This window comes from Micromonospora sp. WMMB482, from assembly GCF_019038635.1.
GTDB lineage: Bacteria > Actinomycetota > Actinomycetes > Mycobacteriales > Micromonosporaceae > Micromonospora > Micromonospora marina.
The window spans coordinates 743,060-798,419 of sequence record NZ_JAHOPD010000020.1 but is presented as its reverse complement, the minus strand read 5'-3'; the positions used below and the strand labels follow the sequence as shown (position 1 = coordinate 798,419).

58 protein-coding genes and 1 riboswitch (2 of these 59 cut by a window edge) are annotated in these 55,360 nt (G+C 73.0%); of the genes, 36 read left to right on the top strand and 22 right to left on the bottom strand.

The features are described 5' to 3' along the window. The 3 genes from hrcA to KSK32_RS04540 form a co-directional block, all read left to right on the top strand. Positions 1–1,007, top strand: the 3' portion of a protein-coding gene (gene hrcA / locus KSK32_RS04550) for a heat-inducible transcriptional repressor HrcA (protein WP_216928752.1). It extends 16 nt beyond the left edge of the window; only the last 1,007 of its 1,023 coding nucleotides appear in the window; its start codon lies off the left edge, out of view; the stop codon is at positions 1,005–1,007. Positions 1,008–1,080: 73 nt separating this feature from the next. Continuing rightward, positions 1,081–2,226 carry a molecular chaperone DnaJ gene (gene dnaJ / locus KSK32_RS04545; RefSeq protein ID WP_216928750.1) on the top strand — a complete coding sequence of 382 codons (1,146 nt, stop codon included), beginning with the start codon at positions 1,081–1,083 and terminating at the stop codon, positions 2,224–2,226. 1 nt (position 2,227) lies between these two features. Continuing rightward, the gene (locus tag KSK32_RS04540; RefSeq protein WP_216928748.1) at positions 2,228–2,962 is read left to right on the top strand and encodes a 16S rRNA (uracil(1498)-N(3))-methyltransferase; all 735 of its coding nucleotides are present in this window, start codon (positions 2,228–2,230) and stop codon (positions 2,960–2,962) included. Between the two features lie 147 nt (positions 2,963–3,109). On the opposite strand, the gene KSK32_RS04535 is transcribed toward KSK32_RS04540, so the two are convergent. Further along, the gene (locus KSK32_RS04535) at positions 3,110–3,871 is read right to left on the bottom strand and encodes an SDR family NAD(P)-dependent oxidoreductase (RefSeq protein ID WP_216928746.1); all 762 of its coding nucleotides are present in this window, start codon (positions 3,869–3,871) and stop codon (positions 3,110–3,112) included. Between the two features lie 93 nt (positions 3,872–3,964). Here KSK32_RS04535 and KSK32_RS04530 point away from each other — a divergent pair, with 93 nt between their 5' ends. The 8 genes from KSK32_RS04530 to KSK32_RS04495 all read left to right on the top strand — a co-directional run bounded on the left by KSK32_RS04530 (position 3,965) and on the right by KSK32_RS04495 (position 11,362). Continuing rightward, the gene (locus KSK32_RS04530; RefSeq protein ID WP_216928744.1) at positions 3,965–4,309 is read left to right on the top strand and encodes a histidine triad nucleotide-binding protein; all 345 of its coding nucleotides are present in this window, start codon (positions 3,965–3,967) and stop codon (positions 4,307–4,309) included. Further along, on the top strand, positions 4,306–5,682 hold the full coding sequence (locus KSK32_RS04525) for a serine hydrolase (protein ID WP_216928742.1): 1,377 nt from the start codon (positions 4,306–4,308) through the stop codon (positions 5,680–5,682). Before KSK32_RS04530 ends, KSK32_RS04525 begins: the two co-directional genes overlap by 4 nt. A 134-nt stretch (positions 5,683–5,816) precedes the next feature. Then, positions 5,817–6,875 carry a PhoH family protein gene (locus KSK32_RS04520; protein ID WP_091421739.1) on the top strand — a complete coding sequence of 353 codons (1,059 nt, stop codon included), beginning with the start codon at positions 5,817–5,819 and terminating at the stop codon, positions 6,873–6,875. A gap of 39 nt (positions 6,876–6,914) precedes the next feature. Beyond that, positions 6,915–7,388: an rRNA maturation RNase YbeY gene (gene ybeY, locus KSK32_RS04515; RefSeq protein ID WP_018787334.1), complete on the top strand. Its 474-nt coding sequence runs from the start codon at positions 6,915–6,917 to the stop codon at positions 7,386–7,388. Next, positions 7,364–8,773 (top strand): hemolysin family protein, encoded by a 1,410-nt coding sequence (locus KSK32_RS04510; RefSeq protein WP_216935806.1) that lies wholly within the window; start codon positions 7,364–7,366, stop codon positions 8,771–8,773. The genes ybeY and KSK32_RS04510 overlap by 25 nt, the downstream gene beginning before the upstream one ends. Next, positions 8,766–9,152 carry a cytidine deaminase gene (locus tag KSK32_RS04505; protein ID WP_216928740.1) on the top strand — a complete coding sequence of 129 codons (387 nt, stop codon included), beginning with the start codon at positions 8,766–8,768 and terminating at the stop codon, positions 9,150–9,152. The genes KSK32_RS04510 and KSK32_RS04505 overlap by 8 nt, the downstream gene beginning before the upstream one ends. Then, on the top strand, positions 9,149–10,045 hold the full coding sequence (gene era / locus KSK32_RS04500; RefSeq protein WP_216928739.1) for a GTPase Era: 897 nt from the start codon (positions 9,149–9,151) through the stop codon (positions 10,043–10,045). The genes KSK32_RS04505 and era overlap by 4 nt, the downstream gene beginning before the upstream one ends. Positions 10,046–10,198: 153 nt before the next feature. Next, on the top strand, positions 10,199–11,362 hold the full coding sequence (locus KSK32_RS04495; RefSeq protein WP_216928737.1) for an acyltransferase: 1,164 nt from the start codon (positions 10,199–10,201) through the stop codon (positions 11,360–11,362). A 22-nt stretch (positions 11,363–11,384) separates the two neighbouring features. Here KSK32_RS04495 and KSK32_RS04490 read toward each other — a convergent pair whose 3' ends face one another. Then, complete coding sequence (locus KSK32_RS04490; protein WP_254186938.1) at positions 11,385–12,182, bottom strand: DUF4097 family beta strand repeat-containing protein; 798 nt, start codon at positions 12,180–12,182, stop codon at positions 11,385–11,387. 102 nt (positions 12,183–12,284) lie between these two features. Here KSK32_RS04490 and recO point away from each other — a divergent pair, with 102 nt between their 5' ends. The 4 genes from recO (at position 12,285) to KSK32_RS04470 (ending at position 14,580) form a co-directional block, all read left to right on the top strand. Then, a complete protein-coding gene (gene recO / locus KSK32_RS04485; RefSeq protein ID WP_216928735.1) occupies positions 12,285–13,145 on the top strand; it encodes a DNA repair protein RecO in 861 nt (286 codons plus the stop codon). 32 nt (positions 13,146–13,177) lie between these two features. Continuing rightward, complete coding sequence (locus KSK32_RS04480) at positions 13,178–13,954, top strand: isoprenyl transferase (RefSeq protein WP_216935802.1); 777 nt, start codon at positions 13,178–13,180, stop codon at positions 13,952–13,954. Positions 13,955–14,022: 68 nt separating this feature from the next. After that, positions 14,023–14,208 carry a hypothetical protein gene (locus tag KSK32_RS04475; RefSeq protein ID WP_026268349.1) on the top strand — a complete coding sequence of 62 codons (186 nt, stop codon included), beginning with the start codon at positions 14,023–14,025 and terminating at the stop codon, positions 14,206–14,208. Positions 14,209–14,355: 147 nt separating this feature from the next. After that, positions 14,356–14,580: a thioredoxin reductase gene (locus KSK32_RS04470; protein WP_216928733.1), complete on the top strand. Its 225-nt coding sequence runs from the start codon at positions 14,356–14,358 to the stop codon at positions 14,578–14,580. 60 nt (positions 14,581–14,640) lie between these two features. On the opposite strand, the gene gndA is transcribed toward KSK32_RS04470, so the two are convergent. Further along, entirely contained in the window at positions 14,641–16,083 is a 1,443-nt protein-coding gene (gene gndA, locus KSK32_RS04465; RefSeq protein WP_216928731.1) for an NADP-dependent phosphogluconate dehydrogenase, read from the bottom strand. Positions 16,084–16,308: 225 nt separating this feature from the next. Next, positions 16,309–16,749, bottom strand: coding sequence for a hypothetical protein (locus KSK32_RS04460; RefSeq protein ID WP_216928729.1), 441 nt, complete (start codon positions 16,747–16,749; stop codon positions 16,309–16,311). A 347-nt stretch (positions 16,750–17,096) separates the two neighbouring features. On the opposite strand from KSK32_RS04460, the gene KSK32_RS04455 reads away from it, so the two are divergent. Then, positions 17,097–17,366 (top strand): hypothetical protein, encoded by a 270-nt coding sequence (locus tag KSK32_RS04455; protein ID WP_216928727.1) that lies wholly within the window; start codon positions 17,097–17,099, stop codon positions 17,364–17,366. A gap of 266 nt (positions 17,367–17,632) precedes the next feature. Here KSK32_RS04455 and KSK32_RS04450 read toward each other — a convergent pair whose 3' ends face one another. The 3 genes from KSK32_RS04450 to KSK32_RS04440 form a co-directional block, all read right to left on the bottom strand. Continuing rightward, entirely contained in the window at positions 17,633–18,433 is an 801-nt protein-coding gene (locus KSK32_RS04450) for an energy-coupling factor transporter transmembrane protein EcfT (protein WP_216928725.1), read from the bottom strand. Then, on the bottom strand, positions 18,430–19,935 hold the full coding sequence (locus KSK32_RS04445; RefSeq protein ID WP_289256494.1) for an ABC transporter ATP-binding protein: 1,506 nt from the start codon (positions 19,933–19,935) through the stop codon (positions 18,430–18,432). The genes KSK32_RS04450 and KSK32_RS04445 overlap by 4 nt, the downstream gene beginning before the upstream one ends. A gap of 121 nt (positions 19,936–20,056) precedes the next feature. Then, positions 20,057–20,647 carry an ECF transporter S component gene (locus KSK32_RS04440; protein ID WP_216928722.1) on the bottom strand — a complete coding sequence of 197 codons (591 nt, stop codon included), beginning with the start codon at positions 20,645–20,647 and terminating at the stop codon, positions 20,057–20,059. 75 nt (positions 20,648–20,722) lie between these two features. Next, positions 20,723–20,829, bottom strand: a riboswitch (TPP riboswitch). A 76-nt stretch (positions 20,830–20,905) separates the two neighbouring features. Here KSK32_RS04440 and KSK32_RS04435 point away from each other — a divergent pair. From KSK32_RS04435 to KSK32_RS04420, 4 genes are all read left to right on the top strand, one after another. Continuing rightward, the gene (locus KSK32_RS04435) at positions 20,906–21,742 is read left to right on the top strand and encodes an alpha/beta fold hydrolase (RefSeq protein WP_216928720.1); all 837 of its coding nucleotides are present in this window, start codon (positions 20,906–20,908) and stop codon (positions 21,740–21,742) included. Beyond that, complete coding sequence (locus tag KSK32_RS04430; RefSeq protein ID WP_216928718.1) at positions 21,739–22,488, top strand: sugar isomerase domain-containing protein; 750 nt, start codon at positions 21,739–21,741, stop codon at positions 22,486–22,488. The genes KSK32_RS04435 and KSK32_RS04430 overlap by 4 nt, the downstream gene beginning before the upstream one ends. A 92-nt stretch (positions 22,489–22,580) precedes the next feature. Then, positions 22,581–23,084 carry a DUF6328 family protein gene (locus KSK32_RS04425; RefSeq protein WP_216928716.1) on the top strand — a complete coding sequence of 168 codons (504 nt, stop codon included), beginning with the start codon at positions 22,581–22,583 and terminating at the stop codon, positions 23,082–23,084. A 108-nt stretch (positions 23,085–23,192) separates the two neighbouring features. Then, positions 23,193–25,166, top strand: coding sequence for an acyl-CoA dehydrogenase family protein (locus KSK32_RS04420; RefSeq protein WP_216928714.1), 1,974 nt, complete (start codon positions 23,193–23,195; stop codon positions 25,164–25,166). 504 nt (positions 25,167–25,670) lie between these two features. Here the strand turns inward: KSK32_RS04420 and KSK32_RS04415 are convergent. The 6 genes from KSK32_RS04415 to KSK32_RS04390 all read right to left on the bottom strand — a co-directional run bounded on the left by KSK32_RS04415 (position 25,671) and on the right by KSK32_RS04390 (position 29,616). Next, positions 25,671–26,276 (bottom strand): hypothetical protein, encoded by a 606-nt coding sequence (locus KSK32_RS04415; protein WP_216928712.1) that lies wholly within the window; start codon positions 26,274–26,276, stop codon positions 25,671–25,673. 52 nt (positions 26,277–26,328) lie between these two features. Continuing rightward, positions 26,329–26,631 carry a metalloregulator ArsR/SmtB family transcription factor gene (locus tag KSK32_RS04410; RefSeq protein ID WP_216928710.1) on the bottom strand — a complete coding sequence of 101 codons (303 nt, stop codon included), beginning with the start codon at positions 26,629–26,631 and terminating at the stop codon, positions 26,329–26,331. A gap of 46 nt (positions 26,632–26,677) precedes the next feature. Continuing rightward, positions 26,678–27,553: a metal ABC transporter permease gene (locus KSK32_RS04405; RefSeq protein ID WP_216928708.1), complete on the bottom strand. Its 876-nt coding sequence runs from the start codon at positions 27,551–27,553 to the stop codon at positions 26,678–26,680. Between the two features lies 1 nt (position 27,554). Next, on the bottom strand, positions 27,555–28,319 hold the full coding sequence (locus KSK32_RS04400) for a metal ABC transporter ATP-binding protein (protein WP_216928706.1): 765 nt from the start codon (positions 28,317–28,319) through the stop codon (positions 27,555–27,557). After that, on the bottom strand, positions 28,316–29,275 hold the full coding sequence (locus KSK32_RS04395) for a metal ABC transporter substrate-binding protein (protein ID WP_216928704.1): 960 nt from the start codon (positions 29,273–29,275) through the stop codon (positions 28,316–28,318). The genes KSK32_RS04400 and KSK32_RS04395 overlap by 4 nt, the downstream gene beginning before the upstream one ends. A 77-nt stretch (positions 29,276–29,352) precedes the next feature. Further along, positions 29,353–29,616 (bottom strand): DUF6703 family protein, encoded by a 264-nt coding sequence (locus KSK32_RS04390; protein WP_216928702.1) that lies wholly within the window; start codon positions 29,614–29,616, stop codon positions 29,353–29,355. Positions 29,617–29,643: 27 nt separating this feature from the next. Between KSK32_RS04390 and KSK32_RS04385 the strand changes: the two genes are divergently transcribed. The 3 genes from KSK32_RS04385 to KSK32_RS04375 all read left to right on the top strand — a co-directional run bounded on the left by KSK32_RS04385 (position 29,644) and on the right by KSK32_RS04375 (position 32,046). Further along, a complete protein-coding gene (locus tag KSK32_RS04385) occupies positions 29,644–29,985 on the top strand; it encodes an antibiotic biosynthesis monooxygenase family protein (RefSeq protein ID WP_216928700.1) in 342 nt (113 codons plus the stop codon). Between the two features lie 94 nt (positions 29,986–30,079). Further along, positions 30,080–30,553 (top strand): hypothetical protein, encoded by a 474-nt coding sequence (locus tag KSK32_RS04380; RefSeq protein WP_216935797.1) that lies wholly within the window; start codon positions 30,080–30,082, stop codon positions 30,551–30,553. 113 nt (positions 30,554–30,666) lie between these two features. Continuing rightward, positions 30,667–32,046: a glycine--tRNA ligase gene (locus tag KSK32_RS04375; RefSeq protein ID WP_216928698.1), complete on the top strand. Its 1,380-nt coding sequence runs from the start codon at positions 30,667–30,669 to the stop codon at positions 32,044–32,046. A 57-nt stretch (positions 32,047–32,103) separates the two neighbouring features. On the opposite strand, the gene KSK32_RS04370 is transcribed toward KSK32_RS04375, so the two are convergent. After that, the gene (locus tag KSK32_RS04370) at positions 32,104–33,075 is read right to left on the bottom strand and encodes a type IV toxin-antitoxin system AbiEi family antitoxin domain-containing protein (protein WP_216928696.1); all 972 of its coding nucleotides are present in this window, start codon (positions 33,073–33,075) and stop codon (positions 32,104–32,106) included. 179 nt (positions 33,076–33,254) lie between these two features. On the opposite strand from KSK32_RS04370, the gene dusB reads away from it, so the two are divergent. Beyond that, entirely contained in the window at positions 33,255–34,418 is a 1,164-nt protein-coding gene (gene dusB / locus KSK32_RS04365) for a tRNA dihydrouridine synthase DusB (RefSeq protein WP_216928694.1), read from the top strand. Positions 34,419–34,422: 4 nt separating this feature from the next. Here the strand turns inward: dusB and KSK32_RS04360 are convergent, their stop codons facing one another. Continuing rightward, entirely contained in the window at positions 34,423–35,067 is a 645-nt protein-coding gene (locus tag KSK32_RS04360) for a DUF998 domain-containing protein (protein ID WP_216928692.1), read from the bottom strand. A 156-nt stretch (positions 35,068–35,223) separates the two neighbouring features. Here KSK32_RS04360 and KSK32_RS04355 point away from each other — a divergent pair, with 156 nt between their 5' ends. Continuing rightward, complete coding sequence (locus tag KSK32_RS04355; protein WP_216928690.1) at positions 35,224–35,886, top strand: TetR/AcrR family transcriptional regulator; 663 nt, start codon at positions 35,224–35,226, stop codon at positions 35,884–35,886. 61 nt (positions 35,887–35,947) lie between these two features. Here KSK32_RS04355 and KSK32_RS04350 read toward each other — a convergent pair whose 3' ends face one another. After that, complete coding sequence (locus KSK32_RS04350; protein WP_216927935.1) at positions 35,948–36,601, bottom strand: C39 family peptidase; 654 nt, start codon at positions 36,599–36,601, stop codon at positions 35,948–35,950. Positions 36,602–37,056: 455 nt separating this feature from the next. Further along, positions 37,057–38,973: a beta-N-acetylhexosaminidase gene (locus KSK32_RS04345; protein WP_289256493.1), complete on the bottom strand. Its 1,917-nt coding sequence runs from the start codon at positions 38,971–38,973 to the stop codon at positions 37,057–37,059. A 310-nt stretch (positions 38,974–39,283) separates the two neighbouring features. On the opposite strand from KSK32_RS04345, the gene ppdK reads away from it, so the two are divergent. The 10 genes from ppdK to KSK32_RS04295 all read left to right on the top strand — a co-directional run bounded on the left by ppdK (position 39,284) and on the right by KSK32_RS04295 (position 50,956). After that, positions 39,284–41,992 (top strand): pyruvate, phosphate dikinase, encoded by a 2,709-nt coding sequence (gene ppdK, locus KSK32_RS04340; protein WP_216928688.1) that lies wholly within the window; start codon positions 39,284–39,286, stop codon positions 41,990–41,992. 115 nt (positions 41,993–42,107) lie between these two features. Then, positions 42,108–42,461, top strand: a complete 354-nt coding sequence (locus KSK32_RS04335) for a VOC family protein (protein WP_216928686.1) — start codon at positions 42,108–42,110, stop codon at positions 42,459–42,461. 57 nt (positions 42,462–42,518) lie between these two features. Then, entirely contained in the window at positions 42,519–43,754 is a 1,236-nt protein-coding gene (locus tag KSK32_RS04330; RefSeq protein WP_216928684.1) for a deoxyguanosinetriphosphate triphosphohydrolase, read from the top strand. A 39-nt stretch (positions 43,755–43,793) separates the two neighbouring features. Further along, positions 43,794–44,630 (top strand): siderophore-interacting protein, encoded by an 837-nt coding sequence (locus KSK32_RS04325; protein WP_216928682.1) that lies wholly within the window; start codon positions 43,794–43,796, stop codon positions 44,628–44,630. Positions 44,631–44,687: 57 nt separating this feature from the next. Beyond that, complete coding sequence (locus KSK32_RS04320) at positions 44,688–46,322, top strand: BCCT family transporter (protein ID WP_216928680.1); 1,635 nt, start codon at positions 44,688–44,690, stop codon at positions 46,320–46,322. 44 nt (positions 46,323–46,366) lie between these two features. Beyond that, entirely contained in the window at positions 46,367–47,341 is a 975-nt protein-coding gene (locus KSK32_RS04315) for an ABC transporter ATP-binding protein (protein WP_216928678.1), read from the top strand. After that, entirely contained in the window at positions 47,338–48,189 is an 852-nt protein-coding gene (locus tag KSK32_RS04310; RefSeq protein WP_216928676.1) for an ABC transporter permease, read from the top strand. The genes KSK32_RS04315 and KSK32_RS04310 overlap by 4 nt, the downstream gene beginning before the upstream one ends. A gap of 10 nt (positions 48,190–48,199) precedes the next feature. Beyond that, positions 48,200–48,445, top strand: a complete 246-nt coding sequence (locus tag KSK32_RS04305) for a helix-turn-helix transcriptional regulator (RefSeq protein WP_216928674.1) — start codon at positions 48,200–48,202, stop codon at positions 48,443–48,445. A gap of 73 nt (positions 48,446–48,518) precedes the next feature. Further along, positions 48,519–50,414 (top strand): DNA primase, encoded by a 1,896-nt coding sequence (dnaG, locus tag KSK32_RS04300; RefSeq protein ID WP_216935796.1) that lies wholly within the window; start codon positions 48,519–48,521, stop codon positions 50,412–50,414. Further along, positions 50,414–50,956, top strand: a complete 543-nt coding sequence (locus tag KSK32_RS04295) for a hypothetical protein (RefSeq protein ID WP_216928672.1) — start codon at positions 50,414–50,416, stop codon at positions 50,954–50,956. The genes dnaG and KSK32_RS04295 overlap by 1 nt, the downstream gene beginning before the upstream one ends. Before the next feature lie 3 nt (positions 50,957–50,959). On the opposite strand, the gene KSK32_RS04290 is transcribed toward KSK32_RS04295, so the two are convergent. Both KSK32_RS04290 and KSK32_RS04285 read right to left on the bottom strand, forming a co-directional pair. After that, a complete protein-coding gene (locus tag KSK32_RS04290) occupies positions 50,960–51,334 on the bottom strand; it encodes a type II toxin-antitoxin system VapC family toxin (RefSeq protein WP_216928669.1) in 375 nt (124 codons plus the stop codon). Continuing rightward, positions 51,331–51,585 carry a type II toxin-antitoxin system Phd/YefM family antitoxin gene (locus KSK32_RS04285; RefSeq protein ID WP_128138775.1) on the bottom strand — a complete coding sequence of 85 codons (255 nt, stop codon included), beginning with the start codon at positions 51,583–51,585 and terminating at the stop codon, positions 51,331–51,333. The genes KSK32_RS04290 and KSK32_RS04285 overlap by 4 nt, the downstream gene beginning before the upstream one ends. A 108-nt stretch (positions 51,586–51,693) precedes the next feature. On the opposite strand from KSK32_RS04285, the gene KSK32_RS04280 reads away from it, so the two are divergent. Then, positions 51,694–52,233, top strand: coding sequence for a GNAT family N-acetyltransferase (locus KSK32_RS04280; RefSeq protein WP_216928667.1), 540 nt, complete (start codon positions 51,694–51,696; stop codon positions 52,231–52,233). Positions 52,234–52,248: 15 nt separating this feature from the next. Here KSK32_RS04280 and KSK32_RS04275 read toward each other — a convergent pair whose 3' ends face one another. The 3 genes in view from KSK32_RS04275 to KSK32_RS04265 are tightly spaced (each overlapping or abutting the next) and all read right to left on the bottom strand, a layout consistent with a single transcriptional unit that may run on beyond the window. Then, complete coding sequence (locus KSK32_RS04275; protein ID WP_216928665.1) at positions 52,249–53,217, bottom strand: TAXI family TRAP transporter solute-binding subunit; 969 nt, start codon at positions 53,215–53,217, stop codon at positions 52,249–52,251. Next, the gene (locus tag KSK32_RS04270) at positions 53,214–53,606 is read right to left on the bottom strand and encodes a roadblock/LC7 domain-containing protein (protein ID WP_128138772.1); all 393 of its coding nucleotides are present in this window, start codon (positions 53,604–53,606) and stop codon (positions 53,214–53,216) included. Before KSK32_RS04270 ends, KSK32_RS04275 begins: the two co-directional genes overlap by 4 nt. Continuing rightward, positions 53,603–55,360: the 3' portion of a nitrate- and nitrite sensing domain-containing protein gene (locus KSK32_RS04265; RefSeq protein WP_216928663.1), read on the bottom strand. It continues 594 nt past the right edge of the window; only the last 1,758 of its 2,352 coding nucleotides appear in the window; its start codon lies off the right edge, out of view; it ends in the stop codon at positions 53,603–53,605. The genes KSK32_RS04270 and KSK32_RS04265 overlap by 4 nt, the downstream gene beginning before the upstream one ends.

Sequence of the window (55,360 nt, the reverse complement as noted above, 5' to 3'; positions counted from 1 at the left end):
GCAAACTCGCCGTGCTGCGCGCGATCGTCGAGGACTACGTCGCCACGCAGGAGCCGGTCGGCAGCAAGACGCTGGTCGAGCGGCACCAGCTCGGCGTCTCGCCGGCCACCGTGCGCAACGACATGGCGGTGCTGGAGGAGGAGGGCTACATCCGGCAGCCGCACACCAGCGCCGGCCGGGTGCCCACCGATCGCGGCTACCGCCTCTTCGTCGACCGGCTGTCCCGGGTCAAGCCGCTCAGCCCGGCCGAGCGCCGGGCGATCGAGCGCTTCCTGGTCGGCGCCGTGGACCTGGACGACGTGGTGCACCGCACGGTCCGGCTGCTCGCCCAGCTCACCCGGCAGGTGGCGGTGGTGCAGTACCCGAGCCTGGCCCGCTCCAAGGTGCGTCACCTGGAGCTGGTGCCGATCTCCACCACCCGGCTGATGGTCGTGATGATCGCCGACACCGGCCGGGTCGAGCAGCGGCTGGTCGAGCTGCCCGCCCCGGTGCCCGCCGACGACGTGACCGACCTGCGCCGGCTGGTCAACGAGAAACTCGTCGGCAGCCAGCTCGCCGAGACGCCGCCGCTGGTGCAGGCGCTCGTCGAGGAGTCGGCGCCGCACCTGCGCCCGGCCATGACCACGCTCTCCACCGTGCTGCTGGAGACGCTCGTGGAACGGCACGAGGAGCGCCTCGCGCTGGCTGGCCAGGCCAACCTCACCCGGGGTGGCCTGCTCGACTTCCAGGGCTCGCTGCGCCCCATCTTGGAGGCGCTCGAAGAAGAGGTCGTGCTGCTCAAGCTGATCGGCGAGACCGAGCCGAGCACCACCCGGGTGCTCATCGGCGACGAGAACGAATTCGACAACCTGCGGGCCGCCTCGGTGGTCAGCACCGGCTACGGACCGGGCAGCACCATCGTCGGCGGTCTCGGCGTGCTCGGGCCGACCCGGATGGACTACCCCGGCAATATCGCCATGGTGAGGGCCGTGGCACGCTACGTGGGCGAACTGCTGGCCCAGAACTGACCAGTCAGGGCCGACGGCCGGTTCCGGCCGACGACCGGAGCGACGCGAGACGAACATGAGGACACCTAACGCAGTGGCCAGGGACTACTACGGCATTCTCGGCGTGAGCCGGGACGCCTCCGACGACGAGATCAAGCGCGCCTACCGCAAGCTGGCGCGGCAGTTCCACCCGGACGTCAATCCGGACCCGGAGGCCCAGGAGAAGTTCAAGGACATCAACGCCGCGTACGAGGTCCTCTCGGACGACCGGAAGCGGCAGATCGTCGACCTCGGCGGTGACCCGCTCGCCCCGGGCGGCGGTGGCATGGGCGGTCCCGGCGGCCCGGGCGGCGCCGGTCCGTTCGTCGGCTTCCAGGACATCATGGACGCGTTCTTCGGCGGCGCCGCGGGCGGCAGCCGGGGACCGCGTCCGCGTACCCGCCCCGGCGCGGACGCGATCCTGCGCCTGGAACTGGACCTCAACGAGACCGCGTTCGGCGTCGAGGCGCCGATCACCGTCGACACCGCAGTGCTCTGCACCACCTGCTCCGGCGCCGGCACCGCCGCCGGCACCCACCTGGCCACCTGCGAGGCGTGCGGCGGCCGGGGCGAGGTGCAGTCGGTGCAGCGGACCTTCCTCGGTCAGGTCGTCTCCGCCCGGCCGTGCACCGTCTGCCAGGGCTACGGCACCACCATCCCGCACCCCTGCCCGACCTGCGCCGGTGACGGCCGGGTGCGCACCCGCCGCTCGCTGACCGTCAAGATCCCGGCCGGGGTCGAGGACGGCATGCGGATCCGCCTGGCCCAGCAGGGCGAGGTCGGCCCCGGTGGCGGCACCGCCGGCGACCTCTACGTGGAGATCCACGAGCGGCCGCACGACGTCTACTCCCGCAAGGGCGACGACCTGCACTGCCGGGTGACGGTGCCGATGACCGCCGCCGCGCTCGGCACCCGGCTGACCATCAAGACGCTGGACAGCGAGGAGACGGTCGACGTCAAGCCCGGCACCCAGCCCGGCAGCACGCTGCGGCTGCGCGCCCGGGGCGTACCGCACCTGCGCGGCACCGGCCGGGGTGACCTCTACGTGCACCTGGACGTGCGTACCCCGACCAAGCTGGACGCCGACCAGGAGCGGATGCTGCGCGACTTCGCCAAGACGCGCGGCGAGGAGGTCGCCGAGCTGACCAAGGAGGGCGGCTTCTTCTCCCGGATGCGCGACGCCTTCAACGGGCACGCCTGAGGTGTCCGCGCCGCTGTTCCTGGTCGAGGCGCTGCCCACCGGTGACACGCTGACGCTCGACGGCCCGGAGGGCCACCACGCGGCCACCGTGCAGCGGCTGCGCGTCGGTGAGGAACTGGTGCTCGCCGACGGCCGGGGCGGCACCGCCGCCGCCGTGGTCACCGCCGTCGGCCGCGGCACGCTCGACCTGCGGGTCACCAGCCGGGGGTACGCGGACGCGCCGGTGCCCCGCCTGGTCGTGGTGCAGGGCATCGCCAAGGGCGACCGGGGTGAACTCGCCGTGCAGGCGATGACCGAGGTCGGCGTGGACGAGATCGTGCCCTGGGCGGCGTCCCGCTCAGTGGCGCAGTGGCGCGGTGAGCGGGGTGAACGGGCCCGGCAGAAGTGGGTGGCCACCGCCCGGGAGGCGGCGAAGCAGGCCCGCCGCCCGTGGCTGCCGGTGGTGGCGGGCGCGCCGGACGAGTCCACCGCCTCGGTGGCCCGCCGGATCGCCGGGGCGGCCGGCGCGTTCGTGCTGCACGAGGGCGCACAGGACCGGCTGACCACCGTCGACCTGCCGGCCGCCGGGGAGATCGTGCTGGTGGTCGGCCCGGAGGGCGGCATCGCCGACCACGAGCTGGCCACCTTCGCCGACGCCGGAGCCCGGACGGTCCGCCTGGGCCCGTCGGTCCTGCGCACGTCCACGGCAGGAGTAGCCGCCCTCACAGTCCTGGCCACCCGCCTGACCCACTGGTAACCCGAGCCCGCGCTCTCCCCGCCCGCGCTCTCCCCGCCCCGCTCTCCCGGCCCGCGCTGATCTTGCAGTTTCGGCCCGCGTTGCGCCCCTTTTGTGCCTTTTTGCGGGGCTGAAAGTGCAAGATCGCCGGAGGTCAGGGGGCGGAGGTCAGGAGCGGAGGTAGGAGGCGCCGTTCAGGTCGATGATGGTGCCTGCCGCCCACTCGGCTTCGGGGCTCGCCAGCCAGTGCACCGCCGCGGCTATCTCCTCCGGCCGGGCCACCCGGTGGAACGGGGACTGGGCGCGTACCGCCTCGCCCCGCTCGCTCTTCAGGTGCTCGTTCGTCATGTCGGTCTCGACGAAGCCAGGCGCCACGCACGCCACACCGATGCCGTACGGTGCCAGGGCCACCGCCAGCGACTGGGCCATCGCGTTCATCCCGGCCTTGCTGGCCCCGTACGCCGGGTTGGCCGGCTCGCCCCGGAACGCCCCACGGGACGACACGTTCACGATCCGGCCCCCGCGCTCGCGCATGTGCTGCGCGGCGCACCAGGCGGCGTTCGCGGCGCCGACCAGGTTGGTGTCCAGCACCTCCCGCCACCGCGCCCGCCACTGCTCGTAGCTGCTCTCGAAGACCGGGTGCGGGGGATCGGCCGGCCCGAACACGCCCGCGTTGTTCACGAGCACGTCGAGCCCGCCGAGCCGCTGGGCCGCCTCGTCCACCATCGCGCGCACCGCGTCGGCGTCGGCCAGGTCGGCGCGTACCACCACGTGCCCCTCGCCGGGCAGTTCGGCGCCCAGCCGCTCCGCCAGCTCGGCCGAGTCCCGGTGGTGGATCGCCACCCGGTCCCCACCGGCGGCGAACGCCCGCGCCACCGCCCGCCCGATGCCCCGCGAGGCCCCCGTCACCAGCACCGCCCGTCCCGACATGGCGGCCATCCTGCCGCATCGGGCCCCGGTGTTAAGAAGGGCCCCTTCACCTACCGGAGGCGTTAAGCAGGGGCCCTTCCTTACACTGCTGCGATGGACTGCCTCTTCTGCCGGATCGTCGCCGGGGAGATTCCGGCCACCATCGTCCGCGAGACCGCCACCACCCTGGCCTTCCGGGACATCGACCCGAAGGCGCCGACCCACGTGCTGGTGATCCCGAAGGAGCACTACGCGGACGTGGCCACGCTGGCCCAGGGCGCGCCCGAGCTGGCCGGCGAGGTGCTCCAGACCGCCGCCGTGGTCGCGGAGGAGGAGGGCCTGACCGTGGACGGGTTCCGGCTGATGTTCAACACCGGCCCGTACGGTGGCCAGGAGGTCTTCCACGCGCACGCCCACCTGCTCGGCGGCGCGCCGCTCGGCCCGATGCTCTGCCGATGACCGATGTCTCCGACCGGCTCGGCCGGATGGTGCGCCAGGCGCAGGCCACCGGGCGGATCCCGGCGGTGTCGGCCGCCCTGCACCGGGCCGACCGGCCGCTCTGGACCTGCACCGTGGGGGACACCGGCAACGACACCCCGCTGGGGCCGGAGACGGTGTTCCGCATCGGCTCGGTCACCAAGACCTTCACCGCGGCACTCGTCATGCAGTGCCGCGACGACGGCCTGCTCGACCTGGACGACCCGATCGGGCGGCACCTCGACCTGCCCGCGCACGGCGACGCGACAGTACGCCGGCTGCTGTCGCACACCGCCGGCCTGCAACGCGAGCCGCACGGCGACGTGTGGGACAGTCTGCGTGCCCCGGCCGTCGGCGAGATGCTGGCCGACCTGGCCCGGGTCGAGCGGGTGCTGCCCACCGGGCGGCGCTTCCACTACTCCAACCTCGGCCTGGCGCTGCTCGGCGAGGCGGTCGCCCGGCTGCGCGGCGGCACCTGGGCCGAGGTGCTGGCCGACCGGGTGCTCACCCCGCTCGGGCTGACCGCCACCGGGCCGTACCCGACCGGGCGCGCCGCGACCGGGTTCCTGGTCGACGCGTACTCCGACGAGGCCCACCCGGAACCACCCGCCGACTTCGGCGCGGTGGCCCCCGCCGCGCAGCTCTGGAGCACCGCGACGGACATGGCCCGCTGGGCCGCGTTCCTGGCCGACCCGGCGGCGGTGGACCCGGACGGCGCGGTGCTCGCCGCGACGACGGTCGAGGAGATGCGCTGGCCGCTGACCCCCACCGACGAGTCGGTCTGGTCGGCCGGCTTCGGGCTGGGGCTGATTCTGGTTCCGCAGCCGGACCGGGTGACCCACGTGGGCCACGACGGCGCGATGCCCGGATTCCTCGCCGCCGTCTACGGGCGGCGCGGCGGCCAGGGCACCGCCGGGGCGATGGGCGTCGCGGTGCTCGGCTCGTCCGGCACCGGCGTGGAGGTGCTGGAACTGCCCCACCGGCTGCTCGCCGCCGCCGCCGAGCACGACCCGGCGGAGATCGAGCCGTGGCGTCCCGGGCCGCCCGCGCCGGACCACCTGCGTGGCGTGCTGGGCCGCTGGTGGGGCGAGGGCTTCGAGTACGTCTTCTCCTGGCACGACGGGACGTTGCGGGCACGTGGCGCGGACGACCCGGCCGGGAAGCCGCCCGCCGTCTTCGCGCCGCTGCCGGACCGGCCGGACGTGTTCCGCACGGTCTCCGGCCGCGAGGTGGGTGAGCTGCTGAGGCTGACCCGCGACGAACGGGGCGTGGTGGTCCGGATGCACTGGGCGACCTACCGCTTCACCCGCGCCCAGGAGACCTTCGACGGGTACGACTTCCGCGTCGGCGACTGAGCGCCGGGCACCCGGAAATGGGCGCGGTGCGTACGGTGCCGACCCGATACGATGGAGGTACCGTACGCCGCGCCGGCAGGGCCCGGCGCCCGAGAAGCGGAGAGCAGGTGGCGCAGGGCCCGACGGCCCGACCTATGACCGGCACCCCACCTCCCGGCACGCCGCGTGTGCAGACCAGGATCACGGTTCCCGACCAGAAGATCATGGTGAACCTGCTCGGCGCGGGCGACGAGATCCTGCGCCTCGTCGAGCGCTCGATCGACAGCGACGTCCACGTCCGCGGCAACGAGATCACCATAACCGGCGCCCCCGCCGACAACGCCCTCGCCGAGCGCCTCTTCAGTGAGCTGCTCGAACTGATCGAGAAAGGCGAGACCCTGACCACAGACGCGGTACGGCGTACCGTCGGCATGCTCGAACAGGGCGGCGCCGAGCGGCCCGCCGAGGTCCTGACGCTCAACATCCTCTCCCGTCGCGGCCGCACCATCCGTCCCAAGACGCTGGGGCAGAAGAAGTACGTCGACGCGATCGACGCCCACACCATCGTCTTCGGCATCGGCCCGGCGGGTACCGGCAAGACCTACCTGGCCATGGCGAAGGCCGTGCAGGCGCTCCAGGCCAAGCAGGTCAACCGGATCATCCTGACCCGGCCGGCGGTCGAGGCGGGGGAGCGGCTGGGCTTCCTGCCCGGCACCCTGAACGAGAAGATCGACCCCTACCTGCGCCCGCTCTACGACGCGCTGCACGACATGCTCGACCCGGAGACCATCCCCAAGCTGATGGCCGCCGGCACGATCGAGGTCGCGCCGCTGGCATACATGAGGGGCCGCACCCTAAACGACGCGTTCATCATCCTGGACGAGGCGCAGAACACCACGCCCGAGCAGATGAAGATGTTCCTCACCCGGCTCGGCTTCGGGTCCAAGATCGTCGTCACCGGCGACGTAACCCAGGTGGACCTTCCCGGCGGGACGACGAGTGGCCTGCGGGTGGTCCGGGAGATCCTGAACAACGTCGAGGACGTGCACTTCGCCCAGCTGTCCAGCTCCGACGTGGTGCGCCACAAGCTGGTGGGCGAGATCGTCGACGCGTACGCCCGCTGGGACGCCGAGCGGGAGAACCAGCAGGCGCAGAGCGTGCACGCCGTACCGGGGCGGACCGCCCAGGGCGGCCGGGCCGGCCGGCGCCGCTGACCCACCGGCGGAAGCCGTCACATCATCAGAGGAAGACAGTTGTCCATCGAGATCGCCAACGAGTCCGGTGTCGACGTCGACACCGACGCCGTGCTCGCCGTCGCGCGGCACGCCCTCGACGAGATGGGGGTCAACCCCCTCGCCGAGCTGTCCGTGCTGCTCGTCGACATCGAGTACATGTCGGAGCTGAACCACCGCTGGATGGGTGGCGACGGCCCGACCGACGTGCTCGCCTTCCCCATGGACGAGGGCAGCGTCGACCACGGCCCGGGGGAGAGCGCCCCGGCCGGCGGTGAGCCGGCCCTGCTCGGCGACATCGTGCTCTGCCCGGAGGTGGCGGCCAAGCAGGCCGCCGCCGCCGGGCACGCGGCCGCCGACGAGCTGCACCTGCTCACCGTGCACGGCGTGCTGCACCTGCTCGGCTACGACCACGCCGAGCCCGAGGAGGAGCGGGAGATGTTCGGTCTCCAGGCCCGGCTGCTGGCCAGCTGGCGGTCGACCCGGTCGCGGTGATGGACGCCTTGGCGGCGGTCCGCGCCCCCGCCGGTCTGCCTGATCTCCAGCTCCTGGTGTTCGCCGCCGGGCTGGTGGTGCTCGCCGGCCTGATCGCGATGACCGAGGCGGCACTCGCCGCGGTCTCCCCGGCTCGCGCCGCCGAGCTGACCCGGGACGGCGCACGTGGCGGGCGTGCCCTCCAGGCGGTCGCCGGTGACGTGGTCCGCCATCTGAACCTGCTGCTCCTGCTGCGTCTGCTGGCCGAGCTGACCGCCACCACGCTCGTCGCGCTGGTGGCTGTCGACACGTTCGGCGCGGGCTGGCGGGCGGCGCTGGTGACCGCCGGTGCGATGACCGTGGTGAGCTTCGTCGTGGTCGGCGTCGGTCCGCGGACGATCGGCCGTCAGCACGCGTACGCGGTCGGCCGCGCGGTCGCGCCGCTGGTGCGATGGCTGGGCCGCGCGCTCAATCCGCTGGCGTCGTTGCTGATCCTGATCGGCAACGCGGTCACCCCCGGCAAGGGCTTCCGCGAGGGGCCGTTCGCGACCCAGGTGGAGCTGCGGGAGCTGGTCGACCTGGCCGAGCAGCGCGGGGTGGTGGAGCACGGCGAGCGCCAGATGATCCACTCGGTCTTCGCGCTCGGCGACACCATCGCCCGCGAGGTGATGGTGCCGCGTACCGAGATGGTGTGGATCGAGGAGCGCAAGACGCTCGCGCAGGCGCTGGCGTTGTTCCTGCGTTCCGGGTTCTCCCGGATCCCGGTGATCGGCGAGAACGTCGACGACGTGCTCGGTGTGCTCTACCTCAAGGACCTGATCCGGCGGGTGCAGGGCGACCAGGCCGCCCGGCAGATGCCGGTGGCCGAGCTGATGCGCCCGGCCACGTTCGTGCCGGAGTCCAAGCCGGTGGACGACCTGCTCTCGGAGATGCAGGCGGCCCGTAACCACCTGGTCATCGTGGTCGACGAGTACGGCGGCACCGGCGGGCTGGTCACCATCGAGGACATCCTGGAGGAGATCGTCGGGGAGATCACCGACGAGTACGATGTCGAGCGCCCGCCGGTCGAGCACCAGCCGGACGGGGCCGTGCGGGTGACCGCGCGGCTGCCGGTGGAGAATCTGGGCGAGCTGTTCGACACCGAGCTACCCACCGACGAGGTGGAGACGGTCGGCGGCCTGCTCGCCCAGGCGCTCGGGCGGGTGCCCATCCCGGGCGCCGAGGCCGAGGTGGCCGGCCTGCGGCTGGTTGCCGAGGGCACGACCGGCCGGCGCAACCGGATCGACACGGTTCTGGTGAGCCGGGTCGACCGGGGCGACACGCCGGAGGGCACCGACCGAAACGATCCGCCCGATTCCCGTGGCGACAACAACCGTTCCGAGGAGAGGCAACCCGCCGATGCCTGAGTCACCCGCCGTACCGGCCGCCCTGCCCACCCCCGCCGACCCGGCCGAGCTGAGCGCCGAGGACGCCAAGCTGGTCGTCCTGGCCCGGGGCGCGCGGAGCCGGGTGGCGGCCGTGGAGGGCGCCGCGGTACGCGACCAGGACGGCCGGACGTACGCGGCGGCGAGCGTGGCGCTGCCGTCGCTGACGTTGACCGCGCTCCAGCTCGCTGTCGCCTCGGCGGTGGCGGCGGGCGCGACCCGGCTGGAGGCCGCCGTGGTGGTGACCGAGGCGTCGACGCTGGACGGGGCCGGGCACGCCGCGGTGCGTGACCTGTCCGCCGACGCGCCGGTCCACGTGGCCGCGCCGGACGGCACCGTCCTCGGCACGGTGGTCGAGTGACCACGCCTGAGGCGCGCCCCTACCGGGCCGGTTTCGCCTGTTTCGTCGGGCGGCCGAACGCCGGTAAGTCGACGCTGACGAACGCGATCGTCGGCACCAAGATCGCGATCACCTCGAACAAACCGCAGACCACCCGGCACATCATCCGGGCGGTGCTGCACCGGCCGGACTCGCAGCTCGTGCTCGTCGACACCCCGGGTCTGCACCGGCCCCGTACGCTGCTCGGCGAGCGCCTCAACGACCTGGTCCGGGAGACCTGGAGCGAGGTCGACGTGATCGGCCTGTGCGTCCCGGCGAACGAGCCGATCGGCCGGGGGGACCGCTTCATCACCGGCGAGCTGGCCAGCCTCAAGGCCACAGTGCTGGCGGTGGTCACCAAGACCGACCTGGTGGACAAGAAGCGGCTGGCCGAGCAGTTGCTCGCGGTGAGCGAGCTGGGCGAGTTCGCCGACGTGGTGCCGGTCAGCGCGGTCTCCGGCCACCAGGTGGACACGCTCGTGGACGTGATGACCGGCTACCTGCCCGAGTCGCCGCAGCTCTACCCGGACGACATGCTCACCGACGACCCGGAGCAGGTGCTCGTCGCGGAGCTGGTCCGCGAGGCGGCGCTGGAGGGCGTACGCGACGAGCTGCCGCACTCCATCGCCGTGGTGGTCGAGGAGATGATCCCGGAGGGCAACCTCACCAAGATCTACGCCGACGTGTACGTGGAGCGCCCGAGCCAGAAGGCCATCGTCATCGGCCACCGGGGCAGTCGCCTCAAGCACGTGGGCACCACCGCCCGGCGGCAGATCGAGGAGTTGCTCGGCACCAGGGTCTACCTCGACCTGCACGTACGCGTGGCGAAGGACTGGCAGCGCGACCCGAAGCAGTTGCGCAAGCTCGGCTTCTGACCGGGCGGCCGGAGCGGGCTCCCGGCGACGGATGATCAGGACCAGCCAGACCTATGGGACATCTCACTTTCCATAGGCGTTCTCGGCTGTTTCACAGCGTCCGGGAGCAGGGTAGGGATCGTTGTCTCTGCCCCCGGACCCCGCCGTGAGCTGATGCGAAACCGCTATCTGGACCTGCTCCGCTTCCTGGCCATCCTGCGCGTCGTCACCTACCACGTCACCGGCTACGCCACGCTCACGCTGGTGTTCCCGGCGATGTCGGTGATGTTCGCCCTGGCCGGGTCGCTGATGGCGGCATCGCTCGACCGCAGCGGCGTACGCGCGGTCGGGCGTCGGCTGCGCCGCCTCCTGCCGTCGCTCTGGGTGGTCGCCGCGGTCTTCGTGCCGGCCATGCTGCTCACCGGGCTGGCGTTCGGCCCGAAGGTGCTGCTCTGGATCTTCCCGATCAGTGACCCGCCGGCGAACTACTGGGGCGGGCTGGCGCTCAGTCCGATCTGGTACCTGCGGGACTACCTGTGGTTCGTGCTGGCCTCGCCGCTCGTGCTCTGGCTGTTCCGCCGGGCGCCGTTGCCCACGCTCATCGCCCCGTACCTGCTGCTGGTCGCGATCGAGGCCGGCGTCCTGGCGAACCCGCCGACGGTGCTGCGCGAGTTCGGCCTCTACTTCGGCGCCTGGCTGCTGGGCTTCGCCCACCACGACGGGCTGCTGCGCCGGATGCGCAACCGGGTGCTGCTGCCGGTGGCCGCCGTGGTCGGCGCCGCCGGGCTGGCCTGGATCGTCACCCACCCGGGCCCACGCGGGTACGACATCAACGACATCCCGCTCGGCAACGCGCTCTGGTCGGCCGCGTTCATCCTGGTGGCGATCGGCCGCGCGCCGGTCGGGGTGACGTGGGTCGACCGCCTGCCGGTGCTCGGCCGGGCGGTCACTGTGGTGAACCGGAGGGCGCTGACCGTCTACCTCTGGCACATGCCGTTCGTGGTGCTCCTCACCCCGCTCGTCGGCCTGGTCGGCTGGTCCCCGCGCGACCCGGTCGGCCTGTGGCTGCGGGTGGGGCTGGTCTTCGCCCTCGTCGGCGTGGTGACGCTCATGGTCGGCTGGGTCGAGGACGTGGCGGCCCGGCGTACCCCCGAACTGCTTCCCGGCAAGCCGCGGCGGGCGGTGGCCGACCGGGCGGCGGCACCGGCCAGCCCGGCCCCCGCCGGGGCGGAGGACGCGCTGGTGAGCGCCGGCGCCCGGGTGCCGGCGCCTCGCCGCCCGGCCGAGAACCCGGCCGGGGCGACGGCGTCCCGGCGGGACACACCCGGCGGTGACTGAGCGACCACCGGGCGCGGACCGGTCAGCGGGTGCTGACCGTGACGTTGCCGCTGGTGGCTGATGCTTCGAGCTGCACCGAGGCGGTCGGGTCGTTTGTGACGCGCACGTCGGTGTCGCCGGAGGTCGCGGTGGCGCGCACCCGGTAGCGGCCGGCGGGTACGGCCAGGTCGACGTTGCCGCTCGTGGCGTGCACCCGCGCCGGAGCCGGCTCGTCCAGCTCGACCACGATGTTGCCGGAGGTGGTCTCGGCGTCGATCGCGGAGTCGAGCCGGCGGGCCTCGATGTCGCCGGAGCGGGCCCGCAGCCGCACCGGGCCGGCCGCCTCCACGACCCGGATGTTGCCCGACGTGGTGGACGCGCGGACCGCGCCGGTGACGCCCCTGATGGTCAGGTCGCCGGAGCTGAGCGTGAACTCCACCGCGCCGACGTCGCTGAGGTCGACGTTGCCCGAGCCGGTGCCGCCGCGAACCACCACGCCGGGTGGCGCGGTCACCTCCCAGGAGATGCTGCACCGGTGCCCGCAGTCGGTGGGCAGGACGAGTTCGTCGCCAGTGATCTCGTACCGGCTGGTCGGCTCGTCGCCCTGGTAGCGGACCACGCGCTTGACGCGTACCTGGTCGGCGGGGCCGTTGGCCCGGACCACGACGTCACCGGCGCCGTCGTCGTCCACGGTGATCTTCGTGATCTTCGTCCGCTCGGTCTGGTCGAAGTCGAGGCGGCGGAACGAGAGGGTGTCACACCCGGCGAGGACGATGAGGGCGGTGGCCGCGGTGGCGGCCACCACGCCGCGTAGCCGGGGAGCGGTGCGGAGCGAAGCCATGGCCAGCACACTAGGTCCGGCCTGACGCCCGGCACATCGGGGATCGCCCGACGGTGCACCCCGAGCCGACCCTGAGATCGCACCCGGAGGGAGAATGGCCTGATGGCCGGGTACCGCCGACAGCTCTACCGCGACGACGCGGTGGTGCTGCGTGTGCAGAAGCTGGGCGAGTCCGACCGCATCATCACGCTGTTCACCCGCCGGCACGGCCGGTTGCGCGCGGTGGCCCGGGGCGTACGGCGCACCATGAGCCGGTTCGGCGCGCGGCTGGAACCGTTCGGGCACGTCGACCTCCAGCTCGCCGGTGACCCCAAGGGCAACCAGGGCAGCTCACTGCACACCGTCAGCCAGGTCGAGGCGATCGAGCTGTACGGCAAGCGGTTCCTCGGCGACTACCCCCGCTACACGGCGGCCAGCGCGATCGCCGAGACCGCCGAGCGGCTCACCCCGGTCGAGCGCGAGCCGTCGCTGCGGCTGTTCCAGCTCACCCTCGGCGCGATGAAGTCGCTGGCCCGGGGCGAGCATGCCACCACGCTCGTGCTCGACGCGTACCTGCTGCGCGGCATGGCGTTCGCCGGCTGGGCGCCCGCGCTCGCCGCCTGCGCGGTCTGCGGCGAGCCGGGCCGGCACCGCGCGTTCTCCGTACCGGCCGGCGGCGCGGTCTGCCCGGACTGCCGGCCCCCCGGCGCCGCCCACCCCGCGCCCGCCACGCTGGAGCTGATGTCCGCGCTGACCTCCGGCGACTGGGGGTACGCCGACGCCGCCGAGACCGGCGTACGCCGCGAGTGCAGCGGGCTGGTCGCGGCGCACCTCCAATGGCATCTGGAGCGCGCGCTACGCTCGCTGCCGCTGGTCGACCGGGGTGCCCCGGCGTCCGGCGCGGTCCCGCCGCCCGGCGGCGCGGGGCCGGATGTGGTCCCGCCGCGCTCCGGCGCCGGTGTGAACAGGGAGATGACCGAGTGATCCGATCGACGAGGGCGACCCGCCGCGAGCCGGTGCCGCCGACCCCGCACCCCTCCGGCGCCCGTCCGCCGGCGCTGCCGCCCGCCGCTGTGCCCCGGCACGTCGCCATCGTGATGGACGGCAACGGCCGCTGGGCCAAGGAGCGCGGCCTGCCTCGCACCAAGGGGCACGAGCAGGGCGAGCACAGCCTGTTCGACGCCGTCGAGGGCGCGATCGAGATGGGGATTCCCTACCTGTCGGCGTACGCGTTCTCCACCGAGAACTGGCGGCGCTCGCCGGACGAGGTCCGCTTCCTGATGGGCTTCAACCGCGACGTCATCCGCCGCCGCCGGGACCAGCTCGTCGACCTGGGCGTACGGGTGGTCTGGTCGGGCCGCGCCGGCCGGCTGTGGAAGAGCGTCATCTCCGAGTTGCAGACCGCCGAGGAGATGTCGCGCGGCAACTCGACGCTGACGCTGCAGTTCTGCGTCAACTACGGCGGCCAGGCCGAGATCGCCGACGCCGCCGCCGGGATCGCCCGGGACGTCGCGGCCGGCAAGCTCGACCCGGACAAGGTGAACGAGAAGACGATCGCGCGCTACCTCTACCACCCCGAGGTGCCCGAGGTCGACCTGTTCCTGCGTCCCTCCGGCGAACAGCGCATCTCGAACTTCCTGCTCTGGCAGACCGCGTACGCCGAGCTGGTCTACCTGGACACGCTCTGGCCCGACTTCGACCGCCGCCACCTCTGGTACGCCTGCGAGCTGTACGCCCAGCGCGACCGCCGCTTCGGCGGTGCCCTGCCCAACCCGGTCGCCCCGGGCGCCTGACGTCACGCTTAGCGACGCGCCGCGCTGGGTACCGATACGGGTAGACAGCAAACGCGGAGGTGAACCACATGATTCAGAAGCGGATCGCGCAGTGGGCGGTCATGGCGGTCGCCGTGCCGCTGGCGGCGGCCGGCGCGCGCCGGCTCAGCCACACCCTGGAGGCCCGTCGCGGCCCGTCCGGGGTGAGCCGTCTGCTGACCAAGGGCGCCGACCTGATCCGGCCGCAGAAGGCCAAGCGTCGCCGGTTCTTCTGACCGCGACGTCCGGCCTCGGTGGCTGCGGCCGCCGTCCGGCCCGAACATGACGCCCCGCATCCGGCTTTCCCGCCGGGCGCGGGGCGTTGCGCTCTACGATCGGCGCAGGGCGCGCCGCCGGGTGCGCGCCCGCCACGGGGGTGGAGGATGCGCGATCTCCGGTACGAGATGACTGCTGCCCTGGCCGCCGCCGACCTGGTGGAACCGGACCGCCGGGACGCGGTCGCCGTATTGTGCGCCGACGTGGCGCAGCGGTGGTGCGCCGACCTCGGGCACACCCCGGCGGTCCGCTCCGGTGAGATCGGCGAACTGGCGGCCGGGGAGCCGGCCGCCGGCTGGGCGCCCGAGCCGGACGGTCAGCGGGCCTGGTGAACCGCCCGGCAGGGCTGGGTCGGCCCGGGCCGGTGTCGATGCGGCCCACGTCGGTGCGGCTCACGCCTCCACTTCGGAGCGGTCGCCCGCCCAGAGTGTGTGGAACGAGCCGTCCCGGTCCACCCGGTGGTAGGTGTGCGCGCCGAAGTTGTCCCGCAGACCCTGGATCAGCGCGGCCGGCAGCCGCTGCGCCCGCAGCGCGTCGAAGTAGGCCAGCGACGACCCGAAGGCCGGGGCCGGCACGCCCGCCCGGGCCGCGTCGGCCACCACCCGTCGCCAGGCCGGTACGCCGTCGCTGATCCGCTCGGCGAACCAGGGCGCGACGAGCAGCGTCGACAGGTCCGGCTCCGCGTCGTACGCCTCACGGATCCGGTCCAGGAAACCGGCCCGGATGATGCAGCCGCCCCGCCAGATGGTGGCCGTACCGCCCAGGTCGATGTCCCAGTCGTACTCCCGGCTGCCGGCCCGGATGTGGTCGAAGCCCTGCGCGTACGCGACGATCTTGCTGGCCAGCAGCGCGCGGCGCACGTCCTCGACGAACGTATCCCGGTCGTCCACCTGCCACTTCTCGCCCGCGTCGCCGAACACGCGGCGGGCGGCCGCACGCTGGTCGGCGTGCCCGGACAGCGACCGGGCGAACGTGGCCTCGGCGATGCCGGTGATCGGGATGCCGAGGTCCAGCGCGCTCTGCACGGTCCAGCGGCCGGTGCCCTTCTGCTCGGCCTGGTCGAGCACGATGTCCACGAACGCCTGCCCGGTGGCCGCGTCGGTGTGGCCGAGCACGTCGGCGGTGATCTCGATGAGGAACGACCCCAGTTCGCCGCCGTTCCACTCCCGGAAGATCTCCGCGATCTCCGCCGGGCTCGCCGACAGCCCGGCCCGCAACAGGTCGTACGCCTCGGCGATGAGCTGCATGTCGGCGTACTCGATGCCGTTGTGCACCATCTTCACGAAGTGGCCCGCGCCGTCCGGCCCGATGTGCCGGCAGCAGGGCTCACCGTCCACCTGCGCGGCGATCTTCTCGAAGATCGGTCCCAGCTTGCGGTACGACTCGGCCGACCCGCCCGGCATGATGCTCGGGCCGAGAAGCGCGCCCTCCTCGCCGCCGGACACGCCGGTGCCGACGAAGTGCAGCCCGTGCGCGCGCAGCGCCTCCTCCCGGCGGCGGGTGTCGGCGAAGTGCGCGTTGCCGCAGTCGACGACGATGTCCCCCTCCTGCAGCAGCGGGATCAGCTCGTCGATCACCGCATCGGTCGGCGCGCCGGCCTTCACCATCACGATCACCGCGCGGGGCCGCTCCAGCGAGCCGACGAAGTCCGCGAGCGACTCCGACGGCACGAACGTGCCCTCGTCGCCGTGCTCGGCGACGAGGCTGCGGGTACGTTCCGGCGACCGGTTGTGCACCGCCACGGCGAACCCGTTGCGGGCCAGGTTCCGGGCCAGGTTGCGGCCCATCACCGCCAGACCGGTGACCCCGATCTGCGCCGTCGCCTGCTCTGCCATGCGTACCGCCACCTCTCGTCAGTGCTGCCGTGCTGCGACCGTATCGCGATCGGCCGAACAGCGGACGGGGTCGTGGACGGGCGGTGAGGTCCCGGTGGCTCCGGGTGCGCGTCCGGTGCCCCCGACCCCGGCGGTCCCGTCGCAGCGGTCCGGCAACCGATCAAGGGTGCTGCCGCCGGCCGCCCCTGATCGGGTTCGCGGCCCGCCTGACGAACGCCGGCGTGGTCACTCGAAGGTGGCGGCAGTACCGGTCCGGCCGGATATCTCCCCGACGATGCGTGGATCCACGGACGCGGGGTCGCAGACGACGAGATCCTCCGGCGCGTGCACACCCGCGCTGCTCTCGGGATGCCACACGACCACGCCGCCGACCGGCAGGAAGTCGACCACCTGACCGTAGGGGTGCCGAGTCCTTTCCCCACTGTCGGCTGAGGCGGGCATCCGTACGATCATTCCCAGTCGTAGCCATGGCGGCCGGTCCACCAGAAGCGAGACGTCAGCCGGACCGGATCCGTAGATGCGGGCAGCGGCGTCCTGGGCCATCCGGCCGAGTTCCGCCGAGCGCCGGGTGGTACCCGCGTCGACCGGGCCGTCCGGCCCCGCGAGCACGAGGCGCATGGAACGGTCCGGGTTGAAATGAACGTGCCCGGTGATGGTGCGTGCCACCGCTCGCCCTCCTCATGCGCCAACGCCGGTGTGTCCCGGACCCCGGGCGGCCCCGCCACACACCGGTCATCAACTGTAGGTCGGTCGGGGCCGGTGGGTGGCAGTGCGTCCCTCGCGTCAATTCGGGTGCGGGGCGCTCCGGTCGCGGGATAGCGTGACGGCATGCGTAAGTGACGCCCCATCTCGAGCCCGGTCCACTGCCGCCAGTGCCGTGGACCCGTCCTGCTCCGGGCGTCCGCATCCCTTCCTCGCCACCGTCGGTAGCGGTGTCTGTCGTGATCGGAACGCACCGGAGCCCTCGCTCGGCGCGTCCCGATCGGCGCGCCCGTACGACAGGAGGCCCGCGAATGCCAGCGAAGCGCAATCCGAAGAAGTCCCGTAAGCAGCCCGCGCCGCAGGTGACCGCGCCGAACCTCGACGTGCCCACGGCGACGCCGCCCGCGGTGGTGCTTTCCACCGAGCCCGGGTCGCCGGTCGGCTCCCCGGAGATCGCGGTCCCGCCCGGCGCGTCCACGACGCCGCCCCGGTCCGGTCCACCGGCCGGACGGCAGCCTCGGGTGACCGGGCGTAGTCAGCGGGCCGGCCAGACCCGGTTCTACGCCTTCCGCCGCAGCTGACCGACAGCCCGATCCCTGCCGTTGCTCGCCAGGCGGGCCCCTCACCCCGGGGCCTGCCCCGGCGGGCGCCACCCGCTCCTTCCCACCGCGGCCCAGCCCTGCACCTTCCGCGGTCCGGTGACAGAGCTCAGGCGCGCCCGCCAAGATCTCGCCCGGTCGTGGTTGACCATGAAGTTGGCGGCGACAAAACGGGCACTCTTTGCCGTCAACTTCATGATCAACGGGGCGAGGGTGGGTGGGCGCTGGGCGGGCGGGGGTGGGCCGGGTCAGCCGATCAAGGGGCGGAAGGTGCCCAGGGCGATGCTTGTCGCCAAGGCGGCTCCGGCCAGGAGGGCGGCTCCGGCGACCAGCAGGGTGTCCGCGAGGGTGAAGCGTTGTGGACGGGCGACCGTGCGCGGGGTGCCCGCGTCGAAGCCCCGGGCGTCCATCGCCACGGCCAGCCGGGTACCCCGCCGGATCGCGCCCACCAGCAGCGTGAACGCGGTGGACGCGAACAGCCGCAGCTTCGCCACCGGGTTGCGGCCGGCGTCCACGCCGCGGGCCCGGCGGGCCATGCTGATCATCCGCCACTCCTGTTCCAGCAGCGGCACCATCCGGAACGCGGCCAGCGCCCCGACGGCGAACCGGGCGGGCGCCTTCGCGTTCTGGATCAGCGCGTCGGCCAGGTCGGTCGGGTCGGTGGTGGCGAACACGACGATGCCGGGCAGGGCCACCGCGACCATCCGCAGCACCAGACCAAGCGCCGTGACGAGGACGCCTTCGGTGACCAGGACCGGCCCGGCCTGGAGCAGCACCGGGCCGGAGCGGTCGGCCGCGAAGAGCACCAGCGTGACGAGGATGCCGACGGCGCCGGCCAGCAGCGGCCAGGCCCGCCGGGCCAGCACCCGGTAGCGGACACCGAACAGCGGCAGCACCGCGAGTTCGACGGCGATGGCGATGGCCGGGGCCACCGGGTCGAGCGTCGCCACCAGGATCACTGTGAAGACCAGCGCGGCGGCCAGCTTCGCCACCGGGTTGCGGCGGGCCAGCGGCGCGCCGGGCGCGGCGACCGGTTCGAGGTCGATCACGGCGCACGTCCGGCAGCCGGACCGTCGTCGCCCGAGCGCTCGGCACCGGCCGAGGGCCGCCCACCGGGGGAATGCTCCGCGTCCGACGGTGACCGGTGCAGGGTGAGCGTGCGGTCGGCCAGCGCGGCGACGAAGTCCTCGTCGTGGGTCACCGCTACCACGCCGTGGCCGGCGTCGCGCAGCTCGGCGAGCAGGTCGACGAGCTCCAGCCAGGTGCGCCGGTCCTGGCCGAACGTGGGCTCGTCGCAGATCAGCAGGCGGGGCGCGGTGGCGAGCGCCGTCGCCACGCTCAGCCGCCGCGCCTCGCCGCCGGAGAGGGTGTACGGGTTGGCGCCGCCCAGCTTGTCCAGTCGCAGCCGGTCCAGCAACCCGTCGACGGTGGCGGCCACCGCCGGCTCGGGCTGACCGGTCCGGCGGGGGCCGAGCGCCAGCTCGTCGCGGACCGTGGCGGTGACGAACTGGTGCTCCGGATCCTGGAACACCGAGCCGATCCGGCGGACCAGCGCGGGTGCCCGCCAGCGGTGCGGGGGAGTGCGGGCGTCCCGCCCGGCGAGTTCGGCCGACGCGGTCACGGTGCCGGTACCGGGCTTCAGCAGGCCGCCCAGGAGCAGCGCCAGCGTGGACTTGCCGGCCCCGTTCGGGCCGAGGACGGCGAGCGCCTCGCCGGCGCGTACCCGGAGGTCGGTGGGGGCCAGCCGGGGTGGGAGGCCGAGCCGGTCGGCGGTGAGCAGCACGTCGCCGGCTGGCGCGGTGGCGTGCCGGGGCGGCGCGACGTGGCCGGGTACCCAGACCCCGGCGGCGGCCAGCGCGTCGCCGTGCGCGGCGAAGACCGTCTCGGGCGGCCCGTCGGCGTGGACCCCGCCGCCGGGTTCGAGCACCACGACGCGGTCGACCAGCGGCAGCGCCTCGGTGACCCGGTGCTCGACCAGGACCATCGTGGTGTCCGGGTCGAGCGCGTTCGCGACGGCCCGGCGGATCAGGGTGGCGCCGGCCGGGTCGAGGTTCGCGGTGGGCTCGTCGAGCAGCAGCAGCCCGGGGCGCAGCGCGAGCGTGCCGGCCAGCGCCAGTCTCTGCTGCTCGCCGCCGCTGAGCGCGGCGGTCGGGCGGTCCCTGTCGTACGGGAAGCCGACCCGGCGCAGCGCCTCCTCGACGCGGGTCCAGATCTCGTCGGCGGGTACGCCGCGGTTCTCCAGCCCGAACGCCACGTCGTCGCCGGAGCGGGCCATGACGAGCTGGGTCTGCGGATCCTGGAACAGGATGCCGACGCGTTCGCGGGCCTTGCGCGGGTCCAGCCCGTCGATCTCGACGGTGCCCTCCTGCTCGCCGGAGTCCTCCGGCAGCAGCCCGGCCAGCGCGGCCAGCAGCGTGCTCTTGCCGGCGCCGGAGGGTCCGAGCAGCAGCACCCGCTCGCCGCTCTCCACGCGCAGATCCACCCCGCGCAGAGCCCACCGCCGACGTCCCCCGTGCCGCCACCCGAACCCCCGCAGCACCACCCCGCTCACGAACCACCCACCCCCTCTCCCGGTCTCCCGGCCCAGCCTGCGTGATCAAGGAGTTCGCGTCCGGGAAACCGTGCCCGGCGGACGCGAACTCCTTGATCACCGGGGCGGGGCGAGGCGAGCCTCAGACCAGGGCGCGGTCGCGGCCGGCGGGGAAGCGGTCCAGGACGCCGGTGTTCGCCAGCGCGCGGGTGAGGGCCACCGCGCCCAGGCCGGCCACCAGCAGGCAACTGAGCACACCGAAGGCGATGTACGGCAGCCGGAAGGTCGTCCAGCTCGTGGCCGGGTACCAGTAGAGGACGTCGAACACGGTGGCGAAGAGGCCGCCCGCCGCCCCGGCCAGCGCCGCCGTGACCGGCCGGTAGTTGCGGTACCGGGTGGCCGCGAAGACGCTCTCCACACCCAGGCCCTGCACCGCGCCCTGCAGGATCGCCATCGCGCCGTACGGGGAGCCGAGCAGCACCGAGACGGTCGAGGCGACGGTCTCGGTGAGCAGCGCCGCACCCGGCTTGCGGACGATCAGCGCGCTCAGCACGGCCGGGATGAGCCAGACGCCGTACATGACCGACTGGAGCGGGGCGAAGAAGGCGAACGGCCCGTCGCTGCCCTTCCAGAGGATGTTCCAGAGCTGGAACACGACGCCGAAGGTGACGGCGATGACCGAGGCGACGACGATGTCGACGGTACGCCAGCGGTTGCTGTCGGTGTGGTTCACGGTTGGCTCCCAGTTCGTCGAGGTGAACCAGGAGAAGACGCACGCCGCGCCCGGTGGTCACCGGACGGCGACGCGGCTGGAGGTCGACCGAACTCCCTGCGCTGGCATTACCCAGATCAGGTTCGAGGGTCTGCGGGCACCGGCCCGCACTCTCAGCGCTGTGCGCTCCCCTGTCGGATGTGAAGTTGTCTCGTCGCAGACGCTAGCACCGACCACGGCTCCCGGCCCAGCAGGGCGAGTGTCGGTATGGTGGCGATCATGCTGGTGGATGCGCGGGGACTGACGTTCGAGGTACGCGCCGGCGGCCCCGAGGGCGGTGACCCGGTCCTGCTGCTGCACGGCTTCCCGCAGCACTCCGGCGAGTGGGACGCCGTCACGCCCGCGCTGCACGCCGCCGGGCTGCGCACGTACGCGCTCGACCAGCGCGGCTACTCGCCCGGCGCGCGCCCGGCCGACGTCGGGGCGTACCGGATCCCGGAGCTGGTGGCCGACGCGGCGGCGGTGCTCGACGCCCTCGGGGTGACAGGCGCGCACGTGGTCGGCCACGACTGGGGCGCGATCGTGGCGTGGGGCCTGGCGGCGGCGCACCCGGAGCGGGTCCGGACGCTGACCGCGGTGTCGGTGCCGCACCCGGCCGCCATGGGCCACGCGCTCGCCACCGACCCGCGGCAGAAGGTCAAGTCCGCCTACATCGCGTTGTTCCGCAAGCCCGGTACGGCGGAGAAGGTGCTGCTGGCGTGGCACGGCGCCACGCTGCGCAAGTTGTTGAGCGGCGTGGGCGACGCCGGCACGGTCGCCCGGTACGCCGAGCCGATGCGCGAGCCGGGGGCGTTGACGGCGGCGCTGAACTGGTACCGCGCGATGACCGGGACGGACATGAAGGCGGTCGCCCCGGTCGGGGTGCCCACCACATTCGTGTGGAGCGACAAGGACGTGGCGATCGGCCGGACTGCCGCGCAGGCGTGCGCCGCGCACGTCACCGGTGACTACCGGTTCGTGGTGCTGCCAGGGGTCAGTCACTGGATCCCGGACGAGGCGCCCGGCCCGCTGGCCGAGGCGATCCTCGCCCGGTGCGCAGGAACGGAGGAGGCATGACGGTGAGCGCCGACGCATACCTGACGGTGGTGACCGAGACGATCGGCCGGGTCGCGGCCGAGCAGCGGCGCAACGTGGCCGCCGCGGCCGACCTGATCGCGGCGGCGCTGCAAGCCGACGGTGTGGTGCACGCGTTCGGCACCGGGCACTCCGAGGCGCTGGCCATGGAGATCGCCGGGCGGGCCGGCGGCCTGGTGCCCACCAACCGGATCGCGCTGCGGGACCTGGTGCTGATCGGCGGCGACCCGGCCGACGTGCTCGGCCCGAAGCTGGAACGCGACCCGGCGGTGGCGCACCGCCTCTACGAGCTGGCGCCGATCCGGCCGCAGGACGTCTTCGTGCTGGCCTCGAACTCGGGCGTGAACGGGGCGATGGTCGAGTTCGCGTCCATCGTGAAGGAACGCGGGCACGGGCTGGTGGCGATCACTTCGGCGCAGCACTCGGGCCGGATGACCTCGCGGCACCCGTCCGGCCGGAAGCTCGCGGACTTCGCCGACGTGGTGCTGGACAACGGCGCCCCGTACGGCGACGCCACGCTGCCGCTGCCGGGCGGCGGCGCGGTCGGCGCGGTCTCCTCGATCACCGCGGCGCTGCTCGCCCAGCAGATCGTGGCCGAGGTGGTGGCCCGGCTGGTCGCGGCGGGGCAGCGCCCACCGGTCTATCTGTCCGCGAACATCACCGGCGGCGACGAGCACAACGCCGAGCTGGAGGCACGGTACGCGGGCCGGATCCGCCGCGGTTCCTGAACCGGTTTCGTGATCGCCCGTACGGGGCACAGGCGGTCCTGCCGGTGGGCGTTCACCCACCGGCCGTGCCGTCTTCACCGGAGGTTCACGAGTTGTCCAAGGAATCCGAGAAGCAGCGCTGGCAGCGCAATTTCGCCGACCTGTTGCAGGAGCTGCGGGTCGCGCAGACCGGCGTGCAGATCCTCTTCGCCTTCCTGCTGACGATGCCGTTCAGCAACGCCTTCACCCGGACCACCGACTTCCAGCGCGACGTCTACATCGTGGCGCTGCTGGCCGCTGCCGCCGCAGCCGCGATGATCATCTCGCCGGTCGCGTTCCACCGGGCCCTGTTCCGTCAGGGACGCAAGCCGGAGCTGGTCCGCTTCGCCCACCGGATGGCCTCGGGCGGCCTGTTCTTCATGCTGATCGCGATGGTCAGCGCGGTCCTGCTGGTCACCGACTTCGTGCTGCCCCGGCCGGTCGCGTTCGGGCTCAGCGCGGTCACCGGGATCTGGTTCCTGACCTTCTGGGCGATCCTGCCGTTCAGCCGCCGCAACTGGGGCGAGGACGACATCGACGACGAGGACGACGACCCGCAGACGCTGTCCGGCGACTGACGGTCCGCCAAATCGGACGTGCACGCGACGCTACCCCTGGGTAACACCCGGGGGTAGCGTCGTTTTCGTCGAACGCGTCGACGCAGCCGGACCGACGAGGAGGCAGCCGTGACCACGACACAGAACAGCCGGCCCGAGTCACCAGACGGTGCGGGGCCGCTGCCCACCGAGGCGGGCCAGGTGTCCGAGAAGGAGGCCCGCCAGGTCGCCGAGGCGGCCCGCGAGTCGGCCTGGGACCGGCCCAGCTTCGGCAAGGAACTGTTCCTCGGCCGGTTCCGGCTCGACCTGATCGACCCGTGGCCCCGCCCCGACCCGGCCGAGGTGGCCCGCGCCGACGAGTTCCTCGGCGCGCTGCGCGCGTACCTGACGTCCGAGGTGGACGGCGAGGCGATCGAGCGGGACGCGCGCATCCCCGACGAGGTGTTCCACGGTCTGGCCGGGCTCGGCACGTTCGGCATGAAGATCGACCGGAAGTACGGCGGGCTGGGGCTGAGCAACCTGCACTACTGCCGGGCGCTGATGCTCGTCGGCTCGGTGAACCCGGCGGTCAGCGCGCTGCTCTCGGCGCACCAGTCGATCGGCGTGCCGCAGCCGCTGAAGATGTTCGGCACGCCCGAGCAGAAGGAACGATTCCTGCCCCGGCTCGCCGCCGGTGAGGTCTCCGCGTTCCTGCTCACCGAACCGGACGTCGGCTCGGACCCGGCCCGGCTCGCCACAACCGCCGAGCCGACGGCGGACGGCACCGGCTACCGGCTCAACGGGGTGAAGCTCTGGGCCACCAACGGCACGCTCGCCACGCTGCTGGTGGTGATGGCCCGGGTGCCGGCCGGCGAGGGGCGGCGCGGCGGCATCACCGCGTTCGTGGTGGAGGGCGACAGCGACGGCATCACCGTGGAGCGGCGCAATTCCTTCGTCGGGCTGCGCGGCCTGGAGAACAGCCTCACCCGGTTCCACGACGTGTTCGTGCCCAAGGAGAACGTGATCGGCGGCGAGGGCAAGGGCCTCAAGATCGCGCTGACCACGTTGAACACCGGCCGGCTCTCGCTTCCGGCCATGTGCGTCGGGGCCGGCAAGTGGGCGCTCAACGTGGCCCGCGAGTGGGCGGCCGACCGGGTCCAGTGGGGCCGCCCGGTCGGCGAGCACGAGGCGGTGGCGAAGAAGCTGTCGTTCATCGCCGCCACCACGTACGGCATGGAGTCGATGCTCGACCTGTCCTGCATGCTCGCCGACGACGACCGCAACGACATCCGGATCGAGGCGGCGCTGGTCAAGCTCTACGCCAGCGAGATGGCCTGGCGGATCGCCGACGAGCTGATCCAGATCCGCGGTGGCCGCGGCTACGAGACGGCCGATTCGCTCGCCGCCCGGGGGGAACGCCCGGCCGCCGTCGAGCAGCTCCTGCGCGACCTGCGGATCAACCGGATCTTCGAGGGTTCCACCGAGATCATGCACCTGCTGATCGCCCGCGAGGCGGTCGACGCCCACCTGTCCGTCGCGGGCGACATCATCGACCCCGACGCCGGGCTGGGCCGCAAGGCCAGGGCGGGCGCGCGGGCCGGCGCCTTCTACGCGAAGTGGCTGCCCACGCTCGCCGTCGGCAAGGGGCAGACGCCCAGGGCGTACCAGGAGTTCGGGCCGCTGGCCGGGCACCTGCGCCACGTCGAGCGGACCTCCCGCAAGCTGGCCCGGTCGACGTTCTACGCGATGTCGCGGTGGCAGGGGAAGATGGAGCGCAAGCAGGCGTTCCTCGGCCGGGTGGTGGACATCGGCGCGGAGCTGTTCGCGATGAGCGCGGTCTGCGTCCGGGCCTACGCCGAGCGGGACGCGCACCCGGAGAACGTCGAGCTGGCCGACCTGTTCTGCCGGCAGGCGCGGCTGCGCGTCGACGAGCTGTTCACCGGGCTGTGGTCGAACACCGACTCGGTCGACGTGGCCGCCGCCAAGCGCATCGTCGCCGGCCGGTACGCCTCGGTGGAGGAGGGTGTCGTCACGCCACCCGCCGACCTGCCCTGGGTCGCCCGCTGGGAGCCCGGGCCGTCCACCGAACAGGACGTCCGCCGGCGCATCCCGCCCACCGGCTGACCATCCGCCACTCCCGCGCTCTGCCCGCGCGGCGGTCGTCCCGCCCGGACGGCCGCCGTCCGGATGGCGGTCGTGTGTCGGTGCGTGCCGGGTTCCGGCGCGCTGCGTCCGCGGACGGCACCGCCGGCCGATCCCCGCGAAGCCCGGCGCTCGTCGGCCGCGCCGCACGGTCTCCGTTTCCGAACCGGACGGAGCGGGCCGGGGGCCCCGGTGCCGCCGGAGCGGCGGCACCGGGGCGAGGTCAGCGACCCGAAGCGTGGAGCCATGGCGGCCAGAGGAAGGACACTCTTCTCAGCCTTATGACCCTCGGTCATGAATATGACTGGGAGTCATAAGGGCGGGGAGTGCATCATTCCCCGGGAGCCGGGAGCCGGGAGCCGGGAGCCGGGAGCCGGGAGCCGGGAGCCGGGAGCCGGGAGCCGGGAGCCGGGAGCCGGGAGCCGGGAGCCGGGAGCCGGGAGCCGGGAGCCGGGAGCCGGGAGCCGGGAGCCGGGAGCCGGGATGTCAGCGGCCGCCGCGCAGCCCCAGTTCGCGCAGCTCCAGCGCGGCGAGCGCGTCGACGGTCGCGTCGTCGCCGCGCCGCCACGCCTCGGCGACGTCGGGCGCGATCCGGGTCAGCTTCGACAGCGGCTGACCGGCCAGCGCGCGCAGCGCCAGCAGATCCCGGCCGGCCGGCACGCCGGCCAGGGCCTTCGCCGCGCCGGCCCGGCGCATCCAGCGCAGGCGCAGCGGCAGCCAGCCGAACAGCACCAGGCCGAGCGGGAACACCAGCACCGCGATGGTCAGCCCGAGCGCGAGCTGCCCGACCAGCTCCTGCTGGTCGCGGCCCGCCTCGGCGACCGAGCGGGCGGCCTCGGCGGCCCGGGTGAACGGCGCGGTCAGCTCGTCGCCGACGATCGGCACCCGGCCGACCTTGCCGCCGGCGTCGGCCAGGTTGTCGGCGAGTCCGCCGCCGGCCCCCTCCAGCTTCTGCCCGGGTACGGCGAGCTTCTCGACCAGGTCGTGCAGCCACAGCGCGAAGCGGATCGCCGCGTACACCCAGACGACCACGAGCAGGTCGGTGAGGAGCTGGCGGACGGCGGTGGGAAAACGGTCGGCGTAGATCTTCACGCCGGACAGCGTCCCACGGCACGGGCGCGTCGGCACCTGGCCGATTTCCCGCTCAGTGCGACCCTTCGCCGGCGTGACTGACCGCGTCCGCCACGATGTGCGCGACGTGGTCGTCGACCAGGGCGTACGCGATCTCCCGGCCGCGCCGCGACCCGCGCACCACACCGGCGCCCCGCAGCACCCGCAGGTGCTGGGAGACCAGCGGCTGCGGCGCGCCGAGCTTCTCGACCAGCTCGTGCACGCAGCGTTCCCCCGCGGCCAGCTCGCTCACGATCGCGAGCCGGATCGGGGCCGAGAGCGCGCGCAGCAGGTCGCCCGCACCCTCGAAGGCGTCGTACCCGTTCGTGCCGGTCATCACCCTGTAACGGTAACCAATCCCAGCTGCCTCGGCGGGTAGGGCCTCATCGCAGCAGCATCTCGTGCTCGGCCGGCTCGGTCGGGGGCGTCGCCCGGTCGGCCCGGGTCCGCCGCCGCAGCACCCGCAGACCCGCCGCCGCGAGCGCGACCAGCAGGAACGAGCCGATCGCCACGAGCACCACCGACGCGCCGGGCGCGGTGTCGGCGGTGGCGGCCACCCAGACCCCGGCGCCGGCGGCGAACAGGCCCAGCGTCATGGCCGCCGTCATGGTCGACCGGAAGCCCCGGGTCACCTGCTGCGCGGTGGCCACCGGCACCACCATCAGTGCGCTGATCAGCAGCACCCCGACGGCCCGCATGGCGATGGTCACCGTGACCGCGGTGCCGACCGCGATGAGCAGGTTCAGCGCCCGCACCGGCAGGCCGGACACCCGGGCGTACTCCTCGTCGTGGCACACCGCGAACAACGCCGGGCGCAGCACCAGCATGGTCACCAGCAGCACCACGCCGAGCACGCCGATGGTGATCAGGTCGGTGCGGGAGGTGGTGGTCAGCGACCCGAACAGGTACGCGTTGAGCGACCCGCTGCTGGCGTCGGAGAGCCCGACCAGCATCACGCCACCGGCGATGCCGCCGTAGAACAGCAACGCCAGCGCCAGGTCACCGGAGGTACGCCCGTACGCGCGGACCAGCTCGATCACCACCGCGCCGAGCGTCGCGGCGATCACCGCCACCAGCACGGGGGAGTGGTTGAGCAGCAGTCCCGCGCCGACGCCGGTGAGCGCCACGTGCCCGAGCCCGTCGCCGATCAGCGCCAGCCGGCGCTGCACCAGGTAGATGCCGAGCGCCGGGGCGGCCAGCCCGATGATCAGCGCGCCGACCAGGGCGCGGAGCATGAAGTCGTACTGGAAGAGGTCCATCTCAGATGCCTGTCCAGAGCCGGGCGGGCTCCTCGTCGCAGTGCGGGTGCACGTGCTCGTGGTCCGGGTCGGCGTGGTGGCCGGCCGGTTCGGGCACCGCGCCGTCGTGGGCGATCCCGCCCTGGTGCACCACCACGGCCCGGCTGATCAGCGGGCGCAGCGGGCCCAGCTCGTGCGCGACGAGCAGCACCGTGCCCCCACCCTCGCGGAACGCCCGCAGCGCCCCGGCGAACGCCTCCTGGCTGGCCGCGTCCACCCCGGCTGTCGGCTCGTCCAGCACCAGCAGCTCCGGCCCGCCGGCCAGCGCGCGGGCGATCAGGGTGCGCTGCTGCTGGCCGCCGGAGAGCGTCGACACCGGGTCACCGGCCCGGTCGGCGAGCCCGACCGCGTCCAGCGCCGCCGCCACCGCCACCCGGTCCGCCCGTCCGGCGGGCCGCAGCACGCCCCGGCGGGCCAGCCGCCCGGACGCCACCACCTCGCGCACTGTGGCGGGCACCCCGCTGCCCGCGCCGAGCCGCTGCGGCACGTACCCGATGCGGTGCCACTGCCGGAAGCGGCGCTGCGGCGTGCCGAACAGGGCGACCGACCCGGCGCCGACCGGCACCAGACCGAGCGCGGCGCGCACGAGCGTCGACTTGCCGGAGCCGTTGGCGCCGAGCACCGCGACCACCTCTGAGGCGGTCACTGTCAACGAGACGTCACGCAGCACCGGGCGGCCGTCGTAGCCGACGGTGGCGTGCACGATCTCGATCACGGGTGGGGTCATGAACAGTCCAGGGCGGTTCGCAGGGTCTGCAGGTTGGTACGCATCGCGGAGAGGTAGTCGCCGTCGGCGGGCGGGCCCTCCAGCGGGTCCAGGACGGCCGTCTTCGCCCCGACCTCACGCGCGATGGTCTCGGCGACCTTCGGGCTGACCAGCGTCTCGAAGAAGATCGTGCCGGCCTGGTGTTCCCGGGCCTCCTCGGCGACCTCGGCGAGCCGCTTCGGAGACGGCTCGGCCTCCGGGGTGAGCCCGCTGATGCCGATCTGCTCCAGCTTGTAGCGCTCGGTCAGGTAGCCGAACGCGGTGTGGCTGGTGACGATCTCCCGGCGCTGGCAGGTGCGCAGGCCGTCGGCGTACTCGGTGTCCAGCTTCGTCAGCTCGGTTCGCAGCGCGCCGGCCCTCGCGGTGTAGTCGGCGGCGTGGTCCGGGTCGGCCTTGCCCAGGCGTTCGGCGAGCTTGTCGCCGATCGTGGCCAGCCGGGTCGGGTCGAGCCAGACGTGCGGATCCTTGCCGCCGCCCTCCTCGGCGTGCCCGGCCTCGCCCTCGCCCTCGCCCTCGTGGTCGTGGTCGTGGCCACCGGCGGCGGCGTCCCGCAGCGGCGTCACGCCCGCCACGTCGAACGCGCGGTCGCCGCCGTTCTGCTCCACCGCCTCGTCCACCGCCGGCTGGAAGCCGCTGAGGTAGACGACCAGGTCGGCGTCGACGACCTCGCCGACCTGGCGTGGGTTCAGTTCCAGGTCGTGCGGCTCGGCGCCGGGCTTGGTCAGGTTGCTGACGGCGACCGTGTCGCCGCCGATCCGCTCCGCCAGGAACTGGAGCGGGTAGAACGCGGCCACCACGCCGACCTTGCCCGGCTGGCTTGCGTCGCCTGTGTCATCCGCACAGGCGGTCAGGCCGGCGGCGGCGAGCAGGGCGGTGGCTGCGGCGGTCAGGATGCGGCGGGGTGCACGAACGGTCATGGGCTCAACTGTCCGTGACAACGAAAATTATTGTCAAAAACGCATGATTGCATGTCAGCGCAGGTGAGTTCCGGCTATCAGCCGACCATGAGCTTCGTCAGCGCCACCGCGATCAACAAGGTGAGCATCACCAGCCGGAGCATCCGGGTCGCCGGGGCCTGCACCGGCCAGGTGACCGACATCAGCCAGACCAGCCCGCCGGCCAGCACGAGCAGCAGGACGCCACCCGCCGGGCCGGGCGCGAACAGGCCGACAAGCACCAGGGCCAGCGCGGCCAGGAACACCGCCGTCGGGTTGAGCCGTGCCAACCGGGCCAACCCGGGACTCTGCGTACGCTGCATGCCACAAACTCTACGAGGAGGAACCCCGTGCTGGTCACCAACCGCTTCGTGGTGGAAGCCGAAACGGTGGACGAGTTCACCCGTGCGGCGCACGCCGCGCTGGCCGCGCTCGCCGCCCGCCCCGGCTACCTGCGCGGTGAACTGCTGCGGGCGCTCGACGACCCGGACCACTGGCTCCTGGTCACCGAGTGGGAGTCGGTCGGGGCGTACCGGCGGGCGCTCGGCGGGTTCGACGTCAAGGTCACCGCCGTGCCGCTGCTCGCCCGATCGGTGGACGAGCCGTCGGCGTACGAGACGCTCGCCGGCGCCGCCCCCGACGGTGAGATCGTCGTCGTCGCCAGCGATCGTGCCGCAGGTCCGTACCGCTGAGTGCCGGGGCACTACCCTGGCGCGTATGACCGCTCCCGGACCGGCCGCGCCACCCCCGTCATCCGTTCCGCCCGCGCTGCCGGCGGAACCCGGGGTGCCCGCGCCGCCGCAGGGGCCCGGCGCCGCGCCGCCGTTCGCCGCCCCGCCCACCGAGGGCGGGCGGACCCGGCTCTGGCTCGGCCTCGGCGCGGGCGCGCTCGCCGTGCTGATCTGCTGCGGCGGGGGCGGCACGGCGGTGGTCGGCCTGGCGGTGAGCAACGCCCAGGCGATCGGCGAGCAGGGCCGGGCGGTCACGAACGACTACTACCAGGCGCTCGTGGCCCGGGAGTGGTCCAAGGCGTACGACACGCTCTGCGACGACATCCGCCGACGCGAGCCCCGGCGGGAGTTCGAGCGGCGGGTGGCCACCGAGCCGCAGGTCTCCGGCTACCGGGTGGGCGAGGTCGACCTCACCACGCTCACCGTGCCGGTGGACGTCACGCTCGCCGGCGGCCGGCGGGAGGCGCAGACCGTGACGCTCGCGCCGGACCAGCAGACGGGCGGCGTGGAGGTCTGCGGGGTGAGCTGACCGGCCCCCGGTATTCTGCTGGGCTCGGGACGGACACGGTCGTACCGTTGTCCCGAACAGCCCGGTTCCATCCATCTCGACCGCGCCGACCGCCAGCCGGCGTAGGAGGAAACATGCCAGCCGACCGTATCGACGCCGTCACCAGCCTGGCCAAGCGCCGGGGCTTCGTCTTCCCCTCCAGCGAGATCTACGGGGGCACCCGGTCGGCGTGGGACTACGGTCCGCTCGGCGTCGAGCTGAAGGAGAACGTCCGCCGGCAGTGGTGGCGGACCATGGTGCAGCAGCGCGACGACGTCGTCGGCCTCGACTCGGCGGTCATCCTGGCCCGCAAGGTCTGGGAGGCCAGCGGCCACATCGCCGAGTTCGTCGACCCGCTCACCGAGTGCCAGTCCTGCCACAAGCGGTTCCGAGCCGACCACCTGGAAGAGGCGTACGAGGCCAAGCACGGCAAGCCGCTGACCTCGCTGACGGAACTGAACTGCCTCAACTGCGGCAACAAGGGCACCTTCACCGAGCCGAAGATGTTCAACGGCCTGATGAAGACCTACCTGGGCCCGGTGGAGAGCGACGAGGGCATGCACTACCTGCGCCCGGAGACCGCCCAGGGCATCTTCGTCAACTACAAGAACGTGGAGACGGTCGCCCGGAAGAAGCCGCCGTTCGGCATCGCGCAGACCGGCAAGTCGTTCCGCAACGAGATCACCCCGGGCAACTTCATCTTCCGGACCCGTGAGTTCGAGCAGATGGAGATGGAGTTCTTCGTCGAGCCCGGCACTGACGAGCAGTGGCACGAGTACTGGCTTCAGGAGCGCTGGAACTGGTACCTCGACCTGGGCCTGTCCGAGGAGAACCTGCGCTTCTACGAGCACCCCAAGGAGAAGCTCTCCCACTACTCGAAGCGCACGGTCGACATCGAGTACCGGTTCCGGTTCGGCGGCAGCGAGTTCGCCGAGCTGGAGGGCATCGCCAACCGCACCGACTTCGACCTGTCCACGCACAGCAAGCACTCCGGCGTCGACCTGTCGTACTTCGACCAGGGCAAGGGCGAGCGCTGGGTGCCGTACGTGATCGAGCCGGCCGCCGGCCTCACCCGCGCGGTGCTGGCGTTCCTGCTCGAGGCGTACGACGAGGACGAGGCGCCGAACACCAAGGGCGGCGTGGACAAGCGCACCGTCATGCGCTTCGACCCGCGGCTGGCCCCGGTCAAGGTCGCCGTGCTGCCGCTGTCGCGCAACGAGGCGCTGTCGCCGAAGGCCAAGCAGCTCGCCACCGACCTGCGCAAGCGCTGGGTGGTCGAGTTCGACGACTCGCAGGCGATCGGCCGCCGCTACCGCCGGCAGGACGAGATCGGCACGCCGTTCTGCGTCACTGTCGACTTCGACACGCTCGACGACAACGCCGTCACGGTCCGGAACCGGGACACCATGGCCCAGGAGCGCGTCTCGCTGGACCAGGTCGAGCGCTACCTGATCGAGCGCCTGCCCGGCTGCTGAGCGCGCGTGTAAGGAAGGGCCCCTTCTTAACGCCTCGCGTAGAGAAGGGGCCCCTTCTTAACGCCCGTCGCCGAGGGAGATCGGCTCCGCCCGTATGCCGGTCGCGGCGCCCAGCCCGCGCCGGGCCTCGTACGCGTCCTCCACCGTGCGCCGCACGCGACCCGGCTCCCTGCGGATCTGCGCCGGCGTGAAGTGCAGGATGAGCACTCCGTGCCGGCTCAGCTCGTTGTGCCGGTCCAGCGTCCGCGCCCAGTCGTCCGGGCTGAGGTGGTACTCCCGCGAGTCGACCTCCAGCGCCACCGCGCAGTCGGCGAGGTAGCCGTCCGGCGTCGGCAGCCGGGTGCCGTCGGCCGTCGACAGCCGCGGGTTCCACAGGATCTCGCCGAGCCTGCCGCTGCCGCCCAGGCACTCCCGCAGCTCCGTCTCCGGTGCCGAGCGGACCCCGTCGGTGATCTCCGCGAACGCCTTCCGGATCAGGGCGGTGCGGCTGCGCCGGGCCCGGCGGATCTCCGCGTCCAGGCTGGCCAGGTCGGTGAAGCCGCGCTGCACGGCCTCGGCCACCGTCGCCCGTACCGGCCGTAGCTGGCGCAGGTCGCGGGCGGCGTCCACCACCGCCCGGGCCGGCGAGCACACCGGGTACAGCGCGGTCCGCCGGGCCCGCGGATCAAGCTCCAGGGCCCGCGCGATCACCGCGTGACCGGCCGAGCGGCGTCGCACGTGGTGCGGCAGGATCAGGTGTACGTCAGCGGTGCGCGGGCTGTGCCGGAAGCCGTACCAGATCAGGGCGGCCAGACCGGTGAGTTGCGCGTCGGCGCCCGCGTAGAGCGCCGCCGAGATGCGTCGCTGCTCGTCGGTGAGGGTGCCGGTGACGAGCGCGTACGTCGCCGGCAGGACGCGCTGCCACAGGCCGCGCCGGGTCTGCCGGTACAGGTACATGTCGTCGTGTCCGACGCCGAGAAGCTGCGTCCGGGTGACGATCTGCTGCTGGCGTTCCGCCAGGTCGCTGAGCTCGGGTGGTTGTTCGGGCATGCCCGGCAGCGTGCGCGCTCGAACGATCCACGTTCCGGCCCGTGGGCTCGGCCTGTGGACAGCCGCCCCGGTTGTGGAGAACCTCCGCCGGGCGGGCCGGCTGTGACATGTGCCCTGTTAACAAGGGGCCCCTGCTCTACCGGAGACGTTAAGAAGGGGCCCTTCCTTACACTTGGGCGGTGACTGCGCCGACTCTGCCCGCGTTGACGATCGGGCCGCACCAGGTCTGGCCGCCGGTGGTGCTCGCGCCGATGGCCGGGATCACCAACGTGGGCTTCCGCCGGCTCTGCCGTGAGCAGGGCGGCGGCATCTACGTGTGCGAGATGATCACCACCCGGGCGCTCGTCGAGCGGAACCCGAAGACGCTTCGCATGATCGCCTTCGGTGCCGAGGAGCAGCCCCGCAGCCTCCAGCTCTACGGCACCGACCCGGAGATCACCGCCGCCGCCGTGCGGATCGTGGTCGAGCGCGACCTGGCCGACCACATCGACCTCAACTTCGGCTGCCCGGTGCCCAAGGTGACCCGCCGGGGCGGCGGCTCGGCCCTGCCGTGGCGCCGCCGGCTGTTCGCCCGGCTGGTCAAGGCCGCGGTGGACGCCGCGTCGCCCGCGGGGGTGCCGGTCACCGTGAAGATGCGCAAGGGCATCGACGACGACCACCTGACGTACGTCGAGGCGGGGCTGGCGGCCCAGGACGCGGGCGTCGCGGCGGTCGCCCTGCACGGGCGTACGGCCGCGCAGCGCTACTCCGGCACCGCCGACTGGGACGCGATCGCCACGCTCAAGTCGGCGCTCGACGTGCCGGTGCTCGGCAACGGCGACATCTGGGAGGCCGACGACGCGCTGCGGATGGTCGCGCACACCGGCGTGGACGGCGTGGTGATCGGGCGCGGCTGCCTGGGCCGGCCGTGGCTGTTCGCGGACCTGGAGGCCGCGTTCAACGGGAGCGCCGAGCGGCGACTGCCGAGCCTCGGCGAGGTGGCGGTGACCATGCGCCGGCACGCCGAGCTGCTGGTGGAGCAGTTCGTGGCGGGCGCCCGCAACCCGGCCCGGGGCGAGCGGGACGGCTGCACCGACTTCCGCAAGCACGTCGCCTGGTATCTGAAGGGCTTCCCGATCGGCAGCGAGCTGCGCCGCTCGCTCGCCATGATCGAGAGCCTGGCGCAGCTCGACGACCTGCTCGGCAAGCTGGACCCGGCCGTACCGTTCCCGGTGGAGAACCTCGGCCAGCCGCGCGGCCGCACCAACTCCCCGGGCAAGGTCTTCCTGCCCGACGGCTGGCTGGCCAGCCGCGACGACGACACCCCGCCGGACGGCGCCGAGCTGGACGACTCCGGGGGTTGACCGGTCAGCCTCCGACCGGCCGCAGTGCCTGGCGGGTGGCGAGCCCGAGCCATCCCACCCCGGTGTAGAGGGAGACGCGTTCGAGCAGGCCGCTGGGGGCGCCGGGGAGAACGCCGGCGTAGTCCAGGCCGACCAGCGCGGAGCAGGCGACGAATCCGGCGACCACCACCACCGTGACGCATCGTCCCGCGGTCTGCCATGCCCCGTCGTGGCCCGCTCGCCGCAGGTCGCGGCCCAGAAGCCAACCCGCGGCGGCCAGCGCCCCGACGAGGACCGCCGCGGCGATGTCGTGGCCGGTGCCGTGCCAACTCGGGGCGGCCTTCTCCGCGCCGGCCGGATAGCCCAGGCCCGGGTCCATCGGCAGCGCCGCCGCGGCGAGCAGTCCGAGTCCGGCCGCGGCGACCGTGCGCCAACTCCAGCCGCCGCCGGCCGGCTTCGTCGCCCGGCGCAGGCCGGCGGCGGCGACCACGAGCAGCACGGCGCAGAGCGTGAGCTTGCCGGTGCCGAGCCAGCCCCGGGAGCCGAGGGACAGGTGGCTCACCCAATGGTGGAGCGGGTCGTACCGGGAGCGGGTGAGGGCGTCGGCCAGGTCGACGCCGATGAAGAGGATCGGGGTGAGGGTGGCGGCCAGCCGGGCGGTGGGCGTCACGGGGTCCTCCGCGCGTGAAGAGATCCTGCTGCGAACGGCGTTCGCACGCATCGTCGCATCGAGCGAACGCCGTTCGCAACCCGGCGGCGCCGGCGGTCCCACTAAGCTGGGACACCGTCGCGCGGTCGGACGGCCGACGCCAGGATCGGAGGACCGGTGGGACAGTCGTCGCGGCCGGCGCTGGCCCGGGACGCGATCGTCGCCGCCGCGCTGGATCTGGTCGGCCGTCGGGGCGTCGACGCGGTGAGCATGCGCACGATCGCCGACGCGTTCGGCACCGGGCCCGCGTCCATCTATCGGCACGTCGCCGGCAAGGACGAGCTGTTGGATCTGGCCCTCGACCGCGTCCTGGCGGAGGTGCGCCTACCGGCGGACGGTCGGGACTGGCGCCGCGCGCTGTCCGAGTTGGCTGGCGAGGTCCGCGCCGCACTGCTCCGTCACGGCGACATCGCCTCCATCGCCATGTCCGGGCGGCCGGTCGGCGGCAACTCGGTGCGGATCGCCGAGGCGCTGCTGGCGACCCTGCGTACGGCCGGGTTCCCCGACGACGTGTGCGCCTGGGCGCTGGACCGGCTGTCGTTGTACGTCACCGCAGACGCCCTCGACACGGCCCGCAGACGGCTCAGCGAGCGCGCGGGCGCGGACTCGGTGGCGCGGCACTGGGCGGTCGTCGCGGAGCACTACCGGAACCTGCCGGCCCAGGACTTCCCGCACACCACCGCTATGGGACAGATGTTGTTCCAGGGCGATCCCGACCTCCGGTTCACGCTCGGGTTGGAGGTGTTCCTCGACGGTCTCGCCCCGCGGCGGCGGCGCTGACCGTCGACGCGACCAGGGCCCGACCCCCGGTGGGGTCGGGCCCTGGTCGGTGTTCGGTGGGTCAGGAGGCCGAGTAGCCGCGGGTGGCGATCCAGTCGGCGAGGTTGTCGACGCTCATCCGGTAGGAGGCCGTGTTCGGGTTGGCGCTGTCGGCGATGGTGACGGTGTGGCCGTCGTCCCGGTAGCCGATGACGCTGATGTAGTGACCGCCCTCGAAGGAGTGGGTGTTCCCGTCGGTGTCGACAGCGGTGCCGGCGATGTTGGCGACCACGGCGCGGCCGTCGTCGATGGTGCGGACGATGTCGGCGCGCAGCCTGTCGGTCTGCTTGTCGTCGGCCTTGGGGGTGCTGATCTCGACCGACTTGTAGGCGTCCTTGCGGCCGGTCTCCTTGTTGAGCACCGGGGTGATGTCGTTGATGCTGTTGGTGCCGTTCTCCGTGGTGCCCATCTCGCGGGCCATGGTGTCGACGTCGATGTTCTTGCCCTGCACGCTCAGCGCGTTGCGGGCGGCGGCGGGGCCGCAGTAGTAGAAGTTGGGCTGGGCTTCGTAGCGCACGTCGAGTTCGCGCTCACCGTGACCCTTGCGGTCGGCCACGGCGGCGGCCTTCTCGGCGGGGGCGGCGTGGGCGGCGATCGCCGGGCCGGCGATCCCACCGGCGGTCGCGGCGATGCCGGCGGCGGTCAGAACGGTCTTGCGCAGCAGAGTGGTAGCCATGATCAGTTGCCTCTCTGTCGGGGGTACGCGGCGATGGGGGATGCCGCGAAGAAAGATCGAGTGGCCCGGCATGTGCGTCGGGCCGGTGGTTCGTCGGGCGGCCGGGGGATGGCCCGCTCCGGCAGCTCGGGGATGTAACGACCGGGGCCCCGGGGTCATTCCCGGTGGGGCTGCCCGGCGGTGGGCCGGTTCGACAGGCGCTCCCGGCCTGCTCGGCGGCTCCGCGGATGTAACGACCGGCGTCCCGGCCTGATTCCCGGCCCGCGGGGCGGGCGGTCGGCGGGTGCGGCGCGGTCTGCCATGTACAACGCCGCGCACCTACCCCCGATTCCACCCCGCCGGTGGCCCCGACCACCCGAGATCCGCACATCGACCCCACCGGTGCACCCGCCGACCGGCCCGCCACATCGCCCGATAGCTCCACCCCCCAGGGCCGCCCTCGCCACCCCTGTCGATCAAGGACTTTGTGTCCGCCTGAGGCTGAGGTGCGCCCCCGTGGCGTTTGTGTCCGGTTTGCCGCCGTCAACTTCATGATCGACCGGGTGGGGTGGGCCTGGGGGGTAGGGAGACGTTTGGGTGGGGGTCGGTTGGGTGGGGATCTGGGGCGGGGAGGTGGAGGGCCAGGGGATCTCAGGGGAACGGTGGAAGGTGATGCCGGCCGTCGTCCACCTCGGGCCGTGGGCGGCCAGCCGGCTGCGGAACCCGGACCAGTCGTGTGTCTCGCGCGGTGACCAGCCGAGTTCGGCGACGGCGGGCAGGCGCGGGAAGAACATGTACTCGACCTCGGCGAGCGTCGTGACCGACTCGGTCCACAGCGGCGCCTCCACACCCAGCACCGCCTCGGCTGGTACGCCCCGCACGTGGCTGCCCGGATCCCACTCGTACGCCCGGCGTACGTCGATCAGACCGGCCCAGTCGTGCCCGATCGGGGTGTCCGGGGCGTACTTCATGTCCAGGTACGCGTGGTTGCCGGGGGAGAGGATCAGCCGGGCGCCCCGACGCACCGCCTCCGCCGTCTCCGGGTCGTCGCCGTTCGTGCCCCACCACTGCAGGACCCGCCCGTCGACGTGCTCGGCCGGGGCGAGCTGGTGCCAGCCGACGACCGTCTTCCCGGTGGCCGCGACCAGCGACTGCGCCCGCACGATGAAGGCGCGGTAGCTCTCGGCGGGCACCTTGAACGCCTCGTCGCCGCCGAGGTGCAGCCACGGCCCGGGGGTCAGCGCGGCCACCTCGCCGAGCACGTCGGCGACGAAGGCGTACGTCCGCTCGTCGGCCGGGTCGACGTAGCTGAACCCCACCTCGGTGCCGGTGTACGGCGGCGGCGCGGTCTTGTCGGGGGCCAGTTCGGGGTACGCGACAAGGGCCGCGTTCGTGTGGCCCGGCAGGTCGATCTCCGGCACCACCGTCACGTGGCGGCGGGCCGCGTACGCGACGATCCGGCGGTAGTCGTCCCGGGTGTACCAGCCGCCGGGGCCACCGCCGACCGCGGTGGTCCCGCCGACCTCGGCGAGCCGCGGCCACGAGTCGACGGCGATCCGCCAGCCCTGGTCGTCGGTGAGGTGCAGGTGCAGGTGGTTGAGCTTGTAGCGGGCCAGGTGGTCGACCACCCGCAGCACGTCCTCGACCGCGAAGAAGTGGCGGGCGACGTCGAGCATCGCGCCCCGGTAGGCGAAGCGTGGCCGGTCGACGATCGTGCCGCCGGGCACCGCCCAGCGCGCGGTGACAGCGGTCGGGCTCTCGATCGGCGCGGGTAGCAGCTGCCGCAGCGTCTGCGCGCCGTGGAACAGCCCGGCCGGGGTGACGGCGGTGATCCGGACGCCCCCGCTGGTCACGTCGAGGCGGTAGCCCTCGTCCCCGAGGCGCGCGCCGTCCGGCCCGCCGGAACCGTCGGACTCGACGAGGCCGTCGGGAGCCGCCGGGGACAGCGTGAGCGCCAGCGGGCCGCCCTCGGCGGTGTCGGTGACCGGGAGCGGGAAACCGGTGGCCGGGCGCAGCCAGCCGGCGAGCTGTTCGGCCACGTCCCGCCCGGCGGGGCTGACCCGCAGCACGGCGTCCGCGCCGAGCGTGAAGTCACCGGCCGGGTCCGGGCGTACCTGCTCGGGCGCGGGCACCACGTCGCCCAGCCGGACCGGCGCCGGTCCGGCGAGCGCCCCGGCGGCCCGGCCCTCTGCGGCACGGGCCAGCTCGGCGGCGGGCGCGGCCACCCCGGGCAGGCCGGCGGCGGGCGCCGCCACGCCGGGCTGGCCCGTGGAGGGCGCGGCGAGCGCGCCGGGCGAGGCCGCATCCGGCGGCGGCATGTCACGGGAAGGGCTGGTGGGACGGGTGTCGGACGGCTCCGGCCCGGTCTCCGGGGCCGCGGGGTTGGTCGGCACGGCGACGCTCCGAGGGGTGTATTCGCGCGGTATATGGCAAAGGTCAGGTTCCGCGAGATGCAGTGACGTCAAGAGTACGAGGGGAATCGGAATTGCGTGATCGTGCTCGTGGAAGCGTTCCCAAAAACCCGTACGAACGCGGATTGTGGTGACCGTTGTGCCGAAAGTCACCGAACGCTCCCAGGTTTCGCGAAGTTCGCCTAGCCTTCGGCCCACCGACGCTGACGAGCCGGGATTGCCGGTGGTCACTACCGGGGTATGTCCGAACTGAACCTTCGTTAAGTGTCAATGGCGCGCGTGGGAGGCTCTGGTGGCAGCGCACGATTCGGTCGAGCGGAAGTACGTCTACGACTTCGCCGAGGGCAACAAGGATCTCAAGGATCTGCTCGGCGGCAAGGGGGCCAACCTGGCCGAGATGACGAATCTCGGTCTGCCGGTTCCGCCCGGCTTCACGATCACCACGGAGGCCTGCAAGGCGTACCTGACGACCGGGCGCGAGCCGGACGGACTGGCCGCGCAGATCGAGGCGCACTTGGAGGCCCTGGAGCGCGAGATGGGCCGGCGCCTCGGCGACCCGGACGATCCGCTGCTGGTCTCGGTACGCTCCGGCGCCAAGTTCTCCATGCCGGGCATGATGGAGACCGTCCTCAACGTGGGTCTCAACGACCGTAGCGTGATCGGCCTGAGCAACCAGGCGGGTGGGAACGACAGATTCGCCTGGGACTCGTACCGCCGGCTGATCCAGATGTTCGGCAAGACCGTCTGCGAGGTGCCGGGCGAGGAGTTCGAGCACGCGCTCGACGAGATCAAGCGCGCCAAGGGAACGCACAACGACCTCGACCTGGACGCCGGCGATCTGCGCGGGCTGGTCGACGCGTACAAGCAGATCTTCGCCAAGCACACCGGCCGCGAATTCCCGCAGGAGCCGCGCGAGCAGCTCGACCTCGCCATCCGCGCGGTCTTCGACTCGTGGAACGCGGAGCGGGCGGTGCTCTACCGCCGGCAGGAGCGCATCCCGGCCGACCTGGGCACCGCCGTCAACGTGGTGACGATGGTCTTCGGCAACCTCGGTCCCGACTCCGGTACCGGCGTCGCGTTCACCCGCGACCCGGGCAGCGGGGCACAGGGCATCTACGGCGACTACCTGGCCAACGCCCAGGGCGAGGACGTGGTGGCCGGCATCCGCAACACGGTGCCGTTGCAGGAGCTGGAGCAGCTCGACAAGACCTCCTACGACCAGCTGCTCGGCATCATGGCCCGGCTGGAGGAGCACTACAAGGACCTCTGCGACATCGAGTTCACCATCGAGCGCGGCAAGCTCTGGATGCTCCAGACCCGCGTCGGCAAGCGCACCGCCGCCGCCGCGTTCGTCATCGCCGGGCAGCTCGTCGACGAGGGGCTGATCGACCTCGACGAGGCGCTGCACCGGGTGAACGGCGCGCAGCTCGCCCAGCTGATGTTCCCCCGCTTCCAGCTCGACCACGAGTTCGAGGCGGTGGCCAAGGGCATCGGCGCCTCGCCGGGCGCGGCGTCCGGCAAGGTCGTCTTCACCTCGGCCCGGGCGGTCGAGCTGGCCGCCGAGGGGGAGGCGGTGATCCTGGTCCGCCGGGAGACCAACCCGGACGACCTCAACGGCATGATCGCCGCCCAGGGCATCCTGACCTCCCGGGGCGGCAAGACCAGCCACGCCGCGGTGGTGGCCCGCGGCATGGGCAAGACCTGCGTCTCCGGCGCCGACGAGCTGGACGTGAACGTCCCGGCGAAGAGGTTCACTGTGGGCGACCACGTGGTGAACGAGGGCGACGTCGTCTCGATCGACGGCACCACCGGCAAGGTGTACCTCGGCGAGGTGCCGGTCATGCCGTCCGAGGTGGTGCAGTACTTCGAGGGCGAACTCGACCCGGAGACCACCGACGACGCGCTGGTCCGCGCCGTACACCGGATCATGACGCACGCCGACGCGGCGCGGCGGCTGCGGGTCCGCACGAACGCCGACACCGGGGCGGACGCGGCCCGGGCGCGGCGCTTCGGGGCCGAGGGCATCGGCCTGTGCCGCACCGAGCACATGTTCCTCGGTGACCGCCGCGAGCTGGTCGAGCGGCTCATCCTGGCGCATGGCGAGCGGGAGCGGGAGGACGCGCTCGCCGCGCTGCTGCCGCTGCAGCGGGCCGACTTCATCGAGATCTTCCGGGAGATGGACGGCCTGCCGGTCACCGTGCGGCTGATCGACCCGCCGCTGCACGAGTTCCTGCCCCCGCTGGAACAGCTCGCGGTCAACGTCGCGGTCGCGCAGGAGCGCGGCGAGGACGTCGCGAAGGAGGAGGCGCTGCTCGCCGCCGTGCGGCGGATGCACGAGGAGAACCCGATGCTGGGCCTGCGCGGCGTCCGGCTCGGCCTGGTCATCCCGGGCCTGTTCGCCATGCAGGTCCGCGCGATCGCGGAGGCCGCCGTCGCGGTCGTCCGCGACGGCGGCACGGCCTGCCCGGAGATCATGGTGCCGCTGGTCGGGGCCGTGCAGGAGCTGGAGACGGTACGCGCCGAGGCCGAGCGGATCATCGCCGAGGTGGTCGGGGACAGCGGCGTCGAGGTGCTGATCGGCACGATGATCGAGGTGCCCCGGGCGGCGCTGACCGCCGGGCAGATCGCCGAGGCGGCCGAGTTCTTCTCCTTCGGCACCAACGACCTGACCCAGATGGGCTGGGGCTTCTCCCGCGACGACGTGGAGGGCGCGTTCTTCTGGCGTTACCTGGAGCTGGGCATCTTCGGCATCTCGCCGTTCGAGTCGATCGACACCGACGGCGTCGGCCGGCTGATCCGCATCGCCGCCGAGGAGGGCCGGGCGGCCCGCCCGGGGCTGAAGCTCGGCGTCTGCGGCGAGCACGGCGGCGACCCGGACTCGGTGCACTTCTTCCACTCCGTCGGCCTGGACTACGTCTCCTGCTCGCCGTTCCGGGTGCCGGTGGCCCGGCTGGAGGCCGGCCGGGCGGCCATCACCACCACCGGTCCGGACTCCCGCTGACCGGGGGCGGGGCCGCCGGTGGACACCGGCGGCCCCGCGCCCGCCCGGCGCGCCTTTCCGGCCTCCTCGGCGTAACCTGAGCTTCCGCCACGTGTCGATCAGGAGGGGTGGCCGCATGACCGCCGTCTGGGAGAACCTGACCATCGACGCCCGGGATCCGTCCCGGCTCGCCAGTTGGTGGGCGGAGGCTCTCGGCTACCAGGTGATCACCGACAAGCCGGACGAGGTGGAGATCCGCCGGACCCCCGACACGATGCCCGGTCTCGTCTTCGTCCCGGTCGCCGGGCCGAAGGAGGGGAAGAACCGGCTGCACATCGACCTGCGCCCGGCCGACATGGAGGCCGAGGTGGAGCGCCTGGTCGACATGGGCGCCCGGCACGTCGACATCGGCCAGGGAAACGTGGAGTGGACGGTGCTCGCCGATCCGGAGGGCAACGAGTTCTGCGTTCTGCGGGAGCGCGAGGAGTGAGCCGGTTTTGCGAGCCCCGCAGTCGCGACCTCCGGCCGTTGCGTCAACGCGGCAACGGTGACCGGGGCTGACGACGCGGCGCGGCTGGTCGACGAGGCGCCGAAGGACACCGGGTACGGCCGGTCGCCGTTCGAGCGGGACCGCGCCCGGGTCCTGCACTCGGCGGCGTTCCGCCGGCTCGCCGCGAAGACGCAGGTGCACACCGCCGGGACGAACGACTTCCTGCGTACCCGGCTGACCCACTCGCTGGAGGTCGCGCAGATCGCCCGCGAGATGGGCGCCCGGCTGGGCTGCGACCCGGACGTGGTGGACACCGCCGGGCTGGCCCACGACCTGGGTCACCCGCCGTTCGGGCACAACGGCGAGTACGCCCTGGACGAGCTGGCCGCCCCATGCGGCGGTTTCGAGGGCAACGCGCAGACGCTGCGGGTGCTCACCCGGCTGGAGGCGAAGGTGTTCGCCCCGGACGGGCGCTCGGCCGGGCTGAACCTGACCCGGGCCGCGCTGGACGCGGTCAGCAAGTACCCGTGGCCGCGCCGCCCCGGCGAGCGCAAGTTCGGCGTGTACGCCGACGACCGCCCGGTCTTCGACTGGCTGCGCGCAGGCGCCCCGCCCGGCGCTCGGCGCTGCCTGGAGGCCCAGGTGATGGACTGGGCCGACGACGTGGCGTACTCGGTGCACGACGTCGAGGACGGCATCCACGGCGGGTACGTCGACCTGCGCCCGCTGCTGGCCGACGCGGACGAGCGGCGGGCACTCTGCGCGGACGTGGCCGCCGCCTACTCGGGTGAGGGGCCGGAGGACCTGGGCGAGGTGCTCGCCGACCTGCTGGCCGATCCGGTGCTCGCCCCGCTGGCCGCGTACGACGGCAGTCATCGCGCGCTCGCCGCGTTGAAGGCCACCACGAGCGTGCTCACCGGCCGGTTCGCCGCCGGGGTGGTGGCCGCGACCGAGCAGCGCCACGGTCCCGGTCCGCACCGCCGCTACGACGCCGACCTGGTGGTGCCGCGCCGGATCCGGGCGCAGTGCGCGCTGCTCAAGGGCATCGCGCTGCGGTACGTGATGCGCCGCCCCGGCGCCCAGGACCGGTACGCGCGGCAGCGCGACGTCCTGAGCGGGCTGGTCGCGGCGCTGCTGGAGCGGGCGCCGGACGCGCTCGACCCGGTGTTCGCGCCGCTGTGGCGGGACGCGGGGGACGACGCCACGCGGCTGCGCGTGGTGATCGACCAGGTCGCCTCGCTCACCGATCCGGCCGCGCTGGCCTGGCACGCCCGGCTGGTGTCGCCGAACTGACCGGATCACCCCTGCGGAGCTTAGGCTAGCCTAAGCGGCATGACGGATCGCCCGAAGACGTTCACCGCCGCCACGGTCGTCCGGACCACGCGGCCCACCCCACACCTGGTCCGCCTGGTCCTGGGCGGCGCCGAGCTGGCCGGGCTGCCGGTGGGCGCGTACACCGACCACTACGTGAAGTTCGTCTTCCCGCCGGCCGGGGTGACCTACCCGTACCCGGTCGACCTGGCCACGATCAAGCGGGAGTTCCCGGCGGAGCAGTGGCCGCGCCTGCGCGCGTACACGGTCCGGGCCTGGGACGCCGCGGCCGGTGAGATGACGGTGGACGTGGTGCACCACGGCGACGAGGGTCTGGCCGGGCCGTGGGCGGCGGCGCTGCGTCCCGGCGACCGGGTGTTGTTCGCCGGGCCGGGCGGAGCGTACGCGCCGGACCCGGCTGCCGACTGGCACCTGCTGGCGGGCGACGAGAGCGCGCTGCCGGCCATCGCCGCGGCCCTGGAACGGCTGCCGGCGGGAGCGCCCGCCAAGGTGTACGTCGAGGTGGGCGGCCCGGCCGACGAGCTGCCCCTGACCAGCGCGGGTGAGGTCGAGGTGTGCTGGCTGCACCGCGACGGGCGCCCGTTCGGCGAGCCGCTGGTCGAGGCGGTCCGGGCGCTGGAGTTCCCGCCCGGCCGGGTGCACGCGTTCGTGCACGGGGAGGCCGGCGCGATGAAGGAGCTGCGGCGGCTGCTGCGCGTCGAGCGTGGCGTGCCCCGGGGCGATCTGTCCATCTCCGGCTACTGGCGGCGCGGCATGGACGACGAGGGCTGGCGGTCCACCAAGCCGGCCTGGAACGCCGCGGTGGAGGCCGAGGAGGCAGCCGCCGTCGTGTCCTGACGCGGTTCCTGCGGCATTCCGGCCCGGCGGTGTGCCCGGCCCGCCGACGATGGAGGCATGACGGGACAATCGGGGCGGCGGGCCGTGGCCCAGCGGGTCGACCGGGTGGTGCTCGGCACCGGGGTCGCCGGTGTGCTCGCGGTGGTGCTGTGGGGCGTGTTCGCCCGGGGCTCACTGGCCCGGTTCGGCGAGTCCGGCCTGGCCTGGGCCGTGAGCACGTTCGGCTGGTTCTTCGTGGTCGCGGCCGACGCCTTCCTGGTGCTGGCGGTCGTCGTGGCCGCCTCCCGGTTCGGCCGGATCCGGCTGGGCGCCGACGACGACGGGCCGGAGTTCAACACCCTGGCCTGGGTCGCCATGATGTTCAGCGCCGGCATGGGCATCGGCCTGGTGTTCTTCGCCGTCGCCGAACCGATGCAGCACTACGCCACGCCGCCGCCGGCCTCCGGAGTCGAGCCGCAGACCGGCGCCGCCGCCTCGGCGGCCATGCAGTACACGCTCTTCCACTGGACGCTGCACCCGTGGGGCATCTACGCGATCGCGGCGCTGGCCCTGGCGTACTCGACGTTCCGCAAGGGGCGGGGCAACCGGATCTCGTCCGCGTTCGCGCCGCTGCTCGGGGACCGGACCGAGGGCCCGCTCGGCCGCGGGATCGACCTGCTCGCCGTCTTCGCCACCGTGTTCGGCTCGGCTACCAGTCTCGGGCTGGGCGCGCTCCAGGTGGCGGCCGGCCTCGACCTGGTGGCCGGGGTGCCGGACAGCCGGGCCGTCGAGTTGACGATCATCGGAGCGCTCACGCTCGCCTTCGTCGTGTCCGCCTTCTCCGGACTGCACCGGGGCGTCAAGTGGCTGTCCACCACGAACGTGCTGATCGCCGTCGCGCTGATGCTGTTCGTGTTCGTGGTCGGTCCGACCGTCTACACGCTGGAGGTGCTGCCGGCCTCGGTCGGTGACTATCTGAGCGGCCTGGTGCGCATGTCGACGCGTACCGGGGCGTTCTCCGACCCGGCCTGGCTGGGCTCGTGGACCGTCTTCTACTGGGCGTGGTGGATCTCCTGGGCGCCGTTCGTGGGCACGTTCATCGCCCGCATCTCGCGCGGCCGTACGGTCCGTCAGTTCCTCGTCGGCGTGCTGCTGATACCCAGCGGCGCGAGCACCGTCTGGTTCGCGGTGATGGGCGGGACCGCCCTGCGTACGCAGACCACTGGCACCCGGGATCTGGTGGCGGACGTGGACGCCGGTTCCGAGCAGGCGCTGTTCGGGCTGCTCGACGCGCTGCCCCTGGCCACGCTGACGAGCGTGCTCACCATGGTGCTGATCGCGCTTTACTTCGTCACCAGTGCGGACTCGGCGTCGCTGGTGCTCGGCTCGCTCAGCTCGCGCGGCGCGCTGCGGCCACATCGCGGGGTGGTGGTGCTCTGGGGCGTGCTGATCGGCGCGGTCGCGGCGGCGTTGCTGCTGGCCGGTGGCCTGGCCGCGCTGCAGCAGGCGACCATCCTGGTCGCGTTGCCGTTCGTCGTGGTGATGCTGGGCCTGGCCGTCGCGGTGCTCCGGGAGATGGCCGCCGATCCGATGCTGCGCGCCGGGCCCCGGCCTCGCCGTTCCGGGCTGGCCGCCGCGGTGAACGCGGCCCGGTCGTACGAGGAGGAGGATCCGGCTCCCGTCACGCGCTGGTTCCATCGCCCTCGCCCCTGAGCGGGGGTACCTCATTTTGTAGTAGGGATGCTACATTCCGGGGCATGACTGCGGTCGAACTGCCGGGGGCCGTCGCGTCCCCCCGACCTCCCGGCGAGGATCTCGTCCTCGACGTACGGGATCTGCGCATGCGCTACGGCGCCGTCAACGTGCTGCACGGCGTCGACCTGACCGCCCGGCGGGGCGAGGTGGTGGCACTGCTCGGGCCCAACGGCGCGGGTAAGACCACCACCATCGAGATCCTCGAAGGCTTCCGGCTGCCCTCGGCAGGCACGGTGCGCGTGCTCGGCACCGACCCGGCCCGGGGCGACGAGCGGTGGCGCGCGCGGCTGGGCGTGGTGCTCCAGTCCTGGCGCGACCACGGCAAGTGGCGGGTGCGGGAGCTGCTCGGCCACCTCGGCGACTTCTACGCGCCGTACGCCACCGACCGGATCCCGCGCCCCTGGCCGGTCGACGAGCTGCTGGAGACGGTGGGCCTGGGCGCGCACGCCGGCAGCCGAGTGGCCCGGCTCTCCGGTGGTCAGCGCCGCCGGCTCGACGTCGCGGTCGGCATCGTCGGCCGGCCGGAACTGCTGTTCCTGGACGAGCCCACAGTCGGGTTCGACCCGGCCGCCCGGCGCGAGTTCCACGAGCTGGTGCACCGGCTGGCCGACCTGGACGAGACCACGATCGTGCTGACCACGCACGACCTGGCCGAGGCGGAGAAGCTGGCCGACCGCATCCTCATCCTGGCCGGCGGCCGGATCATCGCCGAGGGGTCGCCGGACCAGCTCGCCCGGCGCGTCGCGGGGGACGCCGAGGTGCGCTGGACCCGGGACGGCGAGCGGTACGTGCACGCCACCGCCGACGCGACCGCGTTCCTGCGCGACCTGCTCCGCGAGCACGGCGACCGGGTCCGCGAGCTGGAGGTGCGCCGGGCCACCCTGGAGGACGCGTACCTGGCGCTGGTGCACGAGGAGGAGACCGGCATCCGTACCGGCCGGGCCGGGCGGGTGTGGCAGCAGGAGGCGAACGGATGAACCCGACCACCAACGCGCTGCGGGCCGGGCTGCGGCGCGGCGCGATCGAGCTGCGCGCCACGTTCACCAACGGCCAGGATCTCTGGACCTACTTCTTCCCCACCGTGGTGCTGCTGGTCGCCGTGTTCTGGATGCGCGGCTCGACGGTGCCCGGCACCGACTTCTCGCTCGGCGCCCGTACGCTGCCCAGCGCGCTCGGCATGGGCCTGCTCTTCGGCGGCCTGCTCGGGCTGGCCAACCAGCTCGTCATCGACCGGGAGGACGGCACGCTGCTACGCGCCAAGGCGATCCCGGACGGCATGCTCGGTTACCTGGTCGGCAAGATCGTGCTGGTCTCGGCGGTCGCGCTGATCGGCGTGGTCATCCAGCTCACGCCCGGTCTGTTCTTCCTCGACGGCCTGCGGCTCGGCGACCCCGGCGCCTGGCTCACACTGGCCTGGGTGGTGCCGCTCGGGCTGGTGGCGACGCTGCCGCTGGGCGCGGTGATCGGCTCGCTGGTGGAGAACCCGCGCAACATGGGCCTGGTGGTGATGCCGATCTTCGGTCTCATCGCGCTGTCCGGCATCTTCTACCCGATCAACGGCCTGCCCGGCTGGCTCCAGGGCGTCGCCCAGGTCTTCCCGCTCTACTGGCTAGGCTTGGGCATGCGCTCGGCGCTGCTCCCGGGCGACCTGGCGGCTGTCGAACTCGGCGGCTCCTGGCGGCACCTGGAGACGGTCGGCGTGCTCGGCGCCTGGGCGGTGCTCGGGCTGGTGCTGGCCCCGGTGGTGCTGCGCCGGATGGCCCGCCGGGAGTCCGGCTCACGGGTCGCGGCCCGGCGGGAGCGGGCCATGCAGCGGGTCGGATGAGAGGGCGTCGATGAGCGAGACCGTGCACAACCGCATCGCGGTGCTGCGCGCCGAACGGGGCATCTCCCGGCGGCACCTGGCCGACGCGCTCGGTGTGCACTACCAGACCGTCGGTTACCTGGAGCGCGGCGAGTTCCGGCCCAGCCTGCACCTGGCGCTGCGCATCGCCGCGTACTTCGAGGTGCCGGTCGAGGTGGTCTTCTCCATCGAGCCGTTCCCGCGCATCGGCGATCCCGCGACGGCCCGCTCGGCCTGAGCCGGCGGGGACGGGCGTGGCCGGCCACACGCCCGTCCCCCCGGCCGCCGGAACGTCGGTCCGGCAGGGCAGGATGTACGCCGAGGGGGTGGCGGTCATGGCGGGGCGGATCCGGGACGAGGACATCGCGCTGGTCCGCGAGCGCACCGCCATCGCGGACGTCATCTCCGAGGTGGTGACGCTCAAGTCGGCCGGGGGCGGCAACCTCAAGGGGCTCTGCCCGTTCCACGACGAGAAGAGCCCGTCGTTCAACGTCTCGCCCGCCCGCAACGTGTTCTACTGCTTCGGCTGCGGCGTCGGCGGCGACGCGATCAAGTTCCTGATGGACGCCGAGCACCTCAGCTTCGTCGAGTCCGTCGAGCGGCTCGCCGCCCGCGCCGGCATCCAGTTGCGCTACGTCGAGGACGACCGGTCCGCGCCGCGTACCCGCCCGCAGCAGGGGCAGCGGCAGCGTCTGGTGGCCGCGCACGCCGCCGCCGTCGACTTCTACCGGGCTCAGCTCACCACCGCGGGCGCCCGCCCGGCCCGGGAGTTCCTCGCCGGGCGCGGTTTCGACCGGGCCGCCGCCGAGCGGTACGGCTGCGGCTTCGCCCCCGACGGGTGGGATCTGCTCACCAAGCACCTGCGCCAGCAGGGTTTCACCCACGACGAACTGGTGACCGCCGGCCTGTCCCGCCCGGCCCGGTCCGGCTCGCTGATCGACCGGTTCCGCCGCCGCCTGATGTGGCCGATCCGGGACATCACCGGCGACGTGATCGGCTTCGGCGCCCGCAAGCTCTTCGACGACGACGACGGCCCGAAATACCTGAACACCCCCGAGACGCCGATCTACAAGAAGTCGCACGTGCTCTACGGCATCGACCAGGCCAAGCGGGAGATCGCCAAGCAGGGCAAGGTGGTGGTGGTCGAGGGCTACACCGACGTGATGGCCTGCCACCTGGCCGACGTACCGACAGCGGTGGCGACCTGCGGCACCGCGTTCGGCGGCGACCACATCTCGGTGCTGCGCCGGGTGCTGTTCGACAGCGACGAGCGGGCCGGGGAGATCATCTTCACCTTCGACGGCGACGCGGCCGGTCAGAAGGCCGCGCTGCGCGCCTTCGAGGACGACCAGCGCTTCGTCGGGCGTACCTTCATCGCGGTCAGCCCCGACAACATGGACCCGTGCGACCTGCGCCTGGCCAAGGGCGACCTGGCCGTGCGCGACCTGGTGGCCCGCCGCGAGCCGCTCGTCGACTTCGCCCTCCGGCACATTGTGAGTCGTTACGACCTGGACACCGTTGATGGGCGTATCGAAGCTATGCATCGTGCCGCTCCCCTCGTTGCCATGATTAAGGACCGCGAGAAGAGAGAAGGCTACGGCCGTAGGCTCGCTGAAGACCTACTAGGCATGGAGATCGATGTGGTGCAGCGCGCTGTGCGTGCTGCAAGCTCTCCGACTGCCGCCAAGGGCTCAACGCCCGTTGCCAAGTCAACTGCAACTGGCCCTGTTGTTGACAGCCCTCAGGCTAGAGTGGAGCGTGAGGCGTTGAAACTCGCACTTCAGGAGCCCGCCCTGGCTGGGCCGATGTTCGACGCGGTAGAGGCATCCGAGTATCGCGACCCCATTCATTCCTCAGTGCGCACCGCAATTGCGGCAGCTGGCGGCGCCTCCTCTGCGGCGAGCGGCGCCGTATGGATCGAGAAGGTCCGGGACTTGTGTGAGGATCTGGCGGGACAAGCCCTCGTGAGCGAACTTTCGGTCGAACCGCTTCGTTTGGATGGTCCACCGGACCCTCGTTACGTAGCAATCCAGCTCGCACGCCTGCAGCGTGGATCAGTCACCGCCCGAATCCGGGAGGTCAAGTCGAAGCTCCAACGTGTCAACCCGGTCAATAACAAGGACGAGTACTTCGCGTTGTTCGGAGAGCTGCTATCGCTTGAGCAACATGCGCGTGCGCTCGGCCAGCAAGCTGCCGGAGAGCTGTGATGGGTCTGTTCAACCGCCGGCCGAAACTGCCCTCGGCCGACCGGCCGCCGCTGGCCGCCGACGAGCGGGTGCTCGCCTGGGCCGCCGCCGGCACCGGTGAGGGCGGCAACGACGGCGTACTGGTCGCCAGCAACCGGGGGCTCTGGCTGCCCGGCCGCGTCGACCGCCTCGGCTGGCACGACATCCTCAAGGCGGTCTGGTCCGGCCGCGAACTCACGGTCACCCCGGCTGAGCCGGTCGCCGAGCACGACGGCTACCTGGTGGTCGCGGACGGGCTCCCCGAGACGTACCTGCTCGTCGACCCGGGAGACCTGCCGCACCAGGTCCGGGCCCGGGTCACCGGCTCGGTGGCGTACACCTCGCACCACGAGGTGCCCGGCGGCTCCGGGCGGATCGCGGCCCGGCGGGTGTCGGGCGTCGACGGTCTGACCTGGACGGTCCGCTACGACCCGGGGACGCCTGCCGACGACGAGGACGTGGCCGCTGAGACCGCCCGGCTGGTGGCGGCGGCGCGGGCCGCCACCGCCCCCGCCGACGCCTGAGGCCTACACCTTGAGGACGTCTACCTCGTAGAGCGGGATGGAGGCGTCGCGCGTGGCCAGGGTCAGGTCCTCCGTGATCGCCTGCGCCACCAGCATCCGGTCGAACGGATCACGGTGATGCGGCGGCAGGCGGCCCGCGGTGATGGCGTGGTCGTGGGTCACCGGGAGTTCGCGGAAACCCATGTCGCGCACCCGTTCGGCCAGGTCGGGCGGGCCGGAGAGCTTCCCCGCCTGCTGCTTGATGGTGATCTCCCAGAGGCTGACCGGGGAGAGGAAGACATCGGGGTCGTGGCGTAGCCGGTCGAGGAACTCGACACCGAGGGTGGCGTCGCCGGTGATGGCCCAGAGCGCGATGTGGGTGTCCAGCAGCAGGGTCATGCGCCGATTCCGAAGTCGGCGGCGATCTCGGCGTTGGTCTGTGGCGAATCCCAGTCGCCCGAGAGGTCGACCTGCCCCGCGAGGGAGCCGATCGCTGTGCGGTCGGTCCGGCGCACCAGCGGTACGACCTTCGCCACGGGGGTGCCCGCCCGGTCGATGATGATTTCTTCGCCGCGCTCCACCCGCTCGATGATGCGCGACAGGTGGGTCTTGGCGTCATGCATGTTGTAGTGCGCAGCCTCAGCGGACACAGCGCGACCTCCTCGGTTAGCTAAGTACTTAGTTTAGGCATGTGGGACGCCCGGCGGCGGCCGGATAATCCGGTCGAGTGGCTCGGGACCGGCTGTTAGCGTCGCGGGATGTTCGCCACCGACCGGGTCCGCCTGCGCCCGCCCACCCCAGACGACGCGCCGGACCTGTTCCGCTTGAACGCCGATCCGGAACTGCACCTGGTCACCGACGACGAGCCGTTCCTGCCGCACCACGTGGGCCAGGTCCGGGCCCGGCTGGAAAAGCGCGCCGCCGAGCAGCCGGCGGCCGACGCCGCGGTGTCGCTGCTGGCCGAGACCGTCGCCGACGGCACGTTCCTCGGCACCGGCGTGCTGTGGGGGATCAACACCTTCAACGGGTACGCCCACCTCGGCATCACGCTGCTGCCGGAGGCGCGCGGCCAGGGGCACGGGACCGAGGTGATCCGGCTGCTCTGCCGGTACGGCTTCCGCAACCGCAACCTGCGCCGGCTGGAGATCGAGACGCTCGCCGGCAACACGGCCATGCGGCGTACCGCCGAGCGATGCGGGTTCGTCCACGAGGGCACCCAGCGGGACCGCGAGTACGACGGCGACGGCTTCACGGACCTGGCGATCTACGGCCTGCTGCGGCGCGACTGGACGCCGTAGCAGGCGGTCCCGCGCTCAGCCGGTGCGGTAGAACCGCTGCGCGCCAGGGTGCAGCGGGATCGGCCGGGTCGCCGCGGCGCTCGACCGGTTGAAGTTCGCCGCCTCCGGGTGCACCTGGATCAGCTCGCCCTGCCAGGTGAACAGCACCCGGGTCAGGTCGTACGCGAGCTGCTCCGGCATGTCCGCGGCCACCAGGATCACGTTCGCCACGGTGATGGTCGGCGTCGGCTCGGACGTGCCGTAGGCCTCCTTCGGCAGCGTCGCGGTGGTGTAGACCGCGCCGAACCGGGCGCTCAACGGTTCGATCAGCTCGTCGAGCGGCAGCAGTCGGAACGCGCCGGGTGCGGAGGAGAGCAGGTCCTTGACGCCGGGTGTGGGCAGGCCGCCGGAGAAGAACATCGCGTCCAGGCCCTTGGCGCGCATCCGCTTGACCGTCTCCGGCAGCGACAGGTTGAACCGCTGGATGTCCCGGTCCGGGTCGATGCCACCGGCGGTGAGCAGGCGCCCGGCGATGATGTCGGTGCCGGACTTCGGCGAGCCGGTGGAGATGCGCTTGCCGCGCAGGTCGGCGAAGCTGCCGATCTTGCCGTCGGCGCGGACGATCACGTGCGTGTAGTTGCTGTAGACCCGGGCCAGGGCCTGTACCGGCTGCGGCTGCTTGTCGAACGCGCCGCGCCCGTCGACCGCGTCCGCCGCCGTGTCGGCCAGGCTGAACGCGATCTCCATGTCCCCGCTCGCCACTCGGGTGATGTTCTCCACCGACGCGCCCGTCGGCTCCGCCCGCGCCTCGTACCCGGGCAAATGGCGGGTGATCAGGTCGGCGTACCCGCCGCCGAGCTGGTAGTAGACGCCTGTGGTGTTGCCGGTGGCCAGGAAGATCCGCCCGCCGTGCCACGCCTCCGGGGTGGAGTCCTCGGCCGCGCAACCGACCACCAGCACCGCCGTCATCAGCGCGGCCAGCAGCCGCAGCGGGCGGCCGGTCACCGCCGGACCGCCGGTTCCAGCGCCTCCGCCACCCGCTGCACCAGCGTCGCCGTCTCGTAGCCGATCTGACCCAGGTCGCAGCCGGGCGCGGCCAGCACGCCGAGCAGCGCCCGCTCACCCACCGCCATCACCAGCATGACCCCGCCGTCCATGTCCACGATCTGCTGGCGTACCCGGCCGGCGGACATCAGCCGGGCCGCGCCCACGGTCAGGCTCGCCAGCCCGCTGATCACGGCGGCGAGCTGGTCGACCTGGTCGGGGGAGAGGTCCGGCGAGGACGCCAGCCGTAACCCGTCCTCGGAGACCGCGAGCGCGTGCGAGACGTCCGGCACCTGCTCGGCGAAATTCGCCAGCAGCCAGTCCAGGCCGGTGGAGGACGGTGAGGTCATGGTCTTCTCCCGTGGGGTGTGGTGGTCGGGGCACGGCGGGTCGCGCTGGCCACCCCCTCGGCGAGGGCGGACAGCCGGGCACGTACCACTTCGGGGTCGAGCAGGTCGGTCGCCGGCGGCGGCGCGGTGGCGTCCGGCACCGGCTCGGGCAGGTGGCCGCCCACCTGCCGCCGGGGCAGCCCGGCGGCGGTGGTCGGGACGGGCGCCGGCGACACGCTCACCGGCCGGATCCGCGCCGCGCTCGGCGCCGGCAACGCGCCTCCGGGCGTGCGGACGGCGGCCACGCCGCGTACCGGGCCGACGGTCGTGGCGCTGGTGACGAGGCTGCGGGCGCCGGCCGCCGGCCGTGTGGCGGGCCCGGACTTGAACCAGGCCGCCGCGCGCGGTCGCCGCTCGGCGGCCGGCCGGGACGGCACCGACTCGACCCGGGTCAGCACCGACTCCGGTACGTCGACCTGTGCCACGGTGCCGATGCCGGGGTTGTGCAGCTGCACCCGGATCCCGTGCCGGGCGGCCAGGTGGGCCACCACGTGCAGGCCCATGCTGCCCGCCGCGGCGCTGGACAGCGTGGCCGGCGCGTCCAGCCTTTCGTTGATCTCGGCCAGCCGGCTCTCGCTGACGCCGATGCCCTGGTCGTGGACGCGCAGCACCAGCCCGTCGACGGTGCGCCGCCCGTCGACGAGCACCCGGGCCTCCGGTGGCGAGTAGACGGTGGCGTTCTCCAGCAGCTCGGCCAGCAGGTGCACCAGGTTGCCGGCCGCCGCGCCGTGCACCGCCGCGGTCGGCACGTCGATCTCCACCCGCGGGTAGTCCTCGATCTCGGAGGCCGCCGCCCGGACCACGTCGTCCAGCAGCAACGCGCCCTCGTGCCCCCGGCCGGGTTCGCCACCGGCGAGCACCAGCAGGTTCTCCCCGTTGCGGCGCAACCGGGCGGCGAGGTGGTCCAGGGCGAACAGCCGGGCCAGCGCGTCCGGGTCGGTCTCCTCGCGCTCGAAGTCGTCAAGCAGCCGCAGCTGCCGGGTGATGAGCGTCCGGATCCGCCGGGCCAGCGCCTCCGCCATCCGGGTCACGTCCAGCCGCAACTCGGCCTGCTGCCCGGCCAGCCGCAACGCGGCCCGGTTCACCGTGTCGAACGCCTCGGCGACCTGCGCCACCTCGTCCCGGCCGCGCCGGATCCCGTCGGTCATCCGGGTCGCCGGGCCCTCCGCCGGGGTCCGCTCGCCCGCCGCGATCGCGGTGATCCGCTCCGGCAGCTCACGGTTCGCCATGGTGAGCGCGGCCACCCGCAGCCGGCGCAACCGGCGGCTGGTGCGTACCGCCAGCAGCACGGCGGTGACGAGCGAGCCGAGCGCGACGGTGCTCGTCGCGCCCGCGGTGAGCACCGCACGCAGCCGGGCCGCCCCGGCCAGGTCCGCCGCGTCCCGGTCCAGCCCGTCGGACAGGTTCCGGCCGAGCAGGTTGTACCGGCGGATCGCGCCGCTCTGCGCCACGTACCAGGCGTCCCCGTCGGTCTTCAGCGCGTCCGGCGTGCCGTCGGTGTCGAGCACGGTGTCGCGCATCCGCCGGGCCGCGAGCACGTCCGTGCCGTCGATCAGCCGGTACCAGGCCTTGTTCGCCGGTCCGGAGGCGATCCGCAGGAACTCCGCCTGCCGTTGCTCCCGGGCGCCCCGCAGCCGGCCGAGCCGGGCCAGCTCGCCGGGCTCCAGCCCGCCCCGGACGAACACCGCCCGCAGCAGGTCGCGTTCCAGCGCGGA

Bases quoted from the DNA above. Each gene is read 5' to 3' on its own strand.
- KSK32_RS04520 (WP_091421739.1), top strand. From the start codon at position 5,817: ATGACCGGCACCCCACCTCCCGGCACGCCGCGTGTGCAGACCAGGATC.
- KSK32_RS04310 (WP_216928676.1), top strand. From the start codon at position 47,338: ATGAACCCGACCACCAACGCGCTGCGGGCCGGGCTGCGGCGCGGCGCG.
- gndA (WP_216928731.1), bottom strand. From the start codon at position 16,083: ATGGCAGAGCAGGCGACGGCGCAGATCGGGGTCACCGGTCTGGCGGTG.
- KSK32_RS04335 (WP_216928686.1), top strand. From the start codon at position 42,108: ATGACCGCCGTCTGGGAGAACCTGACCATCGACGCCCGGGATCCGTCC.
- KSK32_RS04455 (WP_216928727.1), top strand. From the start codon at position 17,097: ATGCCAGCGAAGCGCAATCCGAAGAAGTCCCGTAAGCAGCCCGCGCCG.
- KSK32_RS04405 (WP_216928708.1), bottom strand. From the start codon at position 27,553: ATGGACCTCTTCCAGTACGACTTCATGCTCCGCGCCCTGGTCGGCGCG.
- KSK32_RS04400 (WP_216928706.1), bottom strand. From the start codon at position 28,319: ATGACCCCACCCGTGATCGAGATCGTGCACGCCACCGTCGGCTACGAC.
- KSK32_RS04270 (WP_128138772.1), bottom strand. From the start codon at position 53,606: ATGACCTCACCGTCCTCCACCGGCCTGGACTGGCTGCTGGCGAATTTC.
- KSK32_RS04475 (WP_026268349.1), top strand. From the start codon at position 14,023: ATGATTCAGAAGCGGATCGCGCAGTGGGCGGTCATGGCGGTCGCCGTG.
- KSK32_RS04325 (WP_216928682.1), top strand. From the start codon at position 43,794: ATGACGGATCGCCCGAAGACGTTCACCGCCGCCACGGTCGTCCGGACC.
- KSK32_RS04525 (WP_216928742.1), top strand. From the start codon at position 4,306: ATGACCGATGTCTCCGACCGGCTCGGCCGGATGGTGCGCCAGGCGCAG.
- KSK32_RS04390 (WP_216928702.1), bottom strand. From the start codon at position 29,616: ATGCAGCGTACGCAGAGTCCCGGGTTGGCCCGGTTGGCACGGCTCAAC.
- KSK32_RS04490 (WP_254186938.1), bottom strand. From the start codon at position 12,182: ATGGCTTCGCTCCGCACCGCTCCCCGGCTACGCGGCGTGGTGGCCGCC.
- KSK32_RS04290 (WP_216928669.1), bottom strand. From the start codon at position 51,334: ATGACCCTGCTGCTGGACACCCACATCGCGCTCTGGGCCATCACCGGC.
- KSK32_RS04375 (WP_216928698.1), top strand. From the start codon at position 30,667: ATGCCAGCCGACCGTATCGACGCCGTCACCAGCCTGGCCAAGCGCCGG.
- KSK32_RS04410 (WP_216928710.1), bottom strand. From the start codon at position 26,631: ATGACCGGCACGAACGGGTACGACGCCTTCGAGGGTGCGGGCGACCTG.
- KSK32_RS04535 (WP_216928746.1), bottom strand. From the start codon at position 3,871: ATGTCGGGACGGGCGGTGCTGGTGACGGGGGCCTCGCGGGGCATCGGG.
- KSK32_RS04470 (WP_216928733.1), top strand. From the start codon at position 14,356: ATGCGCGATCTCCGGTACGAGATGACTGCTGCCCTGGCCGCCGCCGAC.
- KSK32_RS04505 (WP_216928740.1), top strand. From the start codon at position 8,766: ATGCCTGAGTCACCCGCCGTACCGGCCGCCCTGCCCACCCCCGCCGAC.
- KSK32_RS04320 (WP_216928680.1), top strand. From the start codon at position 44,688: ATGACGGGACAATCGGGGCGGCGGGCCGTGGCCCAGCGGGTCGACCGG.
- KSK32_RS04430 (WP_216928718.1), top strand. From the start codon at position 21,739: ATGACGGTGAGCGCCGACGCATACCTGACGGTGGTGACCGAGACGATC.
- KSK32_RS04350 (WP_216927935.1), bottom strand. From the start codon at position 36,601: ATGGCTACCACTCTGCTGCGCAAGACCGTTCTGACCGCCGCCGGCATC.
- KSK32_RS04495 (WP_216928737.1), top strand. From the start codon at position 10,199: ATGCGAAACCGCTATCTGGACCTGCTCCGCTTCCTGGCCATCCTGCGC.
- KSK32_RS04280 (WP_216928667.1), top strand. From the start codon at position 51,694: ATGTTCGCCACCGACCGGGTCCGCCTGCGCCCGCCCACCCCAGACGAC.
- dnaG (WP_216935796.1), top strand. From the start codon at position 48,519: ATGTACGCCGAGGGGGTGGCGGTCATGGCGGGGCGGATCCGGGACGAG.
- KSK32_RS04395 (WP_216928704.1), bottom strand. From the start codon at position 29,275: ATGACCGTTCGTGCACCCCGCCGCATCCTGACCGCCGCAGCCACCGCC.
- KSK32_RS04305 (WP_216928674.1), top strand. From the start codon at position 48,200: ATGAGCGAGACCGTGCACAACCGCATCGCGGTGCTGCGCGCCGAACGG.
- KSK32_RS04370 (WP_216928696.1), bottom strand. From the start codon at position 33,075: ATGCCCGAACAACCACCCGAGCTCAGCGACCTGGCGGAACGCCAGCAG.
- KSK32_RS04295 (WP_216928672.1), top strand. From the start codon at position 50,414: ATGGGTCTGTTCAACCGCCGGCCGAAACTGCCCTCGGCCGACCGGCCG.
- KSK32_RS04315 (WP_216928678.1), top strand. From the start codon at position 46,367: ATGACTGCGGTCGAACTGCCGGGGGCCGTCGCGTCCCCCCGACCTCCC.
- recO (WP_216928735.1), top strand. From the start codon at position 12,285: ATGGCCGGGTACCGCCGACAGCTCTACCGCGACGACGCGGTGGTGCTG.
- KSK32_RS04530 (WP_216928744.1), top strand. From the start codon at position 3,965: ATGGACTGCCTCTTCTGCCGGATCGTCGCCGGGGAGATTCCGGCCACC.
- KSK32_RS04435 (WP_216928720.1), top strand. From the start codon at position 20,906: ATGCTGGTGGATGCGCGGGGACTGACGTTCGAGGTACGCGCCGGCGGC.